Origin of the sequence: Pseudomonas sp. rhizo25 (assembly GCF_031931935.1) — a bacterium.
Classification (GTDB): Bacteria; Pseudomonadota; Gammaproteobacteria; order Pseudomonadales; family Pseudomonadaceae; genus Aquipseudomonas; species Aquipseudomonas synxantha.
On the sequence record NZ_JAUJXA010000004.1, the window covers coordinates 1 to 55304 of the forward strand.

Here is a 55304-nt window from a genome sequence, read left to right on the forward strand (position 1 = left end):
GCGCATACAAAAAAGCCCCAGGTCTTTTGGCCTGGGGCTTTTTCATGCGTAGGGGGTGCTTGCATTGTCTAGCTGGGTATATGTCAAAGTCTGCCAGGCGCGCGATTTACCCATCTGTGTGAAATAGAACATTTTTGGGCTGAAAAAAAACACAGGGGCAAATACGCATATACTGTGCACGATGATGGTAATAGTTGTCTGATGTTGTGGCATGAGGTCTGTTGAGCGTCGATGAATAAAACTGATCTACTGAACTATTTGAAAGAGACCAGTTACGCGATGACCCAAAGTGATATGGACGAAGCTATTCTTCTCCACTTCGAACTGGTAACGCAAAGCTATAGAAAAAAGCCGTTTTTCTACAAGACGTTGTTGAAATACGACAGGTACATGGTCGCGCTCTCCTTATTAAGCTTCAGTTATGAAGATGGTCGCGTTCCCTTGTCTAAAGTCAAGGCCTTCTGTCAGGAGCGAGGCTATCTTTCGCGCAATAGCCTGGATGCCTATTTTTCTTTTTTTTTCATCTCTGGGTATATGCATGTTCACCTGCACAACGAAGATGGAAGGCAGCGTATTTTCGCACCGACACAAACGGCATTGTGTGAAACCGCAAGTATGCTCAAGGCGTATCTGTTGCCGTCGCAAATGATCGTGCCTTATTTGGGCCGCCAGGTGAACGCCTTAAATTCCGAAGATTTATTGCGCTATTTCTTCAGAGGCTTTTCCAAGTTGCTTGAATCTGACTTGATGCTTGACAAACTAATGCCCGAAACAATGTGGCTCATCAATCGAGCCGGGGGGCATCTACCCATGCTCGCGCTTTATACAGATGCAATGAGGAACGGATCGTTACACTCTAATCAGAAAGTCTCATCCTATGTTGAGCTTTCGAAACGTTTGAGTGTTTCAAAGACGCATTTGATACGTATGGTTAAAGAAGGCGAGGTGAAAGGTTATTTTAAGTGTCACAAACATTCGGTAGAGCTGCGCCCGGTGTTTCTGGAACTGGCGCGTAAGATCATGTCAGTGCATTTTTCTGTCGTGTGCATAAGCATTGAATTGGGCATGGATATGAAAGCCGACAAATACGCATGCTAAGGCTTTCGGCGTTCGGTGAACCGTCAGGCCTTTAGACGTTTCCAAATGACGGGTGACTGTGTCGGTGTAGTTGATGGGCGGCCTCAAAGATTGACGAGCATATTCGATGGTCTTGGGAAAGGAGTTTATCAATGCCGGCGATTTTCAAGATTAGACCGAGAATGCGAACGCTGTTATCACCAGCAGTCATAAAAATTGAGTTGGTAGGTATATTGGCGTGGCTGGGGGCGCTTTTCATTGATTCGGTATCTGCACTGAATGTGATACATCTGTTGATCACGCTTTGCTTGTTGAGCGTTTGGTACGTTCATCGCGTGATACGCAGTTTTTTAATGTGGAGGGTGATGGGCGGTCTTTACATTTTTGTCCTTTCAGTCGGGTTTGCCTACATTATTCGCTCGCATATGGAGCTGCGAATATTTGCCTTGCCGTTGGCAGTGATCATTGTACTCAGCAGCGCTATCTTATTTATAACCGTTAGTGATTATCTGCTGTCCAGTGTGCAGGTCTGGCTATTGATGTGGACCCATATTGATATCGATATATATCGCGGTCAAGAGTTGTATTTACTGTTGTTTTGCCTCTCGTCTGTGTCGATTGGCTTTACCCTGAGTTTTACCTATTTGAGAAATTTGCGCTCGGTGTTATTGGTAGAGAGTGAGATCAGGACGCTCGCCGAGACTGACTTTCTCACGTCTTTGCTGAATCGTCGCGCCTTTATGGAACTCTTCCAAAAGCTATTGGCGGATGGGCGGTACGGCTATTTCATCATGTTAGATATCGACGGCTTTAAACTGAAGAATGATCAGTACGGTCATGATGTCGGCGACAAGATCCTGTGTGCCATGGCCAACTGCCTGAAATCAACACCGGGCAGTTACTGTGTCGGACGAATCGGCGGTGAAGAGTTCGGGGTCTTGGTGTTGGGCGGCGACGACTTGGTGGTTCAGGAATACGCGTTGCGTTTATTGGGTGCTATCCGGGCCAGTGTGGCGCCCCCGCATCATTACACCTGCAGTGCGGGAATAGCGCGATTCTCGGAAAACTCCGACATGTCGGCGGTGCTCAAGTGCGCCGATAAAAATATGTATAGGGCCAAACATAACGGCAAGGATCGCGTGTTTCAGGATGGCGAACAGGTTGGCGCACTCATGCTTCCTCTTTTTGCGCAATAACCATCAAACGTGGGTGTGATCATGAATATCGAGATTGACTATATTGACTCGCCGCCTTGCTACGTCTTGACGATGGGTGAACTGACTTTGATGTTTGAAACGCGTGACGAGGCAGAAGAGTTTATTCGGTTCCTGCGCGGCTCCGACGATGAAGAAAAAAACGTCAAGGATTAGATAGCTTCATCTGGGCGCGGAAATGGTTTAGCAACTGTTTTTTGTCGGGAGTGATCAGCGCTTTATCACTGAAGCCTCCTCGCCAATAGGTCGGTGCATCTTTTAAATAACCTGAGCACATGCAATGAAGTGGATAAAAAATGCGAAGCTTGCAACCAAGCTGTTGATGTCCTTCGTTTTGGTTGCGCTGATTACGTTGGTGGTCGGGGGCATCGGCTGGAGTGGCGTCAAGAAGTTGGGTTTTGCACTCAATCTTACCTTTTCAGACACCTTGGTTTCGGCTTCCAGCGTGTCCGAGGCGAAAGGCTTGATCATGACGCACAACCGCAATCTTTATCGTTTGTTGACGTTTGCGGCATCGGGCGCCGACAGAGCGGATGTGGAAGCGGTAGCGCGAGCATTGAATGACACCCAGCAACAGGTCGATAAGGTCTTCCACCACTATCGCTCAACCCCAATGGGCACTGAAGAGCGCCTGGCAGGTGAGGCATTCGAGAAACTCTGGGCAGCTTATCTGGTAAGCGCCAAACAGGTCATTGAGGCCATTAATCAAGCAAACTTTTCATCGGCCAGAAACCTGTTGAGCAATGAAAATGTACGCGCCATGAGTAACGCCCGCGAGCAGCTGGACGTTATCTTGGGCATCAACAGGGTTGAAGTAGACAAGCAAGCGCAAGCCGTTAACGCCACGATCAGTGAGTCGACGACTCAGTTGCTCGTGGGCGTATTGCTGTCCTTCATGATCGCCATTGCGTTGGGGGTGTGCATTACACGCAGTATCACCCGTCCGATCGCCTCGGCGGTCATCAGTGCCGAGCGGGTTGCTCGTGGCGATCTGACTGAAATGATCCGCACCCATCGTGAAGATGAAGTGGGGCAGTTGCTTAACGCGCTGAGCGCAATGCAACGGAGCCTGAAAAAGACGCTACAGGAAATCGCGAGTGCCTCGGATCAATTGGCTGCCGCTGCAGAAGAGCTGAGCGCCGTGACCGATGAAAGTACCCAAGGCTTGATTCGCCAGAACGACGAAATTCAGCAAGCGGCGACGGCGGTCAACCAAATGACCGTGGCTGTGGAAGAAGTGGCGCGCAATGCTATTTCCACATCGCAGGCTTCTGAAGAAACGCGCAACGAGGCAGTAAAGGGGCACGCTCACGTCGATGATGCGGTGATCGGGATCACGCGAATGGTCAGCGAGATTGAAGGTTCGGCCGGTAAAGTCGAATCCCTCGCGGGGCAAGTTCGCGACATCGGCAAGGTGATTGACGTTATACGCAGCGTCGCAGAGCAGACAAATTTATTGGCATTGAACGCTGCGATCGAAGCGGCCAGGGCTGGAGAGCAGGGCAGGGGCTTTGCCGTGGTTGCTGATGAAGTACGCGCTTTGGCCCATCGCACCCAGTCATCGACCGTTGAAATCGAAGGGATGATCAATGCCGTACAGCAATGCGCGGATGAGGCCGTTGCCGCAATGGGCGATAGTCGGTCCTTGGCTACGCAGACGCAGCGCTTGGCCGCACAGGCCGGGGAAGTGCTGCAAAGAATTTCGCTCGGCGTCGCGCAAATCAATGACCGCAATATCGTGATAGCCAGCGCCTCTGAAGAACAGGCCCAGGTAGCGCGTGAGGTTGATCGTAACTTGACGAACATCCAGGACTTGTCCGCGCAAACAGCTGCTGGCGCGAATCAGACCAATGCCTCCAGCCATGATCTTTCGCGACTGGCGCTGTCGTTCAATGATCTGGTGTCCAAGTTCAAGCTCTGAATGAAGGCCTGCCCCGTGCCGGCAGGGGTGGGTTTTCAAGGTTTTATAACTCGCCGTGGGCCTTGTACCAGGCCACCGTGTCAGTGAGGGTCTGGTCCAGCACGCGAAAGCTCAGACCCAGTTCCTCTTCACTTTTGCGGTGGTCAAAGCAGGTACGGTGCTCCTCTCGTATCAACAGCCGCAACGTCGCCATGCTCAGCAAAATGGGCTTGCCGGTCAGGTAGGCGTAGGCCTCTTGTACTGCGGCCAACAGGTAAAGCGCAGGCAGCGGCAGTTGCCGGGACGGTGTCTTGACCCCGGCGATACGCCCCAGCACTGGAATCAGCTGGCGCATGGTCAAGTTGCGGCCGGCCGCGAGATAACGTTCGCCCCGTCGCCCACTTTGTGCGGCGGCAATGTGCGCCCAGGCCACATCGCGGGCATCGACCAGGGAAAAGGTGCCGGGAATCAGCCCCGGCAGCTTGCCGTTGGCGACGTCCTTGACCAGTTGCCCGGAAGAGGTCGGCCCACGGTCGCCCGGCCCCCACATCCAACCGGGTAACACCATGCAGGCGTGCATCTGCGGATGGCTGTCGAGAAATCTCAGCACCTCCCGTTCAGCCAGGATCTTGCTGCGATAGTAGTCATCCGCATCGGCTTCGGCGCGCAGGCACGTTTCGTCGATGGGCGTGCCGGGGGCACCGTCGAGCACGGCAATCGATGACGTATGCACAAACCGTCGTACACCGGCTTCATAGGCATGCTCAAGCAGTGCTCGCGTACCGACGACATTGATCTTTTCCAGCGCTTCCCAATGGCTACCGCCCTTGTAGTTATCGCGAAAGAACGCCGCGCAGTGAAACACCGTATCGCAGCCTTGCAGGGCGGCCGCGAAGGCGCCCACATCGGCCATGTCCCCCACCACCTGCTCCACGCTTGGCAAATCGCTGAACTGCTGTTCGCCTTTGGCCGGCGAACGGACCAAAGCTTTGACCGCGTAGCCACGTGCGACCAGCTCCCGTACCAGGTTGTTGCCCAGCAAGCCGGTGGCACCCGTCACAAAGGTACGGCGCAAGCGGTTGGGGTTCGTTTTCATACAGGCCATTCCATTCGTTTAAAGGCCCGTAGATATACCGGTCAGACCGCGCCTGAAAAACGGCGACTGCTGCATAATGGCTTTGCACATCAGCAGACCAGGGAAGCTCATAGATATGGCGTTGCAGGCAAATTGGGACGATCTTCGCCTGCTGTTGGCGGTTTCGCGGCGTGGCAGCTTTTTGCAGGCGGGGCAGATGCTCGGTGTGGCCGCGTCTACCGTCGCCCGCCGCCTTACCCAACTGGAAACCGCCCTGGGCGAGCCGCTGGTGGAACGAGGGGTTGAAGGCTGCCGGCTGACCTCACGGGGTCAATCCCTGGTGGACGTCGCACTCGCGGCCGAGTCCGGCCTGCGGCGTCAGACCGCGGTCGACGGCGCGCAGGCAACGCTAAGCGGCACGGTGCTGGTCAGCGCCGGCGAAGGGTTTTCAGCGAGCGTACTGGAAGCCGCCAGTCGCTTTACAGCACTGCACCCAGGCTGCTCCGTGGAATTGCAGACCACCACCGACTTTCACAAGATCGTACGAGGCCTCGCCGATATCGCCGTACGCACAGCCCACCTGGGTGAACCATCCCTGATCTATCGAGGGCTCGGCAAGCTCGCCTATGGCGTCTTCGCAACCGCCGAATACCTGGAACGGTTCCCGGCGCTAACCCCCGCCACCGCAGCCAACATCGCCTTGCTGCCACCCCTGAACCTTCTACCGCAAATGCGCGCCGCAAAAGCCGCCGGGCTCGATCATGCGCCGATCAGCGTGAGCTCGTTTGCCGTGCAGCTTGAGTCGGTGAAGCGAGGGATGGGCGTGGCGGTGCTGCCGCGGGTTCTGGCGACGGGGTTGAGCGAGGTTTTCCCGGAAATAGCACTGCCGCCGATGGAGGTTTATCTGGTGACGCGGCCGCAGGCGTTGAAGCAGGTGCATATTCAGGGGTTTTTTGGGGTGTTGGAGGGGGTGTTGCGTGAGGCTTTGAGTGGGGATGGGGAGGAGTTGGTGGCGTAGGTGGTGTGATGAATTGCAGTACAGGGCATCATCGGCAAAAAGCCATAAGTCGCTGGGTAGGGGGCATTTTTAATACAAAATCGGCAGCATTGGCGTGCCGTTGCAAGTTATTTTTGATCAAAAAGTGATCTATTATTAGCTATTTAGATATATTTAGCTGTTCAGCTAAATATGGGATTTGAGCTAACCTATTGCTCGTATCTGAAGTTTTGCTGCCCAGCTAAAGAGGACTAGAGCTAAGGTATGGAAAAACATCATGACTGGGGCTCCAAGTTTGAACGCGAAGTCTTGGATGGCTTAGTGCGTAGTCTTACTGAGACCTTCGGGCCTGAAGCGCGCCTTAAGATGCACTCAGGTCTCGATTTTTATCATGGGCATGAAGGTCTGACTGCGGGTCCCGACGGCGTAATAGAGCTGAGTACCTCTGCCACAGCGCTAAAGATCCTCGTCGAGGTCGTTGGCAGTGCCTATCCCCGTGACATCCGAGACGCGGTGTGGCGCTTGGACAGTTTTGAACGAAGTCGCCCCCACGAGGTGGGCAGTGTTCGGATGATTGCAGCGCAATCTTTGAGCCCTGGCGCAAAGAAAGAATTGAAAGAGAGAGACATCGCATTTTTTGAGCTAGGCGGAAGCCTTTACCTCAAACATGACTACTGGCTAATCGATATACAGAGGCCATCAAAGCCCCAAGCCTCGAAGCGAGCGCCACAGCTTTTTACCGGCGCTCGCGAAAACGTTATTCATTCGCTTCTAATGCATTGCCATGAGTGGATGACGGGGGCCGAGTTATCAGATTTAGCAAAAACCTCTCAGTACACATGCTCAATGGTGCTTCAAGAGCTAACGCAGCGCGAGTGGTGCGAGTCTATAGGAGGGGGGCCGACGCATCGCAGACGGTTGGTCAACCCAGGAGCTTTGCTCGACGCGTGGGCTGAGCAGTGGCAGACACGAACACGTGAGCGCTCATCTACTTGGTATACGTTTGTGGAAAACCCAAGGCACCTGCTTGCACGGATTGCCGAAACAATTATCGAAAAACAGGTCGACTTTCCCTGGGCGTTTACAGGTGCGGCTGCAGGCAACGTATTCGTACCATTGCTAACAAACACAGACACTGTCGACCTGATTGTCCCTAAGGGATACACAGATGACATGGCGGATATGCTCAGGCTCAAGCCCGTAAAAAAAGGCGCGAACGTAACCATCAACGAGCGTGAAGGCGCTAGCCTGCTTTTTACACAACCGCATCCTGAATATCCTGCATATTTTGCGAGCCCATACATTCAGTATCTCGATCTCCTCGACGGGCGGGGGAGAAACAAGGAGCTGGCTGAGCACATCAGAAATCTTTTGGAGGCTGAATGGGCAAGGAATTGAAACCCCGCACGGCTGCGGGGTACGACGCAGATGTGACGAGCGCCTGTGAGAGGACCTTGCTTACGCTACTCAGTGCGTTCGGCAATTTGAAGGACACATTACGTTTAGTCGGCGGTCTGGTGCCTCGATACCTGACTCCCGAAGCGCCACCAGAGGTGCCATCGCATGCGGGTACGTCTGATGTAGACATTGTGCTCAACCTGGAAATTCTCGCGACCGGCGATGAGTACGTCAGCCTCGCCGATCAGTTGAAGGCACGCGGCTTCCTACGTTGGGTCGAGGATGGCAAGCCAACTTCCTGGAGATGGCGCAGGCAGGTTGATGAACATATTGAGGTCGTCGTCGAGTTGTTGCGTGATGCCGGAGACGAGCAGCCTGGAAAGGCGGTAAGCGTCAGCGGTGAGCACGTTTCGGCACTGACCATTAAACACGCCAGAATCGTGCACGATTGGTATCAAGAAAGAGAGGTGGGCGCTCAGTTGCTTGATGGTGGGGGAGTGTCGGTCGATATCGTACGTTTTGCAGACGTACCTGCATTCGTAATTCTGAAAGCTATTGCTCTTGACCAGCGGCAAGAGAACAAGGATGCGGCGGATCTCATCCATGTAGTTCGGTACACAGGCTCACTTGAAAATGTTGCTGGGCTTTTTGTGGAGCGGATTCGTACGGGGAAGCATCAAGAGGCCGTGAGAGATGGATTGGCTGCACTATCCCGGCGCTTCGGCGATGATGAATTCAGCGATGGTTTTGAAAAGGTGGGAGCAGTCGCTTATGCAAGGTTCCATGGCGGCGAAGAAGACGAACTGATCAGCGCACAGCGTTATGCAGCAGGCTTGATTCAAGGCTTGCTCGCTAAAATCGAAGCTCAGATGGCGAAAGTGACTTGACCCAGTTTGTTCAATTACTTTGAAACTGTACGTTACTCATAATGCCGACCTCTACAATCTCAACGCGACTTAATGCATCTATCCGGTAGATAAAACTCAAAAAGAAAAAAGCCCCAGATCTCGCGACCTGGGGCTTTTTCATTTCATATCTGGTGCACCCGGCGGGATTCGAACCCACGACCCCTGCCTTCGGAGGGCAGTACTCTATCCAGCTGAGCTACGGATGCTTGTGCGGGCGACATCATACCCATGTCGACCTGATGCGTCCATTCCAGCGTTTCCCCCGCTCTCTGTCGTCCATTTCCGACAAAAAATGGCTAATCGCCACCCTCATTCACAACTCCCCGCGCCGCGCGTCCCTTTGTTTGCTTTGCTCTTGTGGCTTTAAACCGCTTCCACGCCGCAATTCCCCAGGTGAACGCATGCATTCCAAAGGAACCGTGATGCTCGATCTCCCGCTGAGACAAACCCTGCTGGCTCGCTCCGATTTGTTTCGAGGTATGCCGGAGCACCTCTTGCGCTACGTGGCCACCCATATGGTGGAGCGCACGCTGGATGATCGTGAGCTGTTGTATTTCAAGGACGACACCCTCGAATTCATTGCGCTGGTAGTGGAGGGCCGGATTTATTCGGTGGTGCATGGGCCCGATGGTCGAGAGCAGATCATCGGCAGCACCGGGGCCGGGCAGGTGGTGGGGGAGACGGCGTTGATCAAGGATCATGGGCGTGAGTCTTCCACCTTTGCCAGTGGCCCTACGCGTTTGTTGCAGTTGGGCAGTCGGCATTTCGGCGTGCTGTTTGAGGAGCCGGTGTTTCTGCGGCGTTTGTTGATGCTGATGATGCTGCGTTTGCTGCAGGCCATTGAGTTGCTGGAGTTGGTGTGCCTGCATCGGCTGGAGTCGCGCTTGGCGCGGTTTCTGTTGGCCAATTTGGGCGAGATCGACCTGGCGCTGGCCTTGCCCAGTGTGTCGCTGCCCGCCAGCCAGGGGGTGTTGGCGTCGATGCTCAACACCAGTCGCCCCAAACTCAATGTGCAGCTGCAATTGTGGCGTCGCAGTGGGCTGATCAGCGGCAAGCTGGAGCGCATGGTGATCAACGATCTTGAGCATTTGCGGCGCAAGGCGTTTGCCTTGAATTAGTCGTGGCCCTGTTCCCCAGGTAACAGCGCGCCCCTGTCCCGCCCTCGCAGACTGGCCCTTCATCAAGGATGCACAGGAGTGCGGGCGATGGGGATGACTGTTCAGTTCAAGGATCAATGGGCCGCCGATGACCGTTTGTTCGAAGCGAGTTGGCGCGCTGTGCACGGCGAGCTCAGGCGCCGGGCGTTGCGGCGGGCCAAGGGCAATCTGGATCAGGGCCAGGAGTGGTTGTCGGCCACGGCGATCAAGGCCCTGTTGTTTTTTCGGCGCTCGCCCGAGCGCATTCGTGACCCTGAGGGGTTTCTGTTTCTGGTGCTCGACCATGTGTTTCTCGACAGCGTGCGGCGCAGCAAGCGCGAGGGGCGGCTGTTCGATGATTCGGTGGACCTTGAGCACGATCACCTGGCCGCGCTCGCCGCGCCCTGCGCGTCGGTGCTGGAGCGGGTGGAGTGCTACGAGCGCCTGGAGCGGGTGAAGGCGCAGGTGGCGCGGTTGCCGATGATGCAGCAGCGCTTGTTCGAGATGCGTTTTGTCGATGACCTGCCGTATCCGCAGATTGCCGCCGAGTTGCAGGTCAAGTTGCCGCTGGTGCGCAAGCGCGTGCAACTGCTGCGCAGTGCCTTGCGCTGAGCTGGATTCACAGAAGCCGGCGCGGGGCGTTCTAGTTGTATGAGCGCGTCCTGCCGCCACTATCCACGCCCAACCCTGGGCGAATGCCATCAAGGAGAGATGTATGACAGAGGTCAACAGCCAGATCACCGACGCGGTCACCCAAACCAACGTCAAGGTGGTGGCAGAGGCGCCGGCCCAGGCCATCGCGTCGCTGTATCAGGTCGCCAGCAGTGCGGCGGGCCTGTCGTTGCAGAACGCGGTCAACAGCCAGCAGGCGATGAACCAGATTTCCAATGCGGTGATCTCCAAGGCCGTGGCGCTGATCATGCAGATTGGCGAGAAGGGCTGAGGCCTCGGGAGATTGATTATGTCGTGGTTCAGTCGCAAGAAACCCGCCGCCTCCCAAGCAACGCCCGCCGCCGACTCACCGGCGCCAGCGCCCACTGCACCGGCTTCGCGCTCGATCATGGCGCGCATGAACGAGCACCTGCTCAACCAGGTAAGCACGCCGTCGCCCGACAGCACGGCGGCGCTCAATAGCCAGATCGTGCAGGCGGTGCAGTTCACCAACGCGCAGAACTTTGCCTATGCGCCGGCGCAGATCGCGGTGCCGGCCGACATGATGATCAGCCAGGCGGCCGGGCTGGTGGCGCAGGCGGCGGCGGGGTACTTCGACGGGGTCAGCAAGATCGCCCTGGCGGCCCAGGCCGTGCTGCTCCAGCAAATGACCGAGAACATCGTCAACAACAACCTGCCGGGCGCCGCCGAGGATGCACTGGGCGCGTTAGCCACCGACCTGCTGGTGGGCGCCGCTGCCGCTGTGGCCGCCGCCGCCGGGGCGATGGAAGCCGAAGCCGCCAGCGTGGCCATCGACAAGATCGACCAGAGCATCGCCAAGTACGCGAGCACCCTGGCCAACCGGGCCGCGCCAGCAGCCTGAACCGAGCACAGCGTTCCAGCGTTCTGCTGGAGCGGTGCAACAGCAACTTGAAAGCAACTTTTCTTGAGTGAGGAGCGACATCATGCAGCCTGGAGATATTATTTTTTCTGTCAAACAAGATGACGACAGCGCTACGCGGGCGTTTATCAAAGCCGGTCAACTGGTCAAGGCCAAGGTGTTCTCGCAGGACACGACGTACCTGAACGTGGTGCATCCGGCGATTGCGGTGAGCGACACCCTGGTGATCGAAAGCGTGGGCAGTGGCCTGGCCCTGACCGACCTGAGCCTGGAAAAACCGCCGCGCTCGGCGATGGTGTTTTCCTGCGTGGATACCGAACTGGGCGAGGCGGCGACGGTAGCTGCCAAGCAGTTCTACTTCGACAAAATCGGCGGTGATATTCGGGGCCGCTACAGCGTGTGGAACGCGATGATTTCAGCTTTCCGGCGCTGGACTTCCGATACCAGCCTGGTGACGCGGATCAACGAGTCCATCGACATCGGCAGCGGGTCCTTTTGTTCGCAGTTCGCAGCCAACTGCTATGAAGTCGGCAACCTCTACAACGAAGCCAATCTGCTGCCGCCTCCGCCTGCCATTTTCCCCAACCAGCCTAGCGCCATAACGCCTGCGGAGTTGGCGACCTTCTGTGATTCCTCGCCGCACTTTTACTTTGCAGGATTCTGGCAGGACAACGTTGAGGTGCGGCTTTAGCGGCGCTGTTGCCGTCAAGCCAGCGCCGCAGGAGGTTCACATGCAGCCACCGGTTCTATCCAGCGTTGATCGCCAGCGTCTTGAGGCGATGCTGCGCAGCCCGCAGATGTTCGACGGTGCGCCGCGCGCCATCGTTGACGAGAGCCTCAAGCGTGCGGTGCAGGTACTTGAACAATCGAAGACCAACGAGCAAGCAATTCGCCAGGCCGCCCAGCAGAGCGAGGCGGCGGTACGCCAAGCGCTGAGTGGCACGCCCGATCAAAGCGTCGAGCAGTTGGATCTCAAGCGTGAAGTGAACAAGGAGATCCAGCAGTTGATCGCACGGATCGAAGCCGCCCTGGCCGGACCTGCGAAATCCTGAAGCCACAGGTTTCACAGCCCTTGTTTCGCAACGTTCATTGATGAACACGGAATACACCGTGCACTAAATAAGGAAATTGATCATGCCATTAGTCAACGAGCAAATTACCGACGCGGTCACCCAGACCAACGTCAAAGTAGTGGCCGAATCGCCAGCGATGGCGATGAGCACCATCTATCAGTCCATGGCGCAGGCCACGGCGATTCTGTTCCAGAACGCCGTGTCGGCCCAACAGCAGCAAAACACCCTGGCCCAGGCGGCCACCAACCAGGGCGTGATGCAGATCTACAGCGTCGATACCACCGCCGGTGCGGCGGCCACCGAGAAAGTCGCCCAGGGCGGCGTGTCGGATAACCTCACTAGCCTCTTGACCGTGCTCAAGTCTTTCCAGCCTTAAGCACTGAGCAATAACGGAAGTTGTTCTTTCTCAACCCAGGAGTTTCAACCATGAGTACTGTCAGCCCGCAAATCACCGATGCCGTCACCCAGACCAACGTCAAGGTCGTTGCAGAATCGCCCGCGATGGCCATGAGCACGATTTACCAATCCATGGGCCAGGCCACGGCGATCCTGTTCCAGAACTCGGTCTCGGCTCAACAGCAACAAAACACCCTGGCCCAGGCGGCCACCAACCAGGGCGTGATGCAGATCTACAGTGTCGACACCACCGCCGGCGCGTCGGCCACCGAAAAAGTCGCCCAAGGCGGCGTGGCCGACAACTTGACCAGCCTGTTGGCCGTGCTCAAGTCGTTCCAACCTTAAGCTGCAGGGCCACAACAGCCCCGGTGCCCACTAGGCTCCGGGGCTGTTGTCGTTTGTGCGCTTGATCTGAAAGATGAACCAGATGCGCCATATTCGTTCTTTTTTTCGAACATCCTATTGCCCTATACCCCCATTGATCCTAGGATTCGTTTGAGATTTCAAACGCTCTGTCTCCCGTGCGCTGTATTTTTCTCCCGCGCGCTGGGGCTGATTTCCCTGACGGCAGCCCACAAGGCGCCTTTCAACAACTCTAATTCGCTCCGCGTGCGCGCGGTGCTGTTAAGGAAAGCCGACATGCAGCTCAAAGATACCCAGTTGTTCCGCCAGCAAGCCTTTATCGATGGCGCTTGGGTCGATGCGGACAACGGTCAGACCATCAAGGTCAACAACCCGGCCACGGGTGAAATTCTCGGCAGCGTGCCGAAGATGGGCGCCGCGGAAACCCGCCGCGCCATCGAAGCCGCCGACAAGGCCCTGCCGGCCTGGCGTGCCCTCACCGCCAAGGAGCGCGCCAACAAGCTGCGCCGTTGGTTCGAACTGCTGATCGAAAACCAGGACGACCTCGGCCGCCTGATGACCCTCGAACAAGGCAAGCCGCTGGCCGAAGCCAAGGGCGAAATCGTCTACGCCGCGTCCTTTATCGAGTGGTTTGCCGAAGAAGCCAAGCGCATCTACGGCGATGTGATCCCAGGCCACCAACCCGACAAGCGCCTGATCGTGATCAAGCAGCCTATCGGCGTGACCGCGGCGATCACTCCGTGGAACTTCCCGGCCGCCATGATCACCCGCAAAGCCGGCCCGGCCTTGGCTGCCGGCTGCACCATGGTGATCAAGCCAGCCTCGCAGACCCCATTCTCGGCCCTGGCCCTGGTTGAGCTGGCGCACCGCGCCGGTATCCCGAAAGGCGTGCTCAGCGTGGTCACCGGCAGCGCCGGCGACATTGGCGGCGAGCTGACCAGCAACCCGATCGTGCGCAAATTGTCCTTCACCGGCTCGACCGAAATCGGTCGCCAGCTGATGGCCGAATGCGCCAAGGACATCAAGAAAGTCTCCCTGGAGCTGGGCGGCAACGCGCCGTTCATCGTGTTCGACGACGCCGACCTGGATAAGGCCGTCGAAGGCGCGATCATCTCCAAGTACCGCAACAACGGCCAGACCTGCGTCTGCGCCAACCGCCTGTACATCCAGGATTCGGTGTACGACGCGTTCGCTGAAAAGCTCAAGGTGGCCGTGGCCAAATTGAAGATCGGCAACGGTCTGGAAGAAGGCACCACCACGGGCCCGCTGATCGACGAAAAAGCCGTGGCCAAGGTTCAGGAGCACATCGCTGATGCCCTGAGCAAAGGCGCCAAGCTGCTGGCCGGTGGCAAGGCGATGGAAGGCAACTTCTTTGAGCCGACCATCCTCACCAACGTCTCCAAAGACGCCGCTGTCGCCAAGGAAGAAACCTTCGGCCCGCTGGCGCCGCTGTTCCGCTTCAAAGACGAAGCCGATGTGATCGCCATGGCCAACGACACCGAGTTCGGCCTGGCCTCGTACTTCTACGCCCGCGACCTGGGCCGGGTGTTCCGTGTGGCTGAAGCCCTGGAATACGGCATGGTCGGCGTCAACACCGGGTTGATCTCCAACGAAGTGGCGCCGTTCGGCGGCATCAAGGCCTCTGGCCTGGGCCGTGAAGGCTCCAAGTACGGGATCGAGGATTACCTGGAAATCAAATACCTCTGCCTGGGCATCTGACCAGCAAGAGCTTGCAGCAAACGCAGAGGGCACGAGAGCGCTGCCCCTTTGCGTGTTTCACATCGTTATTCGTAGTGGCCGGGAAAGCTGTGGCAGTCGATCATCGCATGCTGCCGTAGTTGCCTCCCCGCCACGTATGCCTTGGACCACGCCACCCGATGAGTGGCGAATGAGGACTTTATGAGCAAGACCAACGCTTCCCTGATGAAACGCCGCGAAGCCGCTGTACCCCGCGGTGTTGGCCAGATTCACCCGATCTTCGCCGAATCCGCGAAGAACGCCACGGTGACCGACGTAGAAGGTCGCGAGTTCATCGACTTCGCTGGCGGTATCGCCGTGCTGAACACTGGCCACGTACACCCGAAAATCATCGCCGCCGTGACCGAGCAGCTCAACAAGTTGACCCACACCTGCTTCCAGGTATTGGCCTATGAGCCCTACGTCGAAGTGTGCGAGAAAGTCGCTGCCAAGGTGCCAGGCGATTTCGCCAAGAAAACCCTGCTGGTCACCACCGGTTCCGAAGCCGTCGAGAACGCCGTGAAGATCGCCCGCGCCGCTACTGGCCGTGCCGGCGTGATTGCCTTCACCGGTGCCTACCACGGTCGCACCATGATGACCCTGGGCCTGACCGGTAAAGTCGTGCCGTACTCGGCTGGCATGGGCCTGATGCCAGGCGGCGTGTTCCGCGCGCTGTACCCGAACGAACTGCACGGTGTGAGCGTCGACGACTCCATCGCCAGCATCGAACGCATTTTCAAGAACGATGCCGAACCGCGTGATATCGCCGCCATCATCATCGAGCCGGTACAGGGCGAGGGCGGTTTTTACGTCGCGCCGAAAGCCTTCATGAAGCGCCTGCGCGAACTGTGCGACCAGCACGGCATACTGCTGATCGCCGACGAAGTGCAAACCGGTGCCGGCCGTACCGGTACCTTCTTCGCCATGGAACAGATGGGCGTGGCCGCCGACCTGACCACCTTTGCCAAATCCATCGCTGGCGGCTTCCCGCTGGCCGGTGTGTGTGGCAAGGCCGAATACATGGACGCCATCGCCCCGGGCGGCCTGGGCGGCACCTACGCCGGCAGCCCGATCGCCTGCGCCGCGGCCCTGGCCGTGATGCAAGTGTTCGAAGAAGAGCACCTGCTGGACCGCTGCAAGGCGGTCGGCGAGCGCCTGGTGACGGGCCTCAAGGCTATCCAGGCCAAGTACCCGGTGATCGGTGATGTGCGTGCCCTGGGCGCGATGATCGCGGTCGAGCTGTTTGAAGATGGCGACAGCCACAAGCCTAATGCGGCGGCCGTTGCTGCCGTGGTGGCCAAGGCGCGTGACAAGGGCCTGATCCTGCTGTCTTGTGGCACCTACGGCAACGTGTTGCGCGTCCTGGTGCCGTTGACCTCGCCGGACGAGCAGTTGGACAAGGGCCTGGCGATTATCGAAGAGTGTTTCTCCGAACTCTGACACGCCCCGCCCCTGTAGGAGCGAGCTTGCTCGCGAAAAACGCCCAGGCACCGCGTTTCAAGGGCTGCCCGCGTTTTCGTTGACGACCTTCGCGAGCAAGCTCGCTCCTACGAAAAGCAAAAGAACCGCTTCGGCGGTTTTTTTGTGTCTGCTTCATTTTACGCACGCGGCGGCATTGTCTAAGGTGCAAGCATTGCCGATGGAGCGTGCTGGATGACTGCTGTTGATTTACCCGCTGTACCCCGAGTGCTGATTGCCGAAGCGGACCCTTGGTCGCGGGACCTGCTCAAGCAAGTGTTGTTGAATGTGCGTTGTGATGCGCGGCTGGATGTGTGCGCCGATGGGCAGCAGGCCGCCACGCTGTTGCGGGAAAAAACCTATGACCTGATCCTTGCGGACTGGGAGCTTGCGGGCGTCGATGGCCTGAGCCTGCTGCGCAGCGTGCGCCAGCAGCACCGCTCCCCCGCATTGCCATTTATTCTGCTGAGCAGCCGTAACGACAGCGCCAGCGTACGCGAAGCCCTGCCCCTGGCGCCGACTGCGTACCTGACCCACCCGCTGAACATGGAGAGCCTGACCCAGCGCCTGCAAGACCTGCTGCTTAACGAAGGCGAAAGCGTGTATTGCGAGATTCCGGCGCTGGCGCCAGGCATGACCTTGCCAGCATTCCTGGAACGGCGCCGAGAGGTCTGCGATGGCGCGCCGTTGCGTGTGGATGTTAAAACCGCGGTGCAACGCAGCCTGGGGCCCGAGGGTCTGCACCTGCAGCAGCTCGAAGACCAGGTGCGTATCGACCCGCAAATCAACGCCGTGCTGATCGCCGCCGCCAACAGTGCCGGGTATCACGGCACGCCGGTGCAGACTCTGCACGCGGCCCTGAACAAGCTGGTCCCCGGACAAAGCATGAACCTCATCCTGGGCCTGGCGCTCAAGCACAACGTGGTGCTGGGTGACCCTGGGCTGTTGGCTTACGCCGAGCGGTACTGGCAGTTGTCCGAGGACAGCGCCGAGTACGCCCGACGCCTGGCGCGCATGCTGGAACTGGATCACCAGCGCTGCTATAGCGCCTGCATCCTGCATCGGTTGGGCGACCTGGCCTTGTTGCGCTGCCTGGAAGACTGGCGCCAGGCTGGCGGCGCCCTGGATGACGAAGCGATCGGCGAATCCCTCGACACTTTTGGCGCCGCCTACGGCTCGGCGTTGCGCACCCGCTGGCGTTTGCCGCTGGAGTTGCGCCAATTGATCGCGGCCACCTATTCACTGGAAGGCGGTGTGTATTCACGCGAAGCCTTGGTGGTGAACCTGGCGACACAGATGGCGCGGTTGACCGAGCATGAAGGGCTGCAAGAGCTTGCCAGCAGCAAGACCGCACGGCTGCTCAAAGTGGGCTTTTCCGAACTGACAAGAGTACGCAAAACCTGACAGCCAATGAGACCAAATGTGGGAGGGGGGCTTGCCCCCTCCCACATTTTGCCCGAGTCTAGCCTGCGATAACGCGGTTCTTGCCCAGTCGCTTGGCCTCATACATCGCTGCATCCGCCCGGGCGAACAGGCTGTCGAGGGTGGAGTCATCCTCGCGCAAGCTGGCCAGGCCCTGGCTGACGGTCACGTTGAATTCACGGCCCTCATAGCTGAACAGCAACGCCTGGATCTCCTTGCCCAGCCGTTCGGCCACTTGCAGGGCCATCTCCGGTGCGCAACCGGGCAGTACGGCGGCGAATTCTTCGCCGCCAATGCGCCCGAACAGGTCGCCACGGCGCAGTACCCCGCGACCACTCTCGGCAATGCGCCGCAGCACCTGATCGCCCTCCAGGTGGCCGTAGGTGTCGTTGATGTCCTTGAAGTCATCGATGTCCAGCAACAGGAACGCCAGCGCCGTGCCCTGCACGCAGGCGTTGTCGAACGCCTGGTTGGCGCATTCGAAGAAGTGCCGGCGGTTGCTGCTTTGGGTCAGCACGTCGGTGGTGGCGAGGCGGTGCAGTTCCAGCTCCAGCAGCTTCTTCTCGGTGATGTCTTCGGCCATGCCGACCACGATCAGCGGCTCGCCAGGCACCACCTGCTGGTTGATGTAGCACTTGTCGCACAGCCAGCGGATTTGCCCGTCGGCGGTGATGATGCGGTACTCGCGGTCTTCCACGGCGCCCTGTTCCAGCACACGGGCCAGGCTGTGTTCGGCGTAGTCGAGGTCTTCGGGGTGAACACTGTTGCGCCATTCCCGGTGATCGGCCAGCAGCAAGCCGGCTGAACGGCCAAAGATGCGCTCGTAGGCCGGGCTCACATACAGCACGCGGCGCGTTTCCCAGTCGATGGCCCATAGCACCGCGTTCACGCTGACCAACAGCGAACTGAGCAGTTGCTCACGCTCACTCAGTCGCTCGACTTCGCCCTGGGCATGCATCAACGCCAACAGGGTCGCCGCCGCGGCCGGGCGCGGCGGCTCGGCAGTAGGCACATCGGGCAGGCAGGGCTTTTCGTGAACCATCGGTACAACTCTCTCTGGGCGCGCCGCAGGATGGAACAGCGGTCACTACAAGGGGTCACCATGATGGCGAAGTGTTCTTTGAGAGAGGGGAATTGCGGTGAAGTTCCATGATCGTGACCGATTGGCGGTGCCCGTAAAATGGCGCCAAAAAGCCAGTGCGCGGGAGGGCGAGCCCTCCCACGTCACCCTCAGACCGCCGCAGGCCGCAGCGAATAGGTCTTCAATTGGTGGGCAAAATCGCGCAGGGATTGGATACCGCTGGCCTCTGCCTCATGCACCCACTCCTTGATCGCAGCCAGCATATCGTGGCCATTGGTGCTGGTCTTGAGCCAGATCTGCTGGAGCGCCAGGCGCTTTTCGTAGATCACCGTCAGCGCATGGCTGTGCTCCAGCATGCTCTGGATGCGCAGGTGGTGGCGGTCATCGAGCAAGCTGGTTTCCCGCGACAACAGGCGCTTGGCCCGGTGGAACTGGTGGCGTACCGAATGATCGACCTTCTCCAGCTCCTGCTTGACCAGCGGGCCAATCACCAATTTGCGGTATTGGGCCATGATCTGGAAGCGGTTGTTGAGGATCGCCATGGCGGTGTCCATGTCCAGGCTGCCCTTGCCTTCGACGCGGTGGGCAATGGGCGCCACGCGCTGCACCTTGGCCAGGCGCAGGAAGCTGAACACCTTGATCCACGCCCAACCCAGGTCGAACTCCCACTTCTTCACCGACAGCTTGGCCGAGTTGGGGTAGGTGTGGTGGTTGTTATGCAGCTCTTCGCCGCCGACGATGATGCCCCACGGCACCAGGTTGGTGGCGGCGTCACGGCATTCGAAGTTGCGATAGCCCACGGCATGGCCCAGGCCGTTGATCACGCCGGCGGCCCAGAACGGAATCCACATCATCTGGATCGCCCAGATGGTGATGCCGATGGTGCCGAACAGCAGCACGTCGATTACGCCCATGATCGCCACGCCCAGCAGCGGGTAGGGCGTATAGAGCTTGCGTTCGAGCCAGTCGTCCGGGCAGTTCTTGCCGTAGATGCGCAAGGTGTCGGGGTTTTCTGCCTCGGCGCGATACAGCTCGGCACCTTTGCGCAATACGGTGGACAGGCCCTTGATCACCGGGCTGTGCGGGTCATCGACGGTTTCGCATTTGGCGTGGTGCTTGCGGTGGATGGCGGTCCACTCGCGGGTGTTCTGCGCCGTGGTCAGCCACAGCCAGAAGCGGAAGAAGTGTTTAAGGCCGGCATTGAGCTCCAGGGAGCGATGGGCGGAATAGCGGTGTAGATAGACGGTGACCGCAATGATGGTCACGTGGGTCATCAACAGAGTGACTGCCACCAGTTGCCAGGCTGACAGATCAAGAAAACCGTTGTACCACATAGGCTGTATGGCCCTCAGATAAAGAAAAAAACAGCATCCGCATTATCACTTCCTTTGCAGATAAAACCAGTGGCTGTTTCAGATAAGGCTTACAAGGTGTTTCCTCATCTATAATCCTGATCCTTTGTAGGGCGATTCTGGTTATTTAGTAAGGATTACTAAACATATGCTGTTTTCATACCGAGGTGCCCTACGTGCGGGGCTGGTATACCTGCTGGTTTCCATCGTTTGGCTCCAGCTCAGCAACTACGCATTGATCAACTTTATCGATGAGCCGTGGGAGCTGGGGCGCTGGCTGCAGATGCGCGGTTATGTGTGGGTCAGCCTCAGCGCGTTAGTCATTTACTGGATCGGCCGGCGTTTTGCCCATGCCCATGCGTTGCAGCAGCCCCTGAAAGAAAACCGCGAGCGCCTGCGTCAGGCCGCTGCGGTGTTCGATTGCACCCGCGAAGGGGTGCTGGTCACCGATACCCAAGGGCTGATAGTGCACGTCAACCGGGCGTTCATAGAGATCACCGGTTATCGCCGCGAAGACGTCATGGGCCAGCGACCAAGCCTGTTCAAATCCGGCCGCCATTCGTCGACTTTCTACCAGCAAATGTTCCAGACGCTGGAACGCACGGGCGAATGGAGCGGCGAAATCTGGAACCGACGCAAAAGCGGCGAAATTTACCCACAATGGCAAACCATTCGCGTCATCCACGATGACCAGGGCAAGGTCAGCCACTACGTCGCGGTGTTCTCGGATATCAGTGCCATCAAGGACTCCGAACACGAACTGGCGCACCTGGCCCACCATGACCCGCTCACCGACCTGCCCAATCGCCTGCTGTTCACCGACCGTGCCGAGCAGGCCCTGGCCTCGGCGCAGGTACACAAGCGTGGTTGTGCCTTGCTGCTGATGGACCTGGACCACTTCAAGATCATCAATGACAGCCTTGGTCATAACGTCGGCGACCAGTTGCTCAAGCTGGTCGCCGAACGCTTGCGCGGCTTGTTCGGGCCCGGTGTGACCCTGGCGCGCCTGGGCGGCGACGAGTTCGCCGTGCTCGCGGAGAGTTGTCCACAGGTGCTGCAGGCCGCAGCCTTGGCACAGCGCATGCTCAATGCCATGAAGGATCCCTTCATTTTTGACGGCAACCAGCTGTTTATCAGCGCCAGCATTGGCATCAGCCTGTTTCCCAGCGACGCCCTGAACGCCGAGCAATTGCTGCGCAACGCCGACTCCGCCTTGTTCAAGGCCAAGAACGCCGGCCGCGAAGGCTACGCCCTGTACACCGAAGAACTCACCGCCCATGCACAGAACCGCGTGGAGATCGCCAGCGAGCTGCGTCGCGCTCTCGACCAGCAGGAGCTGCGCGTCTATTACCAGCCGGTACACGACCTGCAGGACAGCCGCCTGGTGGGCGTGGAAGCGCTGGTGCGCTGGGAACACCCGGAACGTGGGCTGATACCGCCGGGCGAATTCATCCCCATCGCCGAACGCACCGGGCTGATTGCCGACATCGATGGGTGGGTGATGGACCAGGCCTGTCGCCAGATGTGCCAGTGGCTGGCCGACGGCGCGCCGCTGAGTTTTATTGCGGTGAATGTCTCCAGCCGCTTGTTCGCCCGGCGCGAGCTGTACGAGCAAGTTGCCCAGGTGCTGCACGCCACTGGCCTGGATCCGGCCTTCCTTGAACTGGAAGTCACCGAAAGCGCGGTGATGGACGACCCGGAAGTCGCCTTGGAGCAACTGCACCGCCTGCGTGAACTGGGCCTGCGCCTGGCGATCGACGACTTTGGCACCGGCTACTCCTCGTTGCTGCGGCTCAAACGCCTGCCGGTGCAGAAACTCAAGATCGACCAAGGTTTTGTCGCGGGTTTGCCCTGGGATGAAGACGATGCTGCGATTGTGCGCGTGGTCATCGCCCTGGCCAAAAGCATGGGCATGCAGGTGCATGCCGAAGGTATCGAACAGGTGGAGCAGGCGCGCTTCCTGCTGGACCAGCAGTGCGATATGGGCCAGGGCTACTGGTTTGGGCGACCGATGCCAGCCGACGCTATCGACTGGACCCGAGCACCCTCAATCCAGACTTGAAATGCAGTCAAAATGTGGGAGGGGGCTTGCCCCCGATATCGGTGGGTCAGCCAAGTTTTTCTAACCAGATACACCGCCATCGGGGGCAAACCCCCTCCCACATTTGGATCGCAACCACACGCAACCCCACGTCCTGTCAGAAAATTCTTTCTGGTTATATAAACATTCTTAAATAGTATTTTTAAGAATATCCGCGCTTATCTACTATCGCCCTCACGCCGCAAGCAGTGCCGCCACTGCCAGGCACTATTCATTTCAGGAGCGAGATCATGAGCGCATCTCTACGTAGCGTCGACGGCCAGGACGAAGCAACCATTTTGCGTGAGATCCAGAGCGCCCTGCGCGATCTGCGGTTTGGCGCAGTGGAAATCACCGTGCACAACGCTCAAGTGGTACAGATCGAACGCAAGGAAAAATTCCGCCTGCAGAACCCGGGTAACAAACCGAGCTGAGCAAGAACGGCGATAGACCCGCAACTATAAGAAAAGCCAACACTCAAGAATTTTCAGGAGCTTCTATGTCGTCGATTCGCCGTTACGCCCTGGCCGCGTTGGCCAGTGCCGTGTTTGCCGGTTCCGCCGTTGCCAAGGACTACGAGTTGCTCAACGTCTCGTACGATCCGACCCGTGAGCTGTACCAGGACTACAACACCGAGTTCACCAGCTTCTGGAAGCAGTCCCACCCCGGCGACAACGTCAAGATCCAGCAATCCCACGGCGGTTCCGGCAAGCAAGGTCGGGCGGTGATCGACGGCCTGCGTGCCGACGTGGTGACCCTGGCCCTGGCCGGCGACATCGACGAAATCGCCAAGCTGGGCAAGACCCTGCCGGAAAACTGGCAGACCCGCCTGCCGGACGCCAGCACCCCGTACACCTCGACCATCGTGTTCCTGGTGCGCAAGGGCAACCCCAAGGGCATCAAGGACTGGGGCGACCTGATCAAGAAAGACGTATCGGTGATCACGCCAAACCCGAAAACCTCCGGCGGTGCACGCTGGAACTTCCTTGCCGCCTGGGCCTACGGCCTCAAGACTGGTGGCAGCGAAGCCAAGGCTCAGGAATACGTGAAAGAGCTGTTCAAGCACGTCCCGGTACTGGACACCGGCGCGCGCGGATCTACCATTACCTTCGTCAACAACGGTCAGGGCGACGTATTGCTGGCCTGGGAAAACGAGGCGTTCCTGGCGTTGAAAGAAGACGGCGGCGCCGACAAGTTCGACATTGTCGTGCCGTCCCTGTCGATCCTCGCGGAGCCACCCGTGGCCGTAGTCGACAAGAACGCCGAGAAAAAGGGCAACACCGAGATCGCCACCGCGTACCTTAATCACCTGTACAGCCCGGCTGGCCAGGAGATTGCGGCGAAGAACTTCTACCGACCACGGGATGAGAAAGTCGCCGCCAAGTATGCCCAGCAGTTCCCGAAACTGGACCTTGTGACGATCGACAAGGACTTCGGCGGCTGGAAAACGGCCCAACCGAAATTCTTCAATGATGGTGGCGTGTTCGACCAGATCTACACGGCGCAGTAAGCCAAATTACCTGTAGGAGCGAGCTTGCTCGCGAAGATCTTCAACGATAACGCGTACAGGCTGAATGAGCGCGGTGCCTTTGAGTTCTTCGCGAGCAAGCTCGCTCCTACAGTAGTGTTTACCCTTTAACCAAGGACTCTTATGTCGCGTCGCATTTCCCCCGTCATACCCGGCTTCGGGCTGACGCTGGGCTACACCGTCGTGTACCTCAGCCTGATCGTACTCATCCCCCTGGCGGCGATGTTTGTACACGCCGCTCAACTCACCTGGGATCAGTTCTGGAACATCATTTCCGCACCGCGCGTGCTGGCGGCGTTGAAGCTGAGCTTCAGCACCGCGCTGTACGCCGCGCTGATCAACGGCGTGATCGGTACGCTGCTGGCCTGGGTGCTGGTGCGTTACACCTTCCCCGGTCGCAAGGTCATCGATGCGATGATCGACCTGCCGTTCGCCCTGCCCACGGCTGTGGCTGGTATCGCGCTGACCGCGCTGTACACGCCTAACGGTTTGGTCGGCCAGTTTGCCGCCGACCTGGGTTTCAAGATCGCCTACACCCCCCTGGGTATCACCCTGGCCCTGACCTTCGTCACCTTGCCCTTCGTGGTGCGCACGGTGCAGCCGGTGCTGGCCGATATCCCCCGGGAGATCGAAGAGGCCGCGGCCTGCCTCGGCGCCAAGCCGCTGCAAGTGTTCCGCTACATCCTTGTGCCTGCGTTGTTGCCTGCGTGGCTGACCGGCTTCGCCCTGGCGTTTGCCCGGGGGGTGGGTGAGTACGGTTCGGTGATCTTCATCGCCGGCAACATGCCGATGAAGACCGAGATCCTGCCGTTGCTGATCATGGTCAAGCTTGACCAGTACGACTACCGCGGCGCCACCTCCATTGGTGTGCTGATGCTGGTGGTTTCCTTCATTCTGCTGCTGCTGATCAACTTGTTGCAGCGGCGCATCGAACGTCCATAAGGAGGCGCGGAACATGTCCCAATCGTCTATTTCCGCCGCGTCCTCGGCCAATGCCGCCCGGCGTGGCAGTGCGGTGTCGCGACGCATCCTGATCGGCCTTGGCTGGCTGGTGTTCGTACTGTTTCTGCTGCTGCCGTTGCTGATCGTGGTAACCCAGGGCTTGAAGAATGGCCTGGGTGCATTCTTCACTGCGATCCTCGAGCCCGACGCGCTGTCGGCGTTGAAGCTCACGGTGATTGCCGTGGCGATTTCGGTGCCGCTCAACCTGGTGTTTGGTGTAAGCGCCGCCTGGTGTGTGAGCAAGTACTCGTTCCGTGGCAAGAGCATCTTGGTGACGCTGATCGACCTGCCGTTCTCGGTCTCGCCGGTGATCGCGGGTCTGGTCTACGTGCTGATGTTCGGCGCCCAGGGCTTCTTCGGCCCATGGTTGCAGGACCATGACATCCAGATCGTGTTCGCCTTGCCCGGCATCGTGCTGGCGACCATCTTCGTCACCGTGCCGTTCGTGGCCCGTGAGTTGATCCCGCTGATGCAGGAGCAGGGCACCCAGGAGGAGGAGGCGGCGCGTCTGCTCGGTGCCAATGGCTGGCAGATGTTCTGGCATGTCACCGTGCCGAACATCAAATGGGGCCTGATCTACGGCGTGGTGTTGTGTACCGCGCGGGCCATGGGCGAGTTCGGCGCGGTGTCGGTGGTGTCCGGCCACATTCGTGGGGTGACCAATACCCTGCCGCTGCATGTCGAGATTCTCTACAACGAATACAACCACGTTGCCGCGTTTGCGGTGGCCAGCCTGTTGCTGATCCTGGCGCTCTTCATCCTGCTGCTCAAGCAGTGGAGCGAGAACCGAATCAACCGCCTGCGCAACAGCGCCGGTGAGGAATAAGTCATGTCGATCGAAGTCCGTAATGTCAGCAAGAACTTCAACGCCTTCAAGGCCCTGGACAGCATCAACCTGGATATCCAGAGTGGCGAGCTGGTGGCGTTGCTGGGCCCGTCCGGCTGCGGCAAGACCACCTTGCTGCGCATCATCGCCGGCCTGGAAACCCCGGATGCCGGCAGCATCGTGTTTCACGGCGAAGACGTCTCCGGCCACGATGTGCGTGATCGCAACGTCGGCTTTGTGTTCCAGCACTACGCCTTGTTCCGCCATATGACCGTGTTCGACAACGTCGCCTTCGGCCTGCGTATGAAACCGAAAAACCAGCGCCCCAGCGAAAGCCAGATCGCGGTCAAGGTTCACGAATTGCTGAACATGGTGCAGCTCGATTGGTTGTCTGACCGCTACCCGGAACAACTCTCCGGTGGCCAGCGCCAACGTATCGCCCTGGCCCGCGCCCTGGCGGTGGAGCCCAAAGTGCTGCTGCTGGACGAACCCTTCGGCGCCCTCGACGCCAAGGTGCGTAAAGAGCTACGCCGCTGGCTGGCGCGGCTGCACGAAGACATCAACCTAACCTCGGTGTTTGTGACCCACGACCAGGAAGAGGCCATGGAAGTCGCCGACCGCATCGTGGTGATGAACAAGGGCGTGATCGAGCAGATCGGCTCGCCGGGGGATGTCTACGAAAACCCGGCCAGCGATTTCGTTTATCACTTCCTGGGTGATTCGAACCGCCTGCACCTGGGCGAGGATAAGCACCTGCTGTTCCGCCCCCATGAGGTGTCGCTGTCGCGGCATGAGCTGGAGGATCACCATGCGGCGCAAGTGCGGGATATTCGGCCGTTGGGCGCCACGACGCGGGTGACGCTCAAGGTCGAAGGCCAAAGCGAGCTGATCGAGGCCGAAGTGGTCAAAGACCATGACAGCCTCACAGGTTTAACCCGTGGCGAGACCCTGTTCTTCAAACCCAAGGTCTGGCAAAAAGCCTAAACTCACCGCAAAGCCAAATGTGGGAGGGGCGGTGCGACGATTCGACTTGCTCCCGATAGCAGTGGATCAGCCAGAATATTTGTGACTGACACACCGCCATCGGGAGCAAGCCCCCTCCCACATTTAGACTCCACTTGGCTTGAGATCGCGGCGTCCCACCGGGCCTGAACGTTGTTCAATCTGCTTTTGCAGGTCCTGCCGCAACCCCACCAGAAACGCCAACTCCGCCACCACAAACAACGGCCCCACAATCAGCCCCGACACATCGTCCACAAACGCGGGTTTCTTGCCTTCGTAGTAATGCCCGACAAACTGAATCACCCAGCCCACCACAAACATACCCGCGCCACTGCTCAGCCATACCATCGTGCTCTGTGCCGCCAATACATGCCCGGCCCACACCGACAGGCCCATCAGCACCGTCATCAGCACGCCCAGGGCCAGTTCCAGGCGCAGGTAGAACCACGCCGAGAACAACGCCACGAGCACCGCTGGCGAGACCCACAGGCCACCCACCGTCCATTCGGGGCGTGACAACAGCACGGCCACGGCAACCACGATCAATGGGATACCGATAAAGTGGCTGACAATATTGCGCGGGTCGCGGTGGTACGCGGCGTATTGACTGAGGTGGTCGACGAGGCTTTTCATTGTTGTTCCTCCTGTAGGATGTTTGATCATGCCCTTTCAGTCGGTGCCTAACTGTCAACTGGGCGACAATCTTCGGAGCTCCCATGGACACAGGGATATGGCACGCGCACTTGGCCCGCGGCCATTGGTTCAAACACTTGCCGCCAGACTTGCAGCGTAGCCTGCTGGGCGCGGCGCGCGTGCGCTCATTGACGGCGGGGCAGTTTCTGTTCAAGCGCGGCGACCCGCCGTGTGGGCTGTATGCGGTGCTGGAAGGGGCGGTGCGTATCAGCGCGGTCAGTGCCCAGGGTAAGGAAGCGGTGTTGAGCCTGGTGGAAACACCGCACTGGTTCGGCGAAATCTGCCTGTTCGACAACCTGCCACGCACCCACGACGCCCTGGCCACAGGCGCGTGCACACTATTGCAGGTGCCGCAGGCGGCGATGCTCGACATTCTCGAACAGCATCCAATGTTCTGGCGCGATATGGCCCTGCTGATGAGCCATAAACTGCGCTTGTCATTGATCAATATCGAACAAATCAGCCTGATGCCCGCGTCGGTGCGCCTGGCCCATCGGTTGCTGATGATTGCCCAGGGCTACGGTGAAATAGAGCCGCCGCGCCGCGTGTTGCAGCTGCCCCAGGAAGATCTGGCGGCGATGCTCGGCCTGTCGCGCCAGACCATCAACAGTCTGCTCAAGGCGCTGGAGCAACAGGGCATCATTGGCTTGAGTTACGGCGCCATCGAGATACTCGACCTCAACCGGCTGCGCCTGGCCGCAGGCCTATGAACCGCGATACGTGGAGAAACCGTAAGGGCTGAGCAACAGCGGGATGTGGTAATGCTGGTCGGCCTGCTTGACTTGGAAAATCACCGGCACCTCGGGGAAGAACGTCTCGCGGTTGGCCTTCTTGTAGTAGTCACCCGTCTTGAATACCACGCGGTATTCGCCCGGCGTCATGCTGCGGTCGGCGGGAAACAGTTCGGCGATGCGTCCCTGCTGGTTGGTGACGCCTTTGGACAGCGCCTGCCAGTGGTCGCCCACCTGCTGTTCCAGGGTGACGCTGACACCGGCCGAAGGCAGGCCGTTTTCCAGGTTGAGCACGTGTACGCTCAGCGGGTTGCCGGCGGCCAGGGCCAGGTTGCACAGGCCGCTCAGGCTGAGGGCGGCGAGGGTCATGCTGAGGGTTTTCATTGGAAAGTCCTTTTGATAGAGGTCAAGTCAGGGGGTGATTTTCAAGCCCAGTTGCTCGGCAGCCTGGACGGCACAGGCTTCGTCCTGCGCAGCGCCACCGGCCCCGGCGATGCCCAGCGCACCGACCAGTTCGGCGTCAGCGAACAGCGGTATGCCGCCGCCGAGCAACAGCAACTCGGGCAAGCTGTTAAGGTTGGCGGCCTCGGGATTGTTGCGGGCTCGCTCGGCGAATAGCCGGGTCGGGGTTTTAGTCGACAGCGCGGTGTACGCCTTGCGTTGGCTGGCGAGGCTGTTGTGCGGGCCGACACCGTCAGCCCGCAGGCCCAGCAGCAGGTTGCCGCCGCGATCGAGTACCGTCAGAGCAGCCGTGCAATGGGCCAGGCTGGCGTCGGCCAGTTGGCGTGCGGTGCGCAGATCCAGCTCGGCGTGGCGCGGCAGTTGTGGCGTGGCCTGGGCTGCGGTGGCTACGGCAAGGCTGAGGAACAAAGCGGTGCGATACATGCGAAGAGCTCCAGAAGGCAGGCCATCACGGTAGCCAGTGGACGCGGACAAAAGCCGCACAATTGGATGACAGGTTTGTAATCAAACCCAGAGGTAAGACATGCAGGTGTTGTTAGTGGAAGACCAGCCGCAACTGGCCCAGCGCATGGCCCAGGGCCTGAGCGAGGCCGGCTTCTCAGTGGAAGTCGCGGCCAACGGCATGGCGGCGCAGCGGTTTGTGGAAGGCACCGAGTACGACCTGGTGATCCTGGACGTGATGCTACCGGGCTTGAACGCCTGGACATTGCAGCAGGCGATTCGGCAAAAGGGCGACACGCCGGTGCTGTACCTGACCACACCGGGCGGCATTGAAGACCGGTTGCGGGGGTTGGAACTGCATGAGGATGACTACCTGCTCAAGCCGTTTGACGCCAAGGTGTTGGTGGCGCGGGTGAGGAAAGTATTGCGCCGGGATCGTGGGCGCTGATTGCCTTAGCGACCGCTATCGGGAGCAAGCCCCCTCCCACATTTGACCGCGCTCATAGTTCAGTGTGGGAGGGGGCTTGCCCCCGATGAGGCCATCCCAGCCACTGAAAATCTTCCTACCGCAACCCATCCCGAAACTGCCCCGGCGTCACCCCCGTCCAGCGCTTGAACGCCCGGTTGAAACTGCTGGTATCGGCAAACCCCAGCAAATGGCTGATCTCGGCCAACGAACACTGCGGATCCCTCAGGTGCAACAACGCCAGGTTCTCCCGACACTCATTGAGCAGCGCATCAAACCGACAGCCTTCATCCGCCAGATGCCGCTGCAAGCTGCGTAAACTCAGGTGCAAGGCCTGGGCAACGCGTTCGGCACTCGGCTCGCCATCGGGCAATTGCGCCTCGATGACGGCGCGCACCTTGCGCTCCCAAGTCAACGGTTGCAGTTGGGCGAGGGTGCGCTTGAGCACGGTTTCGTTGTGTTCGGCCAACTCCGGGTTGGCATCGTCAAGATGACTGTCGAAGTCGTGGGCGGCGAACTCCAGGCGATCTTCGTCGGCGGCAAAAGACACGGGAGAGCGAAACACCTTGTGCCATGGCTCGGGGTCGACAGGCTGCGGGCGCCGTAGATAAACGGCCAGCGGCGCATAGTCACGCCCCAGGCGGTTGCGGCAAGTGCGCACGTAGATTGCCGCGAAGGCGTCGATGGCCTCCAGCGCCGGCGCGGGGCTGCCTTGGGGTTGGAGCAGGCGAAAGTGGTAGACGTCACCGTGGCGGCTCAGCTCCAGGCTCAGGGCATCACTGACCACTTGGTGATAGCGCACGATACGTTCGAACACCTCGCGCAAGCTGCCGCTGGCCACCAGGGCATAACCCAGCGCATGAAATGTCGTGGGGCTGACAAAGCGCGACACCCGCAAGCCAATCGCCGGATCACCGCTGGCCTGCACCGCCAGTTGCCACAGGCGCGTGGTCGCCGACAACGGATAACGTGCGTTGGGGTCGTCCATCTGCTGCGGGTCGAGGCCGGCCTCGGCGCACAGCGCGGCGCTGTCCAGGCCCAGGGCGTCGAGCTGCTTGCGCAGGGCGCGGGTCCAACTGGCGAGGGAAGTGGGTTCGGTCATGGCGATTGGCGCTTGCGGTCAACAGGTTGGCGTCCGAGGCTAGCGTCCTGCCCGATCGCTTAGGGCAGGATGGACACATCAATGTACAAGAGGATGGAAGCATGGACGGTACTTCTGCAAGTCCCCAACAGATGAACGCACAACAACGTTCAGCGCATATCCGTGAGGTGGTGCTGGCCGAGGGCGCCCGATTGCGCCAGCGCCACCCCTGGCTGCTGCATCAGGACGCCCTGGGCGCCGGCATCCTGGCGTTTGCCTTGCTCGGCATGCTCGGCTCGGCGGCGCTCTATATCAGTGGTCACCTGGCCTGGTGGGCGTGCCTGCTGCTCAACGCGTTCTTCGCTTCACTGACCCACGAGTTGGAGCACGACCTGATCCACAGCATGTACTTTCGCAAGCAGCGCCTGCCCCACAACCTGATGATGGGCCTGGTGTGGCTGGCGCGGCCCAGCACAATCAACCCGTGGATACGCCGGCATCTGCACCTCAACCACCATAAGGTCTCCGGCACTGAGGCCGATATGGAAGAACGCGCCATTACCAATGGCGAGCCCTGGGGATTTGCGCGCTTGCTGATGGTGGGCGACAACATGATGTCGGCCTTGATCCGCATGCTGCGGGCCAAGACCTGGGCGCACAAACTCAGCATCCTCAAGCGCGTGGTGCTGGTGTACGCCCCGCTGGCGCTGCTGCATTGGGGCGCGTGGTATGTCTTTCTGGGCTTTCATGCCGCCAACGGCATCGCCAATCTGTTGGGCGCGCCGATCATGTGGTCGGCCGGCGCCTTGCAGATGATGCAGGTGATCGACATCGCTGCGGTGGTTATCATCGGCCCCAATGTGTTGCGCACGTTCTGCCTGCATTTTGTCAGCTCCAACATGCACTACTACGGCGATGTGGAACCGGGCAACGTGATCCAGCAGACCCAGGTCTTGAACCCCTGGTGGCTGTGGCCGTTGCAGGCGTTCTGCTTCAACTTCGGCAGCACCCATGGCATCCATCACTTTGTGGTGAAGGAGCCGTTTTACATCCGCCAGATGACCACCAGGGTGGCGCATAAGGTCATGGCTGAGATGGGCGTGCGCTTCAATGATTTCGGCACCTTCGCCCGGGCCAATCGGTTTGAGCGCCAGGAACAGCCGGACGCCAAACTCGCTTTCAGCAAGCAATGAACGCCAGGGGCAGGTCGCGGATCTGTGCGCGCACGGGCGGCTGATAGTGGTCGTCGCTGGTCAGCTCATGCAGCAGTTCTTCGCGTAACTGGTGGAATTCGAAACTGCTGCGCTGGCGCGGATGGGGCAGGGCGATCTCTACCACCTGCTTGATACGCCCGGGCCGGGGCTCCATCACTACCACGCGGTCGGCGAGGAAAATCGCTTCTTCCACGTCATGGGTGACCAGCACCGTGGTGATCTTGGCGCGGGCGCGAATGGCCAGGAGTTCGTCCTGCATCTGCTGGCGGGTCAGTGCGTCGAGGGCGCCGAAGGGTTCGTCCAGCAACAGGATGCGCGGGCTGGCCACCAGGCCACGGGCAATTGCCACTCGTTGGGCCATGCCGCCGGAGAGTTGGTGGGGGTAGGCGCGGGTGAAATCAGTCAGGCCCACCAGCTCGATGAAATCGCTGATGCGTCGGTTACGCTCGGCCTCGTCCAGGGGCTCGTTGACCAGGCCCAGGCCGATGTTTTGCGCCACGGTCAGCCAGGGAAACAGGCGATGTTCCTGGAACACGATGCCACGTTCGCCGCCGATACCGCTGACGGCCTTGCCATCGACCTGGATCTGGCCGCGAAACTGCGTATCCAGCCCCACCAGCAAACGCAGCAGGGTGGACTTGCCGCAACCGCTGGCGCCGACAATCGCGACAAACTCGCCTTCGGCAATCTCCAGGTTGAATTCGCGGATGGCTTCCAGTTCGAAGCCGTCGACGTCGAAGCTCTTGCCCACATGGTTGAAGCTGACAATAGGTGCGTTCATGCGTGTCTCCAGCGGGTGGCGCGGGTTTCGATGCGTTGGCCGATCAAGTTGAGGAGGGCGCCGGTGAAGCCGACCAGAAGCATGCCGCCCATGATCAGGTCCATGCGCAGCAGTTGTTGGGCGCCGATCATCAGGCTGCCGATGCCGCCATTGGACGGCATGAAATATTCGGCGCCGATGGTGCCCATCCAGGCGTAGATCAAGCTCAGGCGCAGGCCGGCGAAAATACCCGCCGCTGCGCCCGGCAGTACCAGGCGACGCAGGCGTTGCCACAGGTTCAGGCGCAGCACTTGAGCGGCTTCGCGCAGTTGCGGCGACAGGTTGAGCACGCTGCGCTGGGTGGCGATAAACAACGGGAAGAACGCGGCGAGGGCGATAAACACCCACTTGGCCAGTTCACCCAGGCCGAACCAGGCGGTGAGCAGTGGCACCCAGGCGAAAATCGCAATCTGGCGCAGCGCAGCCAGCGTCGGGCCGAGTAGTCGCTCACTGCGCCGCGACAACCCCAGCCACAGGCCCAGGGCAAAGCCCAGGCTACCGCCGAGCAGCAAGCCGCCCACGGCCCGGCCGAGGCTTTTGCCTAAAGCCGCGCTCAGGCTGCCATCCAGCACACCGGCCACGGTGGTTTGCAGCACCGCCCAGGGGCTGACCAGAATATTCGGGTCGACCCAGCCCTGTTGTGTCGCCACCTGCCACAGCGCCAGCAACAGCAGCGGCAACAGCCAGGGTTGCAGGCGTTGCCAGCCTTCATAGCGCGGCCCGCGCCGGATCTGCGCCGTGGCCGGATGGGGCCAGTGCACCCATTTGCGATCCAGCCAGCCGATGCCGCGATCCATCACCACGCCCAGCACGCCGATGACCACGATGCACACGAAGACGATATCGAGCATGAACAACTGGCGTGCCCATACCATCAGGTAGCCGATGCCTTCGCTGGAGGCCAGCAACTCCACGGCCAATAGCGACGTCCAGCCCGCCGCCAGGGCCAGGCGCACCCCGGCCATGAACGCCGGCAACGCGGCGGGCAGGATCAGGCGGCGAATCAGCAAGTGGGTGGGCAAGCGCAGCACACGGGCGGCTTCGCGCAGGTTGGGCTGGGCGTCGCGCACGCCCACCAGGGTATGCAGGGTCACGGGCACCACGATGGCCTTGATCAGCACCACCAGTTTCAGAGTTTCGCCAATGCCGAAAAACACCATGAACAGCGGGATCCACGCCAGGGTCGGCACTTGCGACAACGCGCTGAACGTAGGGAATACCAGGCGCTCGGCGCGGGCGCTGAAACCCAGGCTCGCGCCCAATAGCGCACCGGCGCCGATACCGGCCAGCAGGCCCCAGAACAAACGTTGCAAGCTGATTGCCAGATGGCTCCACAACTCGCCGCCGGCCAGCTCCACGGCGCTGCTCCACACCAGGGCAGGGGTTGGCAGGATCTGCTCGCTCATCCAGTGGTTGCGGCTGGCCAGCCACCACAGGGCAAACAGCCCGAGCGGCAGCAACCAGGGCAACAGGTGTTCGCTCAGTTGCGGCCAACGCTGCGTGGCGCCTTTGGACGGGGCTGCCAGAGGTAGGCTCAAAAGTGAAATCCGGGCCATGAAAGACCTCCGCTGGTGCCAAATACGTTATGTGATTTCGGTCTTACAAAAGCGTAATCAAGATGATTGCGAGATAAGAGAAATCATTTAAAGCCTCAGCCCTCCAGGCATCCAATGCATTCGAAGAATATTTTCGATGCTATTCATGCATAACGCCTTGGAGCCTGCGTATTCGCTTGCATAGTCCTAAAAGCTATTAAATTGTGAATTTATAGTATTTAAAGTTTTGTACGGCTTGTGCCTACTTTCTGCTCCCCAGGCGACCGTCGCCCACCAGGAGCTGTGCTTATGAAATTGCCCTTCAAACATCTGATCAGCCTGTTGGCCGGCACCGCCCTGGCCGGGCTGGTGCAGGCCGCTGACCTCAAGGAAATCCGCATTGCTGTGCCCGACCTCAGCGCTGGCAGCCAGCACAGCGGCGGTGGCATCACCGACGTGTTGCGTGAACAGCAGATCTTTGAAAAAGCCTTTGCCGACCAGGGCATCAAGATCCAGTGGAATTACTTCAAGGGCGCGGGCCCTGTGATCAATGAAGCCTTCGCCAACGGCCAGGTGGACCTCGCCTATCTGGGCGACCTGGCGGCAATCATCGGCCGTTCCAATGGCCTGGATACGCGGCTGCTCAGCGCCACAGCCCGTGGGGTCAAGCACTACCTCGGCGTGGTGCCGGGTTCAGGCATCAAGACCCTGCAAGACCTCAAGGGCAAGCGCGTGGCGGTGTTTCGCGGCACGGCCAGCCAGTTGTCGTTCGACAGTGCGTTGGCCAGCCAGGGCTTGAGTGAGAAGGACCTGAAGGTCATCAACCTGGACTTCAATGCCGCCAGCGCTGCCCTGGCCGCCAAGCAGATTGACGCCACCTGGGGAGGCTCCACCCTGACCGCGCTGCAAGCCAAAGGCCTGGCGGAAATACCGCTGACCACCAAAGACCTCGGCGATGCCGGCAGTATCCAGGCCGTGCTGGTGGGCAGCGCCAAATTTGTCGACCAACACCCCGACGCGGTGGCCAAGTTGCTCAAGGCCCAGCAGCAGGCGGTGCAGTGGCTGACCGATGACAACAACAAACAGGCCTATATCGCGCTGGTGTCGGGGCTGGCCAGTTACCCGCCGGTGATCCTGACCAATGATTTGAAAGACCAGAAACTCAGCGAGATTTTCCCCTCGACCCTGGACCCGGTGTTCCTGGGCAAATTGCAGGATGCGGTGGATTTGGCGTCGAAGGAGAAGCTGATCCGTCGCTCGTTTCAGGTGAGTGATTGGGTGGCGCCTGGGTTGGCGGCGGCTGGGCTTTGAGCTTATCGGTGCCTGGGCGATTGCTATCGGAGGCAAGCCCCCTCCCACATGGGAACGCATTCCAAGTGTGGGAGGGGGCTTGCCCCCGATAGGGCCCTTCAAACCGCCACACTCACCACCTGCCTGTCCACCTCCACCAACGTCTCAATCATCGCCTTCGCCGCCGGCGACAACCGCGACCCAGTGCGACTGACAATCCCGCAACGCGCACTCATGGTCTCCATATTCTGCGGCAGGTTGCGCCAGTGCAGCAGCACCAGCGAACCGCTGGCCACATCCTCGGCAAAGGCTTCCTCGGTGCCGACGCCGATGGCGTTGGACTGCAGCACGATCTTCACCAGCGCCGGGAAGTGTTCGGTCTGGATGCTCGGGGAGAAATCCATGCGCCCGCTGAGGTTCGCCAGCAGTTTGCGAATGCCTTGGGAGATCAACGGCGAGGCCAGCGGATAGTCGAACATGTCGTTGGTCGACAGGCTGTCCTTGGCCAGCAGCGGGTGCCCAGGGCGGCAGAAAAAGACGCCGCGTTTGGGCGTCAGTGCGCGGGTCTGGAAATTCGGGTCGGCCTCGAACTGACGGATGTCGGCGATAAAGAATTCGATCTCTTCACGGCTCAGGCTGCGGCTGAGGGTTTCCCAGTTATCCACCTGGAAACTCGTGCGGATTTTCGGGTGGGCGTTGATAAATCGCGCCACCGCATCCGGCACCAACTTCACCGCTGGCGCCGGGCCGCAACCGAAGCGCAGGTCGCCGGCGTCGAGCTTGGTCATGCGCGTCACTTCACTGCTCAGCAGCGCCGCGCCGTGCACCAGGCTCAGGGCGTGCTGCAACACCACCTGGCCTTCCGGCGTAGGGCGCAGGTCCTTGTGGCCGCGGTCTACCAGCACGCAGCCGAATTCCTGTTCCAGCCCCTGGATGCTGCGGCTGAACGCCGGTTGGGTGATGCCCATGGCGTCCGCTGCACGCACGAAACTGCGGTGTTCGTTGAGGGCGATGAAGTAGCGCAGTTGGCGAAGATCCATATGCTTTCCCGGCATTTTAAAAATAGGTCGAAGGCATTTGCGACCGAGCAAGCTGAGGGTTTTAAATGCAAGCTCTTATTCCGTCAACGAAGCATTGATTCATTTGCTAGATCTAAATTGCATATGAATAGAGCGTTGCTGGAAAGCATCTCTACCATCAGCAGGCACATGAGGGTCATCACAATGAGCAACGCCGCATTAGCAGTTCAACCCATCGCCCACGCGCTCGACATCCACCCGGTGGCCGGTCGTATCGGCGCCGAGATCCGTGGCATCAAACTGTCTGGTGACCTGGATGCCGCCACTGTCGAGGCCATCCAGCAGGCACTGGTGCAGTACAAAGTGATCTTCTTCCGTGAGCAAACCCACCTCGACGACCAGAGCCAGGAAGCCTTCGCCCACCTGCTCGGTGAGCCGATTGCACACCCTACGGTGCCGGTGCGCGACGGCACGCGCTTTCTGATGGAATTGGATGGCACCCGTGGACAGCGCGCCAACTCCTGGCACACCGACGTGACTTTCGTCGATGCCTACCCAAAAGCTTCGATCCTGCGTTCGGTGCTGGCGCCAGCGTCCGGCGGCGACACCGTCTGGGCCAATACCGCCGCCGCTTACAACGACCTCAGCGTCGAGCTGCGTGCGTTGGCTGACCACCTATGGGCGGTGCACAGCAACGAGTACGACTACGCCGCACGCAAGCCGGATGTAGCGGTAGAGAAGCTGGAGGAATACCGCAAGGTCTTCACTTCGACAGTGTACGAAACCGAACACCCGGTGGTACGCGTGCACCCGGTCAGCGGTGAGAAAACCTTGCTGCTGGGGCACTTCGTCAAGCGCCTGAAAGGCTATTCCCAGGCGGAGTCGACCCAGCTGTTCAACCTGCTGCAAGGCCACGTCACCCGCCTGGAAAACACCGTACGCTGGCGCTGGAATACCGGGGACGTGGCGATCTGGGACAACCGCGCCACCCAGCATTACGCGGTGGACGACTATGGCACCCAGGAGCGCATCGTGCGTCGGGTCACGCTCAAGGGTGATGTGCCGGTGGGTGTGCAGGGGCAGCGCAGCCAGACCACCAAAGGTCTCTAAGCCGGTTGGAGATCAAAATGTGGGAGGGGGCTTGCTCCCGATAGCGGAGTGTCAGTCAAAGCATCTTTGACTGGCCCACTGCTATCGGGAGCAAGCCCCCTCCCACATTTAGTCCTGTACCGTTCTACCAGACCCCGATCTGCACTACTTTTTCCACCTCCGGCTCACCATACCGAAACCATTGCCCACGCACTTCAATCTCGGTGTGGCTGATGGTGGTACGCCGCTTCAACCCACGCAGCCATTCGAACAGATAACCCAAGTGAGTCTCCCGCACCTCGGCGTACGCAGGATCGCTGCCCAGGTCGTGGACTTCCTGCGGGTCATTTTCCAGGTCGAACAACTGCGGGCGGAAGCCATCATAGGCCAGGTATTTCCAGCGTTCGCTGCGCACCATGGTCATGCGGCAACGGTCGATGGGCTGCGCCAGGCGTTCCCGGGCCGGGGCCTGGAAGGCGTAGTCGTATTCGGCAATGGCGTAGTGGCGCCAGGTGGGTTGCTCGCCGTGCAGCAGTGGAACCAGCGAGCGGCCTTCGAGGCGATGGTCGGCGGCGGGCAGGCCCAGGGCGTCGAGGAAAGTGGGCAGGGCGTCGATGGTTTCTACCAGGCGTGCGTCCACGGTGCCACGGCTGATATCGGCACTGGCTCGCGGGTCGCGCACGATCAATGGCACGCCCACGGCGGGCTCCAGCAAAAACTCTTTTTCACCGAGGTAATGATCGCCGAGGAAGTCACCATGGTCGCTGGTAAACACGATCAGTGTGTCGTCCCAGCGGCCAGTGCTTTGCATGAAATCAAACAGCCGCCCGAGTTGATCGTCGATCTGTTTGATCAGGCCCATGTAGGTGGGAATCACTGTGAGGCGCACTGCGTCGCGGGAGAAATTCACGCTCTCCTGGTGTTGACGGAATGCCTGGTACACCGGGTGATCGCTGGTTTGCCCAGGTTGAATGGGCGCCTGGATATGCTCGGCACCGTACAGCGCGTGATACGGCGCCGGCGCGATGTAGGGCCAGTGCGGCTTGATATACGACAGGTGCAGGCACCATGGCTGTTCTGCTTGTTCGCTGATGAAGTCGATGGCGCGGTCGGTGGTGTAGACGGTTTCCGAATGTTCCTCGGCCACCCGTGCAGGTTTGCCTGCGTTGCGCATGTGCCAGCCGCTGAGGATCTCACCGTCTTCGCCTTGGGCGGCATTGGCCCATTCATGCCAGGGGTTGCGACCACCGTAGCCTTGCTCGCGCAGGTAGCGGGTGTAGGGCGCGGACTCGCGTTTGTCGTCGAACAGCGGGCTGTCGGGGTAGATGCCGTCGTGGCGCAAATATGCGTCAAAGCCCACCTCATTGAGCGGCTCGGCCTGGGCGCTGTCGGGGTCTATATGCAGGCGGTGCAACGCCTCCAGGTTCGGCGTGGCGTGGGTCTTGCCCACCAGTGCGGTGCGGATGCCGTGAGGGCGCAGGTAATCACCGATCGTCAGTTCTTCCAGCGGCAGCGGTACGGCGTTCCACGCCACCTGATGGCTGCTGACGTAACGCCCGGTATAGGCCGACATGCGCGACGGCCCGCAGATGGTGCCTTGTGTATAGGCCCGACTGAAACGCACACCGGCAGCGGCCAGGCGGTCGATATTCGGCGTGTGCAGATGGGCATGGCCGTAGCACGACAGATAGTCGCGACGCAGTTGGTCGCACATGATGTAGAGCACGTTGCAAACAGGTTTTGGTTCAGACATGGAGGTTCACCGAACGGAGGACAGGTGGGTTTTTTCGCCGTTCGAGGGGCGCTCTGGCAAGTGCATTTGGGGACTGGGTTCCATGCAGTGAATGCATGGGGCTTGCCCGCGAAGGCGCCGGTTCAGACAGCAATATTTTCAAGTGTGCAAACGTCTTCATCCATCTCATCGATCTGCTTGATCTGCTCAATCATCGCCTCCGCCAACGGCGACAACCGATACCCCGCACGGCTGACAATCCCGTAGCGGGTGTAACGCTCCTCCAGGTTTTCATCCAGCCCCTCAATTCTCAGGCACACCAGCTCACCCCGTGCCATATGCAGCACATCACTATTGGCGCTGACGATGCCGATGGCGTCCGAACGCAGCACCACGCCCATCAGGCTATAGCCGTTTTCACATTCCACACTGGGTTGGTAATCGGGCCGGCCGCTGAGGTCGACGATGACTTTGCGCAGGTTAGGCGGGCGGATGGTCACGGCCAGGGGGTAGCTCATCAGCTCGGCGGCGCTCACGCTGTCGCGCCCGGCCAAGGGGTGGCCGGCACGGCAGCAGAAATACCAGCGGCGTGGGCGCAGGCGGTGGGTGTGGTAGTCGGGGTTGGCTTCGAAGTGGCGGGTGTCGGCAACGAAAAATTCGAACTCTTCGCCGAGCAGGCGCTTGTCCAGGCTTTGCCAGTCGTCCACCTGGAACTGTACGCGGGCCTTGGGGTAGCGCCCGATAAAACTGCCGATGGCGCGGGGGATCAAGCCACCTGCCGGCGCCGGGCCGCAGCCGAAGCGCAGCTCACCGGCTTCCAGGCCGTTGAACTGGTTGATCTCGTTGGCCAGTTGCTGGGCGCCGCTGACCAGCCGCCGCGCATGTTCGAGCAATACCTGGCCTTGCTTGGTGGGCGCCAGGTCCTTGCGGCCGCGGTCCACCAGTTGGCAGCCAGCACTGTGTTCCAGGGCCTGGATGCTGCGACTGAACGCTGACTGCGACAGGTTCACGGCCACCGCCGCCGCGACAAAACTGCGTTGTTCGGCAAGGGCGATGAAGTGGCGAAGCTGGCGCAGATCGATATGCATTTTTCACATTGAAAATATCCGGGAAATGCATTGGCTATGCATTAGGTCGACTCCTTATAAAGGCTATCTCTTATGCAGTAAATGTTCGTTAAAACATAAATAAATAACCTTTAGGAATATCTGCCGATGGATATCTCCGGGTTCTGGAGCCGCTTATGAGTCTGTTCAAGTCATTGCCCTTGGCTGTGTTAGTGGCCGGTAGCAGCAGTTGGTCGCCGACCCAGGCCGCAGAAACCCCTGCGCCTGCCAGCAAGGGCGACAGCGCCAGTGGCCAGTTGGAAACCGTCACCGTGACCGCCAGGCGGCGCACCGAAAGTGCCCAGGCCGTGCCGACGCCCATGAGTGTGGTCGGCGGCCAGGCGCTGGAGACCCAGCGGGTGTACCGGATCCAGGATTTGCAGCAACTGGTGCCCAGCGTCAACGTCGCTTATATGCATGCGCGTCAGTCCAGCGTGTCGATCCGCGGCCTGGGCAACAACCCGGCCAGCGATGGCCTGGAAGGCAGCGTGGGGCTGTATATCGACAACGTCTACCTCGGACGCCCGGGCATGGCGGTGTTCGACCTGATGGACATCGAGCAGCTTGAAGTCCTGCGCGGCCCCCAGGGCACCTTGTTCGGCAAGAACACCACCGCCGGGGTGATCAATATCAGCACCCGCGCACCGAGCTTTACCCCCGAACGCAGCATTGAAACTTCCTTGGGCGAGGACGGTTATTTCCAGACCAAGGGCACGATTTCAGGCCCACTCAGCGATGACCTGGCGGGGCGTTTCTCGGCCTATCGCACGCGCAGCGACGGCGATATCAAAAACGAACACGACGGCCATGACCTGAACGGTGGCTCTCGCCAGGGCTTTCGCGGGCAATTGCTGTACAAGCCCAACGAGGCGTTCAACCTGCGCTGGATCGGTGACTACAACGAAGAGGACTCGAGCGCCGGCACCCGCGTGCTGTACAGCACCGGGCCGACCATCAACGGCACCAACCTGTATCAATCGCGCGCCAACGCGGCGGGGGCGACCCTGGTGGATGGCACCCATCGCAAGGTCAACCTGGACAACGACCAGCACGTCACCGTGTTCCAAGGCGGTACCTCGCTGGAAGCCAACTGGACGCTGCCGAGTGACTTCACCCTGACCTCGGTGAGTGCCTACCGTTGGTGGAATTTCACCCCGCGAAATGATGACGGCCTCAACGTACCGGCGTCGTACAACGCCGGGGTGTCGGTGGAAGATAAACAATGGTCCCAGGAATTTCGCCTGGCATCGCCTACGGGGGGCTTCTTTGATTACGTGCTCGGCGCCTACTACTTCGGTTCCGACCTGGATAACAAGTCCTTCGCCTATTACGGGCCCAAGGCCGACATCTGGAATGGCACGCCAACTGGCGCGTTGAACAATGTCAGCAGCATCGGCAACGGGCATATCCGCACCGACAGTTTTGCGCTGTTCGCCCAAGGCACCTGGCACCTGACCGAGCAGCTGGATTTCACCGCTGGCCTGCGCGGCACCTATGAGGAAAAAAGCGCCTGGGTCACGCGCAATGCCCCGGTGGGCGGCGCCGCCGTGACCGGCGGTGCTGCCACGGCGCGGCGTGGGCGTACCGGGGCATATGACTCCGGCGACCTGACTCAGTACAGCACCACCCCGTCGGGGCTGCTGAACCTCAGTTATCACTTCAATGAAAGCTTGCTGGGCTACGCAACGCTGTCCCACGGCGAGAAGTCCGGCGGGGTCAACCTGGCGGTGGGATCTGCGCCGACGGCCGGGGCCGACTCGCTGCTGATCGGCACCGAGCGCGCCAACAATGCCGAGCTGGGTTTCAAGAGCACCTTGTGGGACCGCCGCCTGCAGCTCAATGCCAACCTGTTCTGGACCCAGGTCAACGGCTACCAGACCAACGCCTACGATCAGGACAACCGCGTGCAGTACCTGACCAACGCCGGCTCTGTACGCTCGCGGGGCGTGGAAGTGGAAAGCACCCTGGTGCCGATCAAGGGCCTGACCCTGAATATCAACGGCTCGTTCAATGACGTGAGTTACCTGTCATACAAGGATGCGCCATGCCCGCCGGAAGTCAGCCTGCGCCCGGGTGCGCCGGCGTCCTGCGACTTGAGCGGCCATCAGGTGGTGGGTGCGTCAAAGTGGATCGCCAATGCCAACGGCGAGTACAAGTGGAACCTGGCCAACGGCTTCGAACCCTACGTCACCGCCAGCTATGCGTTCCGCTCCAAAGCGGTGGGTACGGTGGAAGATTCCGATTACGGGCAGATCCCGGCCTATGCAGTGGTCAACTTATCTACCGGCCTGCGCGGCAACTATGACCAAGGGCAGTGGGATGTGTCGCTGTGGCTGAAAAACGCCTTCGACAAGACCTACTACACCACACTGTGGACCGGCGGTAACGGCGGCTATGAAGGTTTGCTGGGCACGCCGCGCACCCTAGGCGTGACTGGGCGCTACGACTTCTAGGTCGGTGCGATAGGTGGCCGGGCTGAACACCCGTGTCACCAGCAGCATCGCCACCACCGTCACGGTCAACACCACCCAGGCGCTGATAAACGTGCCGGTGAGTTCGCGCAGCCAACCGGTCAGCCATGGCGAAATCGCATTGATCAAAAAGCCCACGCCTTGCACGAACGCCGCCAGTTGCCCGGCTTGGCGAGGGTCGCGATGGTGGTCCAGGGTCAGCAGCAGGCTCAGGGCGAAACACGCACCCAGGCCAAAGCCGATCAGCGCCACCCACAAATGCGGGAATTGCTGCGGCGCCATCAGCAGGCCGAGGTAGCCGACAGTTTGCGCCAGCAGGCTGATGCCCAGCAGTGGGCGCCGGTCGATGCCGCGTTGCGCCAGCACCGGCATCAGCAGTGCGGCGATCACCTGGAAGATGGTCATGAAGGCCAGCAACGAACCGCTTGGCAGCACACCCCAGCCCAGTTGCTGATAGTAGGCGGGCAGCCACGCCACCATGCTCATGTAGCCGCAGTTCACCAGGCCGAAATACAGCGCCAGCAGCCAGGCGCGACGGTTGCGCAAGCCCTCGAACGCGGGGGCCTGCTGCAGATTTCTGGCGGCGCCCAGCGGCAACCAGGCCCACAACAGCAACGCCCCCAGCGCCGGCAATAACCACACCCCCAAGCCTGCCTGCCATTGCTGGAAATGCGTGGCGACCACCGGGCTGAGCAGCGCCGCCAGCCCACCGCCGGCCATCAGTGAGGCCGAATACACGCCCATCGCCACCGGCACGCGGTGATGGAATTCGCGCTTGATCATCGCCGGCACCAACGCCTGGATCAGTGCCACCCCCGCGCCGCCGAGCAAGGCGGTGACCAGCAGCGCCGACGCCTGGCCCATCAGCCAGCGCGCCAGGCACGCCAGCAGAATCATCATCAAGCCCAGGGCGATGCCGCGACGTTCGCCCAAGCGGGCTTCCACGCGCACGCCCACCAATGCCACCAGGCCCATGCATATCACCGGCAGGCTGGTGAGCAAGGCGCTGCTCTGGAAACTCAGGCCGGTGGCCTGGCGAATCTCGCCAAGCAAAGGGCTGATGGAACTGAGGATGGGGCGCAGGTTCAAGCCGAGCACCACCAGCAGGCCCCAGCCAGCGAGGGATTTATTCAGGGTCATGCAGGGTTTTCCACTGGTGATACAGCGCGGTCATGCTGGCGTCGGGCAGGTGCTGGATGGGCAGGCGCTGCGACTCAATGGGCAGGCCGACCTGTTGGCTGATCGCCGCAGTGGACAGGCCGAACGGTTCGGCCATGGCGTTGCTGGCGGCAAACACCACGCGCTCCACGCCACACAGGTACATGGCGCTCAGGCACATCGGGCAAGGCTGGCCGCTGGCGTAGATCACGCAGCGGTCCAGGCGTGCGCCGAGTTGCTGGCTGGCGGTGCGGATCGCCAGCAGCTCGGCGTGGGCGGTGGGGTCCTGGGTCAGGTGGATCTCATTCACGGCTTCTACCAGCACCTTACCGTGGCGCGTGAGCACCGCGCCGAAGGGCCGGCCGCCTTGGGCAACGTTGGCGCGGGCCAGGGCGATTGCGCGTTGCAGGTGTGATTGATCGTTGGTCATGCAAGCCCCCAGGTGCGATGAAAGGTGAAGTATGGTCAGCCACCGGGGTATGCTGAAATTAAATATAAACATGCCAATCAGTGGCAAACGTGATGGTGACGCCTTTGTTCGATCCCGTGTTGTTGCGCAGCTTTGTCGCCGTGGTGGACTGCGGCAATTTCACCCGCGCCGCCGAGCGCCTGCATTTGACCCAGTCCACCGTCAGCCAGCAGATCCGCCGCCTGGAAGACGCGGTGGCGTGCCAGTTGCTGGACCGCGACCAGCGCCACGTGGTGGCCACCGCCGAGGGCGAGCGCTTGCTAGCTTATGCGCGCCGTATCCTGGCACTGCACGAAGAAGCTGCCGACGTGTTGATCAACCAGCAGAGCGACGGTGTGCTGCGCCTCGGTGTGCCGGAGGATTTCGCCGCCGAGCGCCTGATGCCGCTGCTCTCGGCGTTTGTCGTGGCCTATCCACGGGTGCGATTGGAGGTCACCAGTGGCCTCGGCCCGGAATTGCAGCGCCAGTACCGGGGTGGGGAGTTCGATGTGTTGTTAGTCAAGCAGATGGGCGACAGCGACGACTGCATGGCGTCGTGGCCGGAACCCTTGTATTGGGTCGACAGCCTGAGCACCCCGGCGCTGGGCCGCGACCCACTGCCGCTGGTGGCCTTTCCAGTGGGCGGCCTTTACCGCAATGACATGCTCCATCATCTCGAACGCTGCGGTTGGCGCTGGCGTATCGGCTACTCCAGCGCCAGTCTGGCCAGCGTGTGTTCGGCGGTGGCGGCAGGCCTGGGCATCAGCCTGTTGCCGGAGCGGGTGCTGCAACCGGGCCATCGCATCCTCGGCGCCGAGAGTGGCTTGCCCGCGGTTCACGGTGTGCGATTGGCGTTGTATGGCCGCAATGGCTTAGGCGCGGCGGGGCAGACGCTGTTGGACGAATTGCTGGCAATGTGTGGAGGGAACCTGCACTGAGCCATACCTTTGTTGAATATTTTGTATGCCTGGAAAGCATTGAAAAACAGCGGCTTGGCGCTAGGCCACGCACGACGTGGCTTTGAGGTTGTCAGCGATTTTCTTTATGTGTTTTTGATCTATCTATAACTTTAAAGATTACTTTAAGAGATAAGTGTCAGGCCCCGATGATTCAGCCCTCGACGGCCGCTCCTGCAGGCCCGTCGGTTTTTCAAAGCCGTAGGGAGTGAATCAATGGGCAATGTCCAGACCGCCGCCAGTGCACATGAGGCGCCATGGCGCCAGGCACCGAGTGGTGAGTTGGTCGACCTTGGCCGACCGCACCGCGCGCCATTGGGGCAATTGCGCTTACAAAAGACGCCGAAGCGTTTCTCGAGCCGTCGTGAAGGGCTCCTGCTCGGGTTACTGGTATTGGCGTTGCACGGCGCAGTGATTTATTGGGTGAGCCAGAAACCCACCCCGGTGCTGCCGATTGTGCCGCCGGAAATACCGCCGATGACCATCGAGTTTTCCCAGCCGGCGCCGCCGGTGGTTGAGCCGCCACCGCCCGTACCGCCACCCCCGCCACCGCCCGTGGTCGAGCCACCGCCGCCGGTTGTGGATGAATTGGCGGCCAAGCCGGCGCCGCCCAAACCGGTTCCAAAAGCCAAACCCAAGCCGGTGCCTAAACCAGAGCCCAAGCCGGTACCCAAGGCCGTCGAACAGCCACCTGCACCGCCAACGCCAGCGCCACCTGCTGCGCCCGTACCAGCGGCACCAGCCCCGGTAACGCCCGCGTCGGCCAACGCCGCGTACCTGAAGAACCCGGCGCCGGAGTACCCGTCACTTGCTCAGCGTCGCGGCTGGGAAGGCACGGTGTTGTTGCGGGTGCATGTGTTGGCCAGTGGCAAGCCGGGTGAGATCCAGGTGCAGAAAAGCAGTGGTCGCCAGCAACTGGATGATGCCGCATTGGCGGCCGTGAAGCGCTGGAGTTTCGTGCCGGCCAAGCAGGGCGATGTGGCCCAGGACGGCTGGGTCAGCGTACCGATCGATTTCAAGATTCATTAATTATTCGGCCGCGGTGTGCTTACGCCGCGACCTGCACAGAGGGAAAACATCATGGCATTAGCATCTCCACTTGAATCCATCGAAAGCGCGGTGATCTGGCTGCTGGTGGCCTTTTCAGTTGCCACCTGGGGTTTGGCCTTATTGAAGGGTGTGCAGTTCGGTCGTCTGAAGGCCCAAGATCGCAAGTTCCACAAACAGTTCTGGGCGGCGTCGAGCCTCGACTCGGCCGCTGAACTGGCCGAGACCCAACCTGGTGCGGCCGCTCGCGTAGCCCAGGCCGGTTATGCGGCGATTCAGGTGGGTGATTCCACCCACGCTGCGGATTTGAGCCAGGCGATCAACCATCAGGACCGCCTTGAACGCGCGCTGCGCCAGCAGATTGTGCGTGAGCGTCGCTCCCTGGAAACCGGCCTGGCGGTAGTCGCCAGTATCGGCAGTACCTCGCCGTTTATCGGCCTGTTCGGCACCGTATGGGGGATCATGGAAGCCCTGAAGGGCATCAGCGCTGCCGGGTCCGCCAGCCTGGAAACCGTGGCGGGGCCGATTGGCGCGGCGCTGGTGGCGACCGGCGTGGGGATCGCTGTGGCCGTGCCTGCGGTGCTGGTCTACAACTATTTCCTGCGCCGCCTGAAGCTGACGGCCGCAGACCTGGATGACTTTGCCCACGACTTCTACAGCCTGGCGCAGAAGCACTCGTTCCGCGTGCTGCTGCATCCGGCATTGACCAAAGCCAGCGCCGTCAGCCCGCAGAAAGTCAAGGAGGCGTCCTGAGATGGCCTTCTCCACGCAAGACAGTGATGAGGTGCTGAGCGAGATCAACGTCACGCCGCTGGTGGACGTGATGCTGGTGTTGCTGGTGGTGTTTATCGTCACCGCGCCACTGTTGACCAATTCGATCCCGATCAACCTGCCCAAGACCCAGGCCGTGGCGCCGGTCGAGCAGAAAGACCCGTTGGTGGTGAGCATCGACGGCGGTGGCAAACTGTTTATCAACAAGGACGAAATCCAGCCGGACCTGCTGGAATTCAACCTGCAGGCGGCCAAGGCCAAGGACCCCGATGTGCGGGTGCAACTGCAGGCTGACGATGGGGTGAACTATGGCGAAGTGGCGCGAGCCATGGCTTCGATTGAGCGCGCAGGGATTACCAAGTTGTCGGTGATTACCGCTCGTTAGTTTAACAAGCCGCGATAAGTTTTTTGGGCCGTTTCCTTGGCAGGGTGCGGCCTTTTTTTTAACTGGATTATGTGAGCTGATGTGTTGTTTCTTGATGTTGTTTCGGTAAAAACTGTACATGTTTTTTAGTTTTTCAGAGAGTGCAATTTTCCGTGATGTAATTATGCTCTGCTGTACAGGGAGTTATTATATTTATGGAGAAAAGTATGACTATTGGTTTTCCTGCTCATCACGTGAACACGCGTTTTGATTCGAGCGCGCAAGTATCACAATCGCAACCAATACAAACTGTTACTTCACCCATGGCGTCAGGTGCGGCACATCCTTTGGCCAACGCCTGGACCCGCCGTTCTGGTTCTATAAAACGTGAAATCTCTGCGCAAATAGCGCAATCGGCCGGTCTCTCCCGTGGGGCGGACGCTGGCCGTTCAACGCCGAGGCAGAATGTTGAAATAGAGACGTACATAAAAAAACATGCAGACGACTTTGTTTCACCCGAGAAAGAAATTTCAACTATTCTCGCGGCTAAAATCAAACAGAGTTGGGGGGTAGAGGTCGATCCGGACAAAACCTACCTTGTGACCTTCAAGAGCGACAGTGAAGATGAAAAAGATGTTGTAGAAAAAATAACCCTGACACAGGCAGCATTAAAGAATAGGCAAGATACACCGATTGAAGATGACAAAGGCTGGTTTCGAAAGTTTGCCCAGTACTTTTCGCCCTTGGTATATGGCTACAACAAAGTAGACGAACTCATACGGTCTGCGAGCAGCCGACAAGCCATCTATCGCGAACCGCAGCCTCCCGAAACTGCGCTTTATACTGCGGCTACCAAGGTTTCGATCCCTGTCAGTGGCTTCAAGGCGCTGGTATGGGATACCGAAAGGACCCAGCTCTACAAAGGCACGCTTGATGGGTTCTGGGAAAAGCACACGGGTTCTTATGCATCCTTGAGCAAAATCGCCTTCGTCAAGGCGATCAATCTACAGCGTCTGGAGGGTACGCTCGATCCTGTCGAGGCAGATCTGGCCCAGCGAGCCTTGGGGCCTGTCGCGCGGAAGGCGTGGTCTGAGCTGACGCTCGGGGATTTTGCCCATCCTGCGGTCAAGGATCCGAATCTGGACATGGGTTTGCTGAGCATCAACGGTTTGCAGTCCACGGACCTGATGTTTGTGACAGATCGGCACACGCAGCTGACGTTGCTGTACATCCCGGGTAATTCGTCGCCGATACACCGTTTCGATAATCCCGGGCAAATGCGAACCTGGCTCGCCATGCAGGCGTCTGACCCGGTAAAACGCGAGTCGCTGTTGACGCACTTTTCCCTGAAGGATCAGGCCCGCAAAGCGTTTTCGGATGGTGTACGGCAAACCCTGGAGGGCTTGGGCAACTGGTCCGATGCCCAGGCGTCGGGAAATGCCTTCCTGTCTGAGCTTAATGGTTGGGTGCCGGAACGCTTTATTGCGCTCGACCCGTTGAGTGGCGATCCTTTCCAACAAGTCATGGTCCGGCAGAAAGCGCGTTCTTACTCGGATGCCGATAACGCAATCGTCAGCGACAGTGACTACACGAAGAACAAAATAGCCCAGGGCGTGGAAGAAGCCGTAAAAGCGGCAATGTTCATGACGCCCCTGGCGCTGGTGATGCCGGAAGTCGCGATTGCATTGGATGCATTCTACCTGGCTGCCGGTGCGACCCAAGTGGGTATTGGCATCGATGACGTTGCCAAGGGCAAGGCTTCGGGCACTGACCGTATTGTCTTTGGTGTCTTGAACGCAGTGCCGCCACTGGCCGGCCATGCAGGGGCACCGCTTGCCAAGGCGCTGGCAACGGCAAAGGCCGGGCGCAACGAAGCCAGCCAATTTGTGGCGGCGGGCATTGATGCCGGACGCCAGGCGCCCACTCGGTTAGCTGACCAGCGGCCTGCGTTCCTGAATCCTCCTCAGCGTATCAATGGCCAGATCGGGTATCCGATGAGCCCGCTGTCGCCGCCCTCGCTGCTTGATGAGTTCACCATGCCCATGGACGACGTTTTTAAGATGGGCTCCTCGGAACATTATCGTGTATTCGTAAATGGCTACTCAAATGAGGTCAGGTATGACGTAGCCGCAGGCCTGTGGCGCGGCGTCAATCATGACGGCACGGTCAATGACATTTTCTATTGGCGCGAGGGTGAAGGCCGATGGGCCTCTGGTACTAGAAGCGAAGCGCTTGCAGGCAGACAAAACGCGCCCGCCGCCACCGAAAACAAGACCGTCAGGTTCCCAAGCTTGCCGCCGTTACCATCGAACGTTGCGCCGCTACCGAAAGTGATTCACTACTTTTGGGCTGGAAATGAAATGCCGGAGCATTTAATCCAAAATATTCTCGAAAACTCGAGAAAGAGTCCTGGGTATAAATCCATCGTTCATGTAGATGCTAATAATGCACGGGTGCTTGAGAGCATCACGTCTGCTCTGGATCATAAGGTGGGCGGGCTGGAAGTCCACGACTTGAAACAAGATGAAGCTTTTCAGGCGTTTAATGCGAGCCAGTATGCAGAAATGTATCAGTATTTTCGCTCAGGCCAAGGGCAGAACCTTGCAGCGTCATCGGATGTGATGCGCGTCGTCTTGATAAAAAAGCACGGTGGCATCTACCTGGATACGGATGATTCGCTCACTGTCAATGTGGGTAATGTCGAACTCAATGCCTCACCCACTGATATTTTGATGAATGCGCCTGTTAATTACGAGCCTGCGGATTTTCAAGGCTTCAATACCAGTAACTTTTCCAGCCATGCGGATAACCCATTGCTTGAGGAAATCCTGGAGCAGTCTTATAAGCGCTTCAAGGAAAATAAACCTTGGTTGGATACGCATCGTCCAATGCTTGACGCTCATTCAACCACTGCCGAGCGGCAAGCTTATAAAAACTACGAAAAGAAAATTTTCGAGATTACCGGGCCTAAACTCTTTGCTGATGTGCTGGGTGAAGCAGGGTACGGCTTTTTCCCTACTGTGAATGACTTGGTAGAAGCGGTAAATACGAACGTGGTGCTGCCGAGAAACTATGCAGCACGCTTGAGTGAATCGCAGGGGCATTACATGGCGATGCGTCACAAGCTTGACGTCGAGATCGGGGGAGAGCACTCCATGGCTCATTCGCGCTGATGCCGAGGAGCCTCTGCAGGCAAAAAGTGGCAGTCATTAATCATCCGCTTATGCGCCCCCGTCATCTTCAGTCGGGGCCGCGTTGGGCAATTCTTGATGCACGCCTGGCGCAAAACGAAGGATGGCTGAAAAGTCATTTTGGTTATTAATAAATTCTTTTTTATTCCTTATTATGTGGCTGGGTCGACCCTATACTGCTTAGCAACGTTAAACGCTGCAGGAGGGCACACCCATGCACAGCGAGTCGATTCGTTACCTGATCGTGCCGGGCTGGCAAGGATCGCCAGAAGATCATTGGCAAACCCATTGGCAGCACAGCCTGCCCAATAGCGCCCGCGTGGAGCAGGCTGACTGGCTGACCCCGCGCCGCGAGGACTGGGTAGCCGCACTGGCCGAGGCGATTGCCGCCGACAGCACGCCGGTGATCCTGATCGCCCATAGCCTGGGTTGCATCACCGTCGCGCACTGGGCAGCTACTGCACCGGTGCATTGCTTGCGTCAGGTACGCGGCGCGTTGCTGGTGGCGCCGGCGGATGTCGAACGCCCGGCCTGCGCGCCCGCCCTGCGTAACTTTGCGCCAATTCCTACCGACCTGCTGCCGTTCCCCAGCCAGGTGGTCAGCTCCGACAACGACAGCGCCGTCAGCGCCCCGCGGGCCCTGGAGCTGGCGCGTCAGTGGGGCGCCGAAGCCGGCATTTTGTCCGGTGCCGGGCATATCAATGTGAAGTCCGGCCACCGTCGTTGGGAGCAGGGTTTCGCTTATCTCTATCGCCTGCAAAACCGCCTCGAGCATCATGCTCGGCGCAGTGCCTGATATTTTTTCAACGCCCCGTCCCTGAGTGGATTGGGGGCGGGAGCCTGCCATGAGTCAAGAAATCTTCGGCCAGCCGCTGCTGACCTTTCCCGACGCCGAAAAAAGCCCGCTGAGCATCCGCGCCAAGGCGCTGGTATTTGTCGACCCCCGCTCACGCCAACTGCGTGAAGAGCTGGAAAACCTAGCCCCGCGTGCCTTGCCAGTGTTGATTCGCGGTGAAACCGGTAGCGGTAAGGAGCTGCTGGCGCGACACATCCACCGTGGCAGTGATCGCACCGGCTTGTTTGTCTCGGTCAATTGCGGCGCGATCAGCCCGACTTACGCCGACGCCGAATTGTTCGGCTACACCGCCGGTAGCTACAGTGGTGCCGCCAGCAGCCGCGCCGGCTGGTTCGGCTCGGCCAATGGCGGCACCTTATACCTGGATGAGATTGGTGACTTGCCGCTGCCGATTCAGGTCAAGTTGCTCGCGGCCTTGGAAAACCACGAAGTCACCCGCGTCGGCGCCCATCAGCCAAGCCCGGTGGATGTACGCCTGGTGGCTGCCACCAGCATTGACCTGGCCCAGGCGGTGGCGGTGGGTAAATTTCATGAGCGCCTGTTTCATTACTTGAGCGAAGGCCAGTTGGAGCTGCCAGCGTTGCGTGAGCGGGTGGGGGATATATTGTCCCTGGCCGAATATTTCCTCGGTATCTATAGCCAGCGCCTGGATCTGCCGGTGCCACTGATCAGCGACGCCGCCCAACGTGTGCTGGAACACCACGCGTGGCCGGGCAATACCCGTGAACTGGAAAACGTCATTCACTTTGCCTTGCTGGTGAGCAGCGGTGAAGAAATCCTGCCCGAGCATTTGAACTTGCCGGTGACGGGTTCACCGCTGGAGCAGGTGCGGCGGATCTATGCCAGTGCCAGCCCAGCCGAGCAGGCATCACTGCGTAAATTCCTACATGAACAAAATGGAATATCAACGTGAATAAAAGATATTGTTCGGGAATAAAAAATCTAGGTATTGTCCCTCCCACGCCGCGATAGCACTTCGCTGGCACCTCACATAAAAACGGTCGTTATAAAAGGACACTGCATGAAAAAGGTTCTGTTGTTTACCGCACTGGCGGCTGCCCTGACTGCCGGCTTCGCGCAGGCCAACGAGAAATTGGTGGTGGCCGCCACGCCGATCCCCCATGCGGAGATCCTCGAGCTGATCAAGCCGACCCTGGCCAAAGAAGGCGTGGACCTGGAAATCAAAGTCTTTACCGACTACGTACAACCCAATACGCAGGTTGCCGAAAAACGCCTGGATGCCAACTACTTCCAGACCCTGCCGTACCTGGAAAACTTCAACAAGGGCAAAGGCACCAACCTGGTCACCGTAGTCGGTGTGCACGTTGAACCCATCGGTGGTTACTCGAAGAAGATCAAGAAAATTGAAGATCTCAAAGACGGCGCTACCGTTGCCATCCCGAACGAAGGCTCCAACAGTGGTCGTGCCCTGCTGCTGCTGCAAAAGAACGGCCTGATTACGCTCAAAGACCCGACCAACGCCTTGTCCACGCCAAAAGACATCAAGGAAAACCCCAAGCACCTGAAATTCAAGGAGTTGGAATCGGCCTTGCTGCCTCGGGTGCTCGACCAGGTTGACCTGGATGTGATCAACACCAACTACGCCCTGGAAGCGGGCCTGAACCCGGCCAAGGATGCGTTGATCATCGAAGACGCCAAGTCGCCCTACGTAAACTTCCTGGTCGCTCGCCCGGACAACAAGGACAGCGACGCGATTCAGAAACTGTCCAAGGCCCTGACCAGCCCGGAAGTCAAAGCCTTCATCGAGAAGAAGTACAACGGCGCGGTAGTGCCGGCGTTCTGATGTAACTCAAAACCCCCTTCAAGGTTTGAACGCCGACGGCTACTACAGCGTCGGCGTTTTTTTATGCCTGAACCTTGGAATGCGATTAAAGGCGGGAGGGGGCTCCCGATAACAGTGGTTCAGTCAGTACATCTGTGACTGACCGCTATCGGGAGCAAGCCCCTCCCACATTTGATCTCCATCTCATATTTGATCTTCAGTGTGTCAGAGCGTGCGGCTCTCAATCGCCCGGCGCAACGCCACCAACCATTTCACCAGCTCCTGCGGATCAATCGGTTTTGCTTCGTTCATCGTTCATTCCCTCGAAACACAGACCCCTGCAACCATAGTTCGCACCCGAACTCCGGGGTTATCTTTTTGGGTGATATCAATATGCTATTTAGGTATTTAAATTTTACTTTTTATAGCTTTAAAGTTCGCGCTACCCGACGTTATCCCTGTCGGAACGGACTGCGCTCGCCGCATTACCCCGCGGCGTCATGGACTCACAATGACCTTCGATTTCGCTTTTATCCTCAGCACCCTGCCTGCCTTCCTGCAAGCCGTGGGCGTGACGCTGCAAGTGGGCCTGATCGCCATTGGCACCTCGTTGCTGGTAGCGCTGATCAACGCGGCGCTGCTGGTGTTTCGCACGCCATACCTGTCGCGCCTGGTGGCGTTGTATGTGGAGCTGGCGCGTAATACGCCGCTGCTGATCCAGCTGTTCTTCGTGTACTTCGCGCTGCCGGCCCTGGGCGTGAATATCTCCGGGTTCTGGGCGGCGATCATCACCATGACCTTTCTTGGCGGTGCCTACCTCACCGAAGTGCTGCGCGCCGGGGTGGAAGCGGTGCCGCTGGCGCAGATCGAGTCGGGCAAGTCCATTGGCCTGTCCGATTGGCAGCTGCTGCGCCACGTGATCCTGCCCCAGGCCGGCATTCTCAGCCTGCCGGCGTTGTTCGCCAACTTCATCTTCCTGCTCAAGGAGACCACTGTAGTTTCCGCCGTGGCGGTGCCGGAAATTCTCTACACCACCAAGAGCTATATCGCCCTTTACTACAAGACCTACGAAATGCTCGCCGTGCTGACGTTGATCTGCGTGCTGCTGTTTTTGCCGCTGTCGCTGCTGCTCAGCCGCCTGGAAAGGAGGCTCCAGCATGGCCAGTTCGGGTCTTGAGTTGTTGTGGGTGTCGTTGCCGCAACTGGGCAAGGGCGCGGCACAAACCCTGTCGATTTCGTTGCTGAGCATCGCGTTCAGTACGCTGGGCGGCGTGTTGTACGGCGTGCTGCGCACCTTGGGTAACCGCTTGGTCAACCTGGTGCTGCGGGTTTACCTGGAGCTGTTCCGTGCGATTCCGGTATTGGTGTGGTTGTACCTGCTGTTTTTCGGCCTGCCGATTTTCTTTGGCCTGAGCATCCCCAGCTTCTGGTGTGCGGTGCTGGTGCTGTCGTTGTGGGGCGCCAGCGAGGTGGGTGAAGTGGTACGCGGCGCGTTGTATTCGCTGCCCCGCGGCCAGCGCGAAGCGGGCTTGTCGATTGGCCTGTCCGACCCGCAGTTGTACGGCTATGTGCTGCTGCCCCAAGCGCTTAAGCGCATGACACCGCCGACCATCAACGTCTACACGCGCCTCATCAAGACCAGCTCCCTGGCGGTGCTGATCGGCGTGGTGGATGTGATCAAGGTCGGCCAGCAAATCATCGAGCGCACCTACGAATCGGTACTGATCTACGGCGCGCTGTTCCTGTTTTTCTTCTTTATCTGCTACCCGTTGTCGGCCGCCTCCAAGGTGCTGGAACGGCGCTGGGCCCAAGCATGAGCGCATTGATCGAGTTCCAGGGTTTCAATAAATTCTTCGGTGACCAACAGGTGCTCAAGGGCATCGACCTGAGTGTGCAAAGCGGCGAAGTGGTGGTGATCCTCGGCCCCAGCGGCTGTGGCAAAAGCACCTTGCTGCGTTGCCTCAACGGGCTGGAAGTCGCACACAGCGGCAGCCTGCGTTTCG

55 protein-coding genes, 1 tRNA gene and 1 pseudogene (1 of these 57 running past the window's edge) are annotated in these 55304 nt (G+C 59.6%); 42 read left to right on the top strand and 15 right to left on the bottom strand.

Features of this window, described 5'->3' with window-relative positions; all coding sequences use genetic code 11:
* Nucleotides 1-231 precede the first annotated feature (231 nt).
* From QZR30_RS09875 to QZR30_RS28005, 5 genes and pseudogenes are all read left to right on the top strand, one after another.
* Nucleotides 232-1098, top strand: a complete 867-nt coding sequence (locus QZR30_RS09875) for a hypothetical protein (protein WP_311903260.1) — start codon at nucleotides 232-234, stop codon at nucleotides 1096-1098.
* A gap of 131 nt (nucleotides 1099-1229) precedes the next feature.
* A complete protein-coding gene (locus tag QZR30_RS09880; RefSeq protein WP_046070356.1) occupies nucleotides 1230-2273 on the top strand; it encodes a GGDEF domain-containing protein in 1044 nt (347 codons plus the stop codon).
* Between the two features lie 21 nt (nucleotides 2274-2294).
* Nucleotides 2295-2447, top strand: coding sequence for a hypothetical protein (locus QZR30_RS09885; protein ID WP_156382931.1), 153 nt, complete (start codon nucleotides 2295-2297; stop codon nucleotides 2445-2447).
* 124 nt (nucleotides 2448-2571) lie between these two features.
* Nucleotides 2572-3354: pseudogene (locus QZR30_RS28000) on the top strand (MCP four helix bundle domain-containing protein); the annotation flags it as partial.
* Nucleotides 3349-4212 (top strand): methyl-accepting chemotaxis protein, encoded by an 864-nt coding sequence (locus QZR30_RS28005; protein ID WP_428977829.1) that lies wholly within the window; start codon nucleotides 3349-3351, stop codon nucleotides 4210-4212. The pseudogene QZR30_RS28000 and the gene QZR30_RS28005, both read left to right, overlap by 6 nt.
* 43 nt (nucleotides 4213-4255) lie before the next feature.
* On the opposite strand, the gene QZR30_RS09895 is transcribed toward QZR30_RS28005, so the two are convergent.
* On the bottom strand, nucleotides 4256-5287 hold the full coding sequence (locus QZR30_RS09895) for an SDR family oxidoreductase (protein WP_046070358.1): 1032 nt from the start codon (nucleotides 5285-5287) through the stop codon (nucleotides 4256-4258).
* Between the two features lie 115 nt (nucleotides 5288-5402).
* Between QZR30_RS09895 and QZR30_RS09900 the strand changes: the two genes are divergently transcribed.
* The 3 genes from QZR30_RS09900 to QZR30_RS09910 all read left to right on the top strand — a co-directional run bounded on the left by QZR30_RS09900 (nucleotide 5403) and on the right by QZR30_RS09910 (nucleotide 8548).
* Entirely contained in the window at nucleotides 5403-6284 is an 882-nt protein-coding gene (locus QZR30_RS09900; protein WP_046070359.1) for a LysR family transcriptional regulator, read from the top strand.
* 243 nt (nucleotides 6285-6527) lie between these two features.
* Entirely contained in the window at nucleotides 6528-7661 is a 1134-nt protein-coding gene (locus tag QZR30_RS09905) for a type IV toxin-antitoxin system AbiEi family antitoxin (RefSeq protein ID WP_046070360.1), read from the top strand.
* A complete protein-coding gene (locus tag QZR30_RS09910) occupies nucleotides 7646-8548 on the top strand; it encodes a hypothetical protein (protein ID WP_046070361.1) in 903 nt (300 codons plus the stop codon). The genes QZR30_RS09905 and QZR30_RS09910 overlap by 16 nt, the downstream gene beginning before the upstream one ends.
* Before the next feature lie 150 nt (nucleotides 8549-8698).
* Here the strand turns inward: QZR30_RS09910 and QZR30_RS09915 are convergent.
* Nucleotides 8699-8775: transfer RNA gene (locus tag QZR30_RS09915), tRNA-Arg, on the bottom strand.
* 195 nt (nucleotides 8776-8970) lie between these two features.
* Here QZR30_RS09915 and QZR30_RS09920 point away from each other — a divergent pair.
* From QZR30_RS09920 to QZR30_RS09970, 11 genes are all read left to right on the top strand, one after another.
* Nucleotides 8971-9687: a Crp/Fnr family transcriptional regulator gene (locus tag QZR30_RS09920; RefSeq protein ID WP_046070362.1), complete on the top strand. Its 717-nt coding sequence runs from the start codon at nucleotides 8971-8973 to the stop codon at nucleotides 9685-9687.
* Nucleotides 9688-9774: 87 nt separating this feature from the next.
* Complete coding sequence (locus tag QZR30_RS09925) at nucleotides 9775-10317, top strand: RNA polymerase sigma factor (protein WP_046070363.1); 543 nt, start codon at nucleotides 9775-9777, stop codon at nucleotides 10315-10317.
* A gap of 103 nt (nucleotides 10318-10420) precedes the next feature.
* Nucleotides 10421-10648 carry a RebB family R body protein gene (locus QZR30_RS09930; RefSeq protein ID WP_003187543.1) on the top strand — a complete coding sequence of 76 codons (228 nt, stop codon included), beginning with the start codon at nucleotides 10421-10423 and terminating at the stop codon, nucleotides 10646-10648.
* An 18-nt stretch (nucleotides 10649-10666) separates the two neighbouring features.
* Nucleotides 10667-11239 (top strand): hypothetical protein, encoded by a 573-nt coding sequence (locus QZR30_RS09935; protein WP_311903261.1) that lies wholly within the window; start codon nucleotides 10667-10669, stop codon nucleotides 11237-11239.
* 82 nt (nucleotides 11240-11321) lie between these two features.
* Complete coding sequence (locus QZR30_RS09940) at nucleotides 11322-11948, top strand: hypothetical protein (protein WP_014716414.1); 627 nt, start codon at nucleotides 11322-11324, stop codon at nucleotides 11946-11948.
* 40 nt (nucleotides 11949-11988) lie between these two features.
* Nucleotides 11989-12309, top strand: a complete 321-nt coding sequence (locus QZR30_RS09945; RefSeq protein WP_046070365.1) for a hypothetical protein — start codon at nucleotides 11989-11991, stop codon at nucleotides 12307-12309.
* 82 nt (nucleotides 12310-12391) lie between these two features.
* A complete protein-coding gene (locus QZR30_RS09950) occupies nucleotides 12392-12706 on the top strand; it encodes a RebB family R body protein (RefSeq protein WP_003187550.1) in 315 nt (104 codons plus the stop codon).
* A gap of 50 nt (nucleotides 12707-12756) precedes the next feature.
* Nucleotides 12757-13071, top strand: a complete 315-nt coding sequence (locus tag QZR30_RS09955; RefSeq protein WP_043049126.1) for a RebB family R body protein — start codon at nucleotides 12757-12759, stop codon at nucleotides 13069-13071.
* Between the two features lie 294 nt (nucleotides 13072-13365).
* The gene (gene gabD, locus QZR30_RS09960; RefSeq protein WP_046070366.1) at nucleotides 13366-14808 is read left to right on the top strand and encodes an NADP-dependent succinate-semialdehyde dehydrogenase; all 1443 of its coding nucleotides are present in this window, start codon (nucleotides 13366-13368) and stop codon (nucleotides 14806-14808) included.
* 180 nt (nucleotides 14809-14988) lie between these two features.
* Complete coding sequence (gene gabT, locus QZR30_RS09965) at nucleotides 14989-16266, top strand: 4-aminobutyrate--2-oxoglutarate transaminase (RefSeq protein ID WP_056847246.1); 1278 nt, start codon at nucleotides 14989-14991, stop codon at nucleotides 16264-16266.
* Nucleotides 16267-16479: 213 nt separating this feature from the next.
* Nucleotides 16480-17688, top strand: a complete 1209-nt coding sequence (locus QZR30_RS09970; RefSeq protein WP_046070368.1) for an HDOD domain-containing protein — start codon at nucleotides 16480-16482, stop codon at nucleotides 17686-17688.
* 58 nt (nucleotides 17689-17746) lie between these two features.
* Here QZR30_RS09970 and QZR30_RS09975 read toward each other — a convergent pair whose 3' ends face one another.
* Complete coding sequence (locus QZR30_RS09975; protein ID WP_043050816.1) at nucleotides 17747-18748, bottom strand: GGDEF domain-containing protein; 1002 nt, start codon at nucleotides 18746-18748, stop codon at nucleotides 17747-17749.
* A 188-nt stretch (nucleotides 18749-18936) separates the two neighbouring features.
* Nucleotides 18937-20121, bottom strand: a complete 1185-nt coding sequence (desA, locus tag QZR30_RS09980) for a delta-9 fatty acid desaturase DesA (RefSeq protein WP_046070369.1) — start codon at nucleotides 20119-20121, stop codon at nucleotides 18937-18939.
* A 166-nt stretch (nucleotides 20122-20287) separates the two neighbouring features.
* Between desA and dibA the strand changes: the two genes are divergently transcribed.
* The 6 genes from dibA (at nucleotide 20288) to QZR30_RS10010 (ending at nucleotide 26559) form a co-directional block, all read left to right on the top strand.
* Nucleotides 20288-22201, top strand: coding sequence for a phosphodiesterase DibA (gene dibA, locus QZR30_RS09985; RefSeq protein WP_311903262.1), 1914 nt, complete (start codon nucleotides 20288-20290; stop codon nucleotides 22199-22201).
* A gap of 269 nt (nucleotides 22202-22470) precedes the next feature.
* Nucleotides 22471-22653, top strand: coding sequence for a sulfur starvation response protein OscA (oscA, locus tag QZR30_RS09990; RefSeq protein WP_007941032.1), 183 nt, complete (start codon nucleotides 22471-22473; stop codon nucleotides 22651-22653).
* A gap of 65 nt (nucleotides 22654-22718) precedes the next feature.
* On the top strand, nucleotides 22719-23729 hold the full coding sequence (locus QZR30_RS09995; RefSeq protein WP_311903263.1) for a sulfate ABC transporter substrate-binding protein: 1011 nt from the start codon (nucleotides 22719-22721) through the stop codon (nucleotides 23727-23729).
* Nucleotides 23730-23870: 141 nt separating this feature from the next.
* The gene (gene cysT / locus QZR30_RS10000; protein WP_046070371.1) at nucleotides 23871-24689 is read left to right on the top strand and encodes a sulfate ABC transporter permease subunit CysT; all 819 of its coding nucleotides are present in this window, start codon (nucleotides 23871-23873) and stop codon (nucleotides 24687-24689) included.
* A 13-nt stretch (nucleotides 24690-24702) separates the two neighbouring features.
* A complete protein-coding gene (cysW, locus tag QZR30_RS10005; protein ID WP_043050822.1) occupies nucleotides 24703-25575 on the top strand; it encodes a sulfate ABC transporter permease subunit CysW in 873 nt (290 codons plus the stop codon).
* Nucleotides 25576-25578: 3 nt separating this feature from the next.
* Nucleotides 25579-26559 carry a sulfate/molybdate ABC transporter ATP-binding protein gene (locus QZR30_RS10010; RefSeq protein ID WP_046070372.1) on the top strand — a complete coding sequence of 327 codons (981 nt, stop codon included), beginning with the start codon at nucleotides 25579-25581 and terminating at the stop codon, nucleotides 26557-26559.
* A gap of 123 nt (nucleotides 26560-26682) precedes the next feature.
* On the opposite strand, the gene QZR30_RS10015 is transcribed toward QZR30_RS10010, so the two are convergent.
* Nucleotides 26683-27210 (bottom strand): Mpo1 family 2-hydroxy fatty acid dioxygenase, encoded by a 528-nt coding sequence (locus QZR30_RS10015; RefSeq protein ID WP_311903264.1) that lies wholly within the window; start codon nucleotides 27208-27210, stop codon nucleotides 26683-26685.
* 83 nt (nucleotides 27211-27293) lie between these two features.
* Between QZR30_RS10015 and QZR30_RS10020 the strand changes: the two genes are divergently transcribed.
* On the top strand, nucleotides 27294-27980 hold the full coding sequence (locus tag QZR30_RS10020) for a Crp/Fnr family transcriptional regulator (RefSeq protein WP_046070374.1): 687 nt from the start codon (nucleotides 27294-27296) through the stop codon (nucleotides 27978-27980).
* Here QZR30_RS10020 and uraH read toward each other — a convergent pair.
* On the bottom strand, nucleotides 27975-28385 hold the full coding sequence (gene uraH / locus QZR30_RS10025; RefSeq protein ID WP_056847242.1) for a hydroxyisourate hydrolase: 411 nt from the start codon (nucleotides 28383-28385) through the stop codon (nucleotides 27975-27977). The two genes, QZR30_RS10020 and uraH, sit on opposite strands and share 6 nt — an antisense overlap.
* Nucleotides 28386-28412: 27 nt before the next feature.
* The gene (locus QZR30_RS10030; protein ID WP_046070375.1) at nucleotides 28413-28886 is read right to left on the bottom strand and encodes a GlcG/HbpS family heme-binding protein; all 474 of its coding nucleotides are present in this window, start codon (nucleotides 28884-28886) and stop codon (nucleotides 28413-28415) included.
* Between the two features lie 100 nt (nucleotides 28887-28986).
* Here QZR30_RS10030 and QZR30_RS10035 point away from each other — a divergent pair, with 100 nt between their 5' ends.
* The gene (locus QZR30_RS10035; RefSeq protein WP_043050828.1) at nucleotides 28987-29352 is read left to right on the top strand and encodes a response regulator transcription factor; all 366 of its coding nucleotides are present in this window, start codon (nucleotides 28987-28989) and stop codon (nucleotides 29350-29352) included.
* A 115-nt stretch (nucleotides 29353-29467) separates the two neighbouring features.
* On the opposite strand, the gene QZR30_RS10040 is transcribed toward QZR30_RS10035, so the two are convergent.
* Complete coding sequence (locus QZR30_RS10040; RefSeq protein ID WP_046070376.1) at nucleotides 29468-30472, bottom strand: AraC family transcriptional regulator; 1005 nt, start codon at nucleotides 30470-30472, stop codon at nucleotides 29468-29470.
* Nucleotides 30473-30573: 101 nt separating this feature from the next.
* Between QZR30_RS10040 and QZR30_RS10045 the strand changes: the two genes are divergently transcribed.
* Nucleotides 30574-31644 carry a fatty acid desaturase gene (locus QZR30_RS10045; protein WP_046070377.1) on the top strand — a complete coding sequence of 357 codons (1071 nt, stop codon included), beginning with the start codon at nucleotides 30574-30576 and terminating at the stop codon, nucleotides 31642-31644.
* On the opposite strand, the gene QZR30_RS10050 is transcribed toward QZR30_RS10045, so the two are convergent.
* Nucleotides 31631-32446, bottom strand: a complete 816-nt coding sequence (locus tag QZR30_RS10050; protein ID WP_046070378.1) for an ABC transporter ATP-binding protein — start codon at nucleotides 32444-32446, stop codon at nucleotides 31631-31633. The two genes, QZR30_RS10045 and QZR30_RS10050, sit on opposite strands and share 14 nt — an antisense overlap.
* Nucleotides 32443-34041, bottom strand: a complete 1599-nt coding sequence (locus tag QZR30_RS10055; RefSeq protein WP_046070379.1) for an ABC transporter permease — start codon at nucleotides 34039-34041, stop codon at nucleotides 32443-32445. Before QZR30_RS10055 ends, QZR30_RS10050 begins: the two co-directional genes overlap by 4 nt.
* Nucleotides 34042-34329: 288 nt before the next feature.
* Here QZR30_RS10055 and QZR30_RS10060 point away from each other — a divergent pair, with 288 nt between their 5' ends.
* Complete coding sequence (locus QZR30_RS10060; protein ID WP_046070380.1) at nucleotides 34330-35331, top strand: ABC transporter substrate-binding protein; 1002 nt, start codon at nucleotides 34330-34332, stop codon at nucleotides 35329-35331.
* A gap of 98 nt (nucleotides 35332-35429) precedes the next feature.
* Here QZR30_RS10060 and QZR30_RS10065 read toward each other — a convergent pair whose 3' ends face one another.
* Entirely contained in the window at nucleotides 35430-36350 is a 921-nt protein-coding gene (locus tag QZR30_RS10065; protein WP_046070381.1) for a LysR family transcriptional regulator, read from the bottom strand.
* Between the two features lie 183 nt (nucleotides 36351-36533).
* Between QZR30_RS10065 and QZR30_RS10070 the strand changes: the two genes are divergently transcribed.
* Nucleotides 36534-37439 (top strand): TauD/TfdA dioxygenase family protein, encoded by a 906-nt coding sequence (locus QZR30_RS10070; RefSeq protein WP_032878449.1) that lies wholly within the window; start codon nucleotides 36534-36536, stop codon nucleotides 37437-37439.
* Between the two features lie 124 nt (nucleotides 37440-37563).
* Here QZR30_RS10070 and QZR30_RS10075 read toward each other — a convergent pair whose 3' ends face one another.
* Nucleotides 37564-39171 carry an alkaline phosphatase family protein gene (locus QZR30_RS10075; RefSeq protein ID WP_311903265.1) on the bottom strand — a complete coding sequence of 536 codons (1608 nt, stop codon included), beginning with the start codon at nucleotides 39169-39171 and terminating at the stop codon, nucleotides 37564-37566.
* Nucleotides 39172-39293: 122 nt separating this feature from the next.
* Nucleotides 39294-40238, bottom strand: a complete 945-nt coding sequence (locus tag QZR30_RS10080) for a LysR family transcriptional regulator (RefSeq protein WP_046070383.1) — start codon at nucleotides 40236-40238, stop codon at nucleotides 39294-39296.
* Between the two features lie 155 nt (nucleotides 40239-40393).
* Between QZR30_RS10080 and QZR30_RS10085 the strand changes: the two genes are divergently transcribed.
* Complete coding sequence (locus tag QZR30_RS10085) at nucleotides 40394-42709, top strand: TonB-dependent receptor (protein WP_068965948.1); 2316 nt, start codon at nucleotides 40394-40396, stop codon at nucleotides 42707-42709.
* Here the strand turns inward: QZR30_RS10085 and QZR30_RS10090 are convergent.
* Both QZR30_RS10090 and QZR30_RS10095 read right to left on the bottom strand, forming a co-directional pair.
* Nucleotides 42680-43867 (bottom strand): CynX/NimT family MFS transporter, encoded by a 1188-nt coding sequence (locus QZR30_RS10090; RefSeq protein ID WP_057024795.1) that lies wholly within the window; start codon nucleotides 43865-43867, stop codon nucleotides 42680-42682. The two genes, QZR30_RS10085 and QZR30_RS10090, sit on opposite strands and share 30 nt — an antisense overlap.
* Entirely contained in the window at nucleotides 43854-44315 is a 462-nt protein-coding gene (locus QZR30_RS10095; RefSeq protein WP_046070386.1) for a nucleoside deaminase, read from the bottom strand. The genes QZR30_RS10090 and QZR30_RS10095 overlap by 14 nt, the downstream gene beginning before the upstream one ends.
* A 104-nt stretch (nucleotides 44316-44419) precedes the next feature.
* On the opposite strand from QZR30_RS10095, the gene QZR30_RS10100 reads away from it, so the two are divergent.
* The 11 genes from QZR30_RS10100 to QZR30_RS10150 form a co-directional block, all read left to right on the top strand.
* Nucleotides 44420-45271: a LysR family transcriptional regulator gene (locus QZR30_RS10100; protein ID WP_311903266.1), complete on the top strand. Its 852-nt coding sequence runs from the start codon at nucleotides 44420-44422 to the stop codon at nucleotides 45269-45271.
* Between the two features lie 234 nt (nucleotides 45272-45505).
* Nucleotides 45506-46318 (top strand): energy transducer TonB, encoded by an 813-nt coding sequence (locus QZR30_RS10105; protein ID WP_056847233.1) that lies wholly within the window; start codon nucleotides 45506-45508, stop codon nucleotides 46316-46318.
* 48 nt (nucleotides 46319-46366) lie between these two features.
* Nucleotides 46367-47089 carry a MotA/TolQ/ExbB proton channel family protein gene (locus tag QZR30_RS10110; RefSeq protein WP_108240736.1) on the top strand — a complete coding sequence of 241 codons (723 nt, stop codon included), beginning with the start codon at nucleotides 46367-46369 and terminating at the stop codon, nucleotides 47087-47089.
* A 1-nt stretch (nucleotide 47090) separates the two neighbouring features.
* On the top strand, nucleotides 47091-47492 hold the full coding sequence (locus tag QZR30_RS10115) for an ExbD/TolR family protein (protein WP_046070389.1): 402 nt from the start codon (nucleotides 47091-47093) through the stop codon (nucleotides 47490-47492).
* A 206-nt stretch (nucleotides 47493-47698) separates the two neighbouring features.
* A complete protein-coding gene (locus tag QZR30_RS10120) occupies nucleotides 47699-50644 on the top strand; it encodes a glycosyltransferase family 32 protein (RefSeq protein WP_311903267.1) in 2946 nt (981 codons plus the stop codon).
* Nucleotides 50645-50876: 232 nt separating this feature from the next.
* On the top strand, nucleotides 50877-51458 hold the full coding sequence (locus tag QZR30_RS10125) for an alpha/beta hydrolase (RefSeq protein ID WP_046070390.1): 582 nt from the start codon (nucleotides 50877-50879) through the stop codon (nucleotides 51456-51458).
* A 49-nt stretch (nucleotides 51459-51507) separates the two neighbouring features.
* Nucleotides 51508-52431, top strand: a complete 924-nt coding sequence (locus tag QZR30_RS10130; RefSeq protein ID WP_046070391.1) for a sigma 54-interacting transcriptional regulator — start codon at nucleotides 51508-51510, stop codon at nucleotides 52429-52431.
* Between the two features lie 108 nt (nucleotides 52432-52539).
* Nucleotides 52540-53322 carry a MetQ/NlpA family ABC transporter substrate-binding protein gene (locus tag QZR30_RS10135; protein WP_043050835.1) on the top strand — a complete coding sequence of 261 codons (783 nt, stop codon included), beginning with the start codon at nucleotides 52540-52542 and terminating at the stop codon, nucleotides 53320-53322.
* A gap of 490 nt (nucleotides 53323-53812) precedes the next feature.
* Nucleotides 53813-54478, top strand: coding sequence for an amino acid ABC transporter permease (locus QZR30_RS10140; RefSeq protein WP_046070392.1), 666 nt, complete (start codon nucleotides 53813-53815; stop codon nucleotides 54476-54478).
* Nucleotides 54459-55118, top strand: a complete 660-nt coding sequence (locus tag QZR30_RS10145) for an amino acid ABC transporter permease (protein ID WP_046070393.1) — start codon at nucleotides 54459-54461, stop codon at nucleotides 55116-55118. The genes QZR30_RS10140 and QZR30_RS10145 overlap by 20 nt, the downstream gene beginning before the upstream one ends.
* Nucleotides 55115-55304, top strand: partial view of an amino acid ABC transporter ATP-binding protein gene (locus tag QZR30_RS10150; protein WP_046070394.1) — the 5' portion only. The gene runs 587 nt beyond the window's last position; the window shows 190 of its 777 coding nt (coding positions 1-190); the start codon lies at nucleotides 55115-55117; the stop codon falls past the right edge of the window. The genes QZR30_RS10145 and QZR30_RS10150 overlap by 4 nt, the downstream gene beginning before the upstream one ends.

What these genes read in the sequence shown, in the direction of transcription:
- QZR30_RS10140 (WP_046070392.1), top strand. Translation starts at nt 53,813, where the DNA reads ATGACCTTCGATTTCGCTTTTATCCTCAGCACCCTGCCTGCCTTCCTG.
- QZR30_RS10060 (WP_046070380.1), top strand. Translation starts at nt 34,330, where the DNA reads ATGAAATTGCCCTTCAAACATCTGATCAGCCTGTTGGCCGGCACCGCC.
- QZR30_RS10070 (WP_032878449.1), top strand. Translation starts at nt 36,534, where the DNA reads ATGAGCAACGCCGCATTAGCAGTTCAACCCATCGCCCACGCGCTCGAC.
- QZR30_RS09955 (WP_043049126.1), top strand. Translation starts at nt 12,757, where the DNA reads ATGAGTACTGTCAGCCCGCAAATCACCGATGCCGTCACCCAGACCAAC.
- cysW (WP_043050822.1), top strand. Translation starts at nt 24,703, where the DNA reads ATGTCCCAATCGTCTATTTCCGCCGCGTCCTCGGCCAATGCCGCCCGG.
- QZR30_RS10050 (WP_046070378.1), bottom strand. Translation starts at nt 32,446, where the DNA reads ATGAACGCACCTATTGTCAGCTTCAACCATGTGGGCAAGAGCTTCGAC.
- QZR30_RS09925 (WP_046070363.1), top strand. Translation starts at nt 9,775, where the DNA reads ATGGGGATGACTGTTCAGTTCAAGGATCAATGGGCCGCCGATGACCGT.
- QZR30_RS28005 (WP_428977829.1), top strand. Translation starts at nt 3,349, where the DNA reads ATGCAACGGAGCCTGAAAAAGACGCTACAGGAAATCGCGAGTGCCTCG.
- QZR30_RS09970 (WP_046070368.1), top strand. Translation starts at nt 16,480, where the DNA reads ATGACTGCTGTTGATTTACCCGCTGTACCCCGAGTGCTGATTGCCGAA.
- QZR30_RS10055 (WP_046070379.1), bottom strand. Translation starts at nt 34,041, where the DNA reads ATGGCCCGGATTTCACTTTTGAGCCTACCTCTGGCAGCCCCGTCCAAA.
- QZR30_RS09945 (WP_046070365.1), top strand. Translation starts at nt 11,989, where the DNA reads ATGCAGCCACCGGTTCTATCCAGCGTTGATCGCCAGCGTCTTGAGGCG.
- QZR30_RS10135 (WP_043050835.1), top strand. Translation starts at nt 52,540, where the DNA reads ATGAAAAAGGTTCTGTTGTTTACCGCACTGGCGGCTGCCCTGACTGCC.
- QZR30_RS09920 (WP_046070362.1), top strand. Translation starts at nt 8,971, where the DNA reads ATGCATTCCAAAGGAACCGTGATGCTCGATCTCCCGCTGAGACAAACC.
- QZR30_RS09880 (WP_046070356.1), top strand. Translation starts at nt 1,230, where the DNA reads ATGCCGGCGATTTTCAAGATTAGACCGAGAATGCGAACGCTGTTATCA.
- QZR30_RS09900 (WP_046070359.1), top strand. Translation starts at nt 5,403, where the DNA reads ATGGCGTTGCAGGCAAATTGGGACGATCTTCGCCTGCTGTTGGCGGTT.
- QZR30_RS09950 (WP_003187550.1), top strand. Translation starts at nt 12,392, where the DNA reads ATGCCATTAGTCAACGAGCAAATTACCGACGCGGTCACCCAGACCAAC.
- QZR30_RS10105 (WP_056847233.1), top strand. Translation starts at nt 45,506, where the DNA reads ATGGGCAATGTCCAGACCGCCGCCAGTGCACATGAGGCGCCATGGCGC.
- oscA (WP_007941032.1), top strand. Translation starts at nt 22,471, where the DNA reads ATGAGCGCATCTCTACGTAGCGTCGACGGCCAGGACGAAGCAACCATT.
- QZR30_RS09910 (WP_046070361.1), top strand. Translation starts at nt 7,646, where the DNA reads ATGGGCAAGGAATTGAAACCCCGCACGGCTGCGGGGTACGACGCAGAT.
- QZR30_RS10045 (WP_046070377.1), top strand. Translation starts at nt 30,574, where the DNA reads ATGGACGGTACTTCTGCAAGTCCCCAACAGATGAACGCACAACAACGT.
- QZR30_RS10080 (WP_046070383.1), bottom strand. Translation starts at nt 40,238, where the DNA reads ATGCATATCGATCTGCGCCAGCTTCGCCACTTCATCGCCCTTGCCGAA.
- QZR30_RS09995 (WP_311903263.1), top strand. Translation starts at nt 22,719, where the DNA reads ATGTCGTCGATTCGCCGTTACGCCCTGGCCGCGTTGGCCAGTGCCGTG.
- QZR30_RS10145 (WP_046070393.1), top strand. Translation starts at nt 54,459, where the DNA reads ATGGCCAGTTCGGGTCTTGAGTTGTTGTGGGTGTCGTTGCCGCAACTG.
- QZR30_RS10090 (WP_057024795.1), bottom strand. Translation starts at nt 43,867, where the DNA reads ATGACCCTGAATAAATCCCTCGCTGGCTGGGGCCTGCTGGTGGTGCTC.
- QZR30_RS10020 (WP_046070374.1), top strand. Translation starts at nt 27,294, where the DNA reads ATGGACACAGGGATATGGCACGCGCACTTGGCCCGCGGCCATTGGTTC.
- QZR30_RS10010 (WP_046070372.1), top strand. Translation starts at nt 25,579, where the DNA reads ATGTCGATCGAAGTCCGTAATGTCAGCAAGAACTTCAACGCCTTCAAG.
- QZR30_RS10095 (WP_046070386.1), bottom strand. Translation starts at nt 44,315, where the DNA reads ATGACCAACGATCAATCACACCTGCAACGCGCAATCGCCCTGGCCCGC.
- QZR30_RS09905 (WP_046070360.1), top strand. Translation starts at nt 6,528, where the DNA reads ATGGAAAAACATCATGACTGGGGCTCCAAGTTTGAACGCGAAGTCTTG.
- QZR30_RS10040 (WP_046070376.1), bottom strand. Translation starts at nt 30,472, where the DNA reads ATGACCGAACCCACTTCCCTCGCCAGTTGGACCCGCGCCCTGCGCAAG.
- QZR30_RS10130 (WP_046070391.1), top strand. Translation starts at nt 51,508, where the DNA reads ATGAGTCAAGAAATCTTCGGCCAGCCGCTGCTGACCTTTCCCGACGCC.
- QZR30_RS09975 (WP_043050816.1), bottom strand. Translation starts at nt 18,748, where the DNA reads ATGGTTCACGAAAAGCCCTGCCTGCCCGATGTGCCTACTGCCGAGCCG.
- QZR30_RS10085 (WP_068965948.1), top strand. Translation starts at nt 40,394, where the DNA reads ATGAGTCTGTTCAAGTCATTGCCCTTGGCTGTGTTAGTGGCCGGTAGC.
- QZR30_RS10015 (WP_311903264.1), bottom strand. Translation starts at nt 27,210, where the DNA reads ATGAAAAGCCTCGTCGACCACCTCAGTCAATACGCCGCGTACCACCGC.
- QZR30_RS09935 (WP_311903261.1), top strand. Translation starts at nt 10,667, where the DNA reads ATGTCGTGGTTCAGTCGCAAGAAACCCGCCGCCTCCCAAGCAACGCCC.
- QZR30_RS09940 (WP_014716414.1), top strand. Translation starts at nt 11,322, where the DNA reads ATGCAGCCTGGAGATATTATTTTTTCTGTCAAACAAGATGACGACAGC.
- uraH (WP_056847242.1), bottom strand. Translation starts at nt 28,385, where the DNA reads ATGAAAACCCTCAGCATGACCCTCGCCGCCCTCAGCCTGAGCGGCCTG.
- desA (WP_046070369.1), bottom strand. Translation starts at nt 20,121, where the DNA reads ATGTGGTACAACGGTTTTCTTGATCTGTCAGCCTGGCAACTGGTGGCA.
- QZR30_RS10120 (WP_311903267.1), top strand. Translation starts at nt 47,699, where the DNA reads ATGACTATTGGTTTTCCTGCTCATCACGTGAACACGCGTTTTGATTCG.
- QZR30_RS10125 (WP_046070390.1), top strand. Translation starts at nt 50,877, where the DNA reads ATGCACAGCGAGTCGATTCGTTACCTGATCGTGCCGGGCTGGCAAGGA.
- cysT (WP_046070371.1), top strand. Translation starts at nt 23,871, where the DNA reads ATGTCGCGTCGCATTTCCCCCGTCATACCCGGCTTCGGGCTGACGCTG.
- QZR30_RS10075 (WP_311903265.1), bottom strand. Translation starts at nt 39,171, where the DNA reads ATGTCTGAACCAAAACCTGTTTGCAACGTGCTCTACATCATGTGCGAC.
- QZR30_RS10115 (WP_046070389.1), top strand. Translation starts at nt 47,091, where the DNA reads ATGGCCTTCTCCACGCAAGACAGTGATGAGGTGCTGAGCGAGATCAAC.
- QZR30_RS10035 (WP_043050828.1), top strand. Translation starts at nt 28,987, where the DNA reads ATGCAGGTGTTGTTAGTGGAAGACCAGCCGCAACTGGCCCAGCGCATG.
- dibA (WP_311903262.1), top strand. Translation starts at nt 20,288, where the DNA reads ATGCTGTTTTCATACCGAGGTGCCCTACGTGCGGGGCTGGTATACCTG.
- QZR30_RS09930 (WP_003187543.1), top strand. Translation starts at nt 10,421, where the DNA reads ATGACAGAGGTCAACAGCCAGATCACCGACGCGGTCACCCAAACCAAC.
- QZR30_RS09895 (WP_046070358.1), bottom strand. Translation starts at nt 5,287, where the DNA reads ATGAAAACGAACCCCAACCGCTTGCGCCGTACCTTTGTGACGGGTGCC.
- QZR30_RS09875 (WP_311903260.1), top strand. Translation starts at nt 232, where the DNA reads ATGAATAAAACTGATCTACTGAACTATTTGAAAGAGACCAGTTACGCG.
- QZR30_RS09885 (WP_156382931.1), top strand. Translation starts at nt 2,295, where the DNA reads ATGAATATCGAGATTGACTATATTGACTCGCCGCCTTGCTACGTCTTG.
- QZR30_RS10030 (WP_046070375.1), bottom strand. Translation starts at nt 28,886, where the DNA reads ATGTATCGCACCGCTTTGTTCCTCAGCCTTGCCGTAGCCACCGCAGCC.
- gabT (WP_056847246.1), top strand. Translation starts at nt 14,989, where the DNA reads ATGAGCAAGACCAACGCTTCCCTGATGAAACGCCGCGAAGCCGCTGTA.
- gabD (WP_046070366.1), top strand. Translation starts at nt 13,366, where the DNA reads ATGCAGCTCAAAGATACCCAGTTGTTCCGCCAGCAAGCCTTTATCGAT.
- QZR30_RS10065 (WP_046070381.1), bottom strand. Translation starts at nt 36,350, where the DNA reads ATGGATCTTCGCCAACTGCGCTACTTCATCGCCCTCAACGAACACCGC.